This is a genomic window from Pseudomonas sp. MF6747 (genome assembly GCF_963890955.1).
In the GTDB taxonomy this organism is placed as follows: domain Bacteria; phylum Pseudomonadota; class Gammaproteobacteria; order Pseudomonadales; family Pseudomonadaceae; genus Aquipseudomonas.
On the sequence record NZ_CAWPSZ010000045.1, the window covers coordinates 1 to 57,671 of the forward strand.

The window sequence follows — 57,671 nt, forward strand, 5'->3', positions numbered from 1 at the left end:
TGAATCCGTGGGCCGCCGTGACGGGCCATCCATGGCCCAACACGGCTAACCCGGCGTCCTGCCGGGTTACCCACGGATTCAAGCCTGCGTTCGGCCAGCGTGGTTGACGGGGCCTGTCAGATCAAAATCAAAAGCAGAGCACGGCGGCCTGGTAGCCGACCTGAGTGGTTGAAGCAAAAGCAGGGCAGAAGCACAGCAACACACTTCTATCTGATGCACTGCGATCCAAATGTGGGAGCGGGCTTGCTCGCGAATGCGGTGTGTCAGTCAACTCATGTGTCACTGACCCACCGCCTTCGCGAGCAAGCCCGCTCCCACAATTTGACCGAGTGCAGCCTCCACCACCGCAGTGCTTTGCTTTTCTGTGGGAGCTGGCTTGCCTGCGATGCAGACAACTCGGTCCATCAGGCCCACCGGGTTGATGCCATCGCAGGCAAGCCAGCTCCCACCTTCGTTCGGGCACACCGAGCCTAAGCGAGGTGCCGAGTGGTGGGGCAAGAGCCCTTTGGTTACTTTGGGGCTTTTCCAAAGTGACCCGCTGTAAGAGCGGAACCCATACCCGCCATCACCCAAATACCGGATATGCCCTCAGCGATGCTGAAACCTGGGCAAAGAAGCAATGCGTAACTTAGGCTCCTGCAACCGCGCCAAGTCCGTGGCAATCTGCGCCCGCCAGAAGTGCGCACCGGCCAGTTGCGCATCCACCCACGCCTGGCGCAGCAGCACCTTGGCCTTGTCCACCGACCCGTAGTTGCCCTGGCGCAGTGTCAGTTGGGCCTTGATCCGCAGCATCTGCGGCACAAACCAGCGCTCATGGCGGCCGATAGCCAATTGCAGCGTCTCCTCCAACACTTCCAGCGCAAGTTTTTCCAGGCCCAGGCGCGCCAACCCCAAAGCGTACTCACAACGAAACAGACTGTAGAGCTGACCATCGCCCTGGCCCTGCAGGTGCTGCAGGGCTTCGCCAAGTTGCGGCACGCCTTCTTCCGGCGAGCCCTGGCGGATCAGCAGGATGCTCTCGAAACACAGGCGAAATTGCCGCCAGATATGCAAGTCCTGGCGGGTGGTGCTGTCCTGCAGCAGGCCCAGGTAATACCGCATTTTCGGCAGGTTGGACGCCAGCAGCGCCAGGGGGATCGCCCCCAGGCACAAGGTGTACCAGAGGGTCGCCGGGTGATCGAGTGAGACCGCTTCATCGACGCAGGTGCCGATCAGCCGCAGGGCCGGGTCGACGTCGCCTTCCATAAATTGCACCTTCGCCTTGAGGCAGCGTGCGGCGATGCGCTGATCAAACAGCGCGTCGATGATGTGCGAGCGCGGGGCCGACGGTGAACCCAGGGCTTCGTCGATATTTTGTCGGGCGCCCGCCAGGTCGCCCATGTGAAACAGCACCACCGCCCGCATGCGCTTGCCCAGCAGTTGCTGGTTCCCGCTGTTGTTCAACGCAATGTAGCGCTCGGCCAACTCCAGTGCTTCGGCGTACTGGTTACACGCACAGCGATCACCCCAGAGCCCCCACAGCGCGCGAAGTTTGTGCTCGGCATCGCCGAGTTCGCGGCCGTCCTCGCGCACCTGGCGCCATGCTTCACGCAACGGGCCGCCGGTGCCGTCGGTGAGCATCAGCGCGCTGGCCAGCGCGGTGTTCAGCAGCATGCGTTGGCGCGTCGGCAACGGGGTGCTGGCGTCGCTGGCCAGCCCCTGGTCAACCCAGCTGCGGCACTCACTGACCAGCGACAGGCGCAGCCATAACGGTACGCCGCCCAACGTCAGTTCAATCCCCAGCGACAGGTTGCCGGTCGTTGAGTAGGCCCAGTCGAGTGCCGACCGCACCGTGTTGATCTCGGGGCCATACAGCGCGACCCAGGTTTGCGGTGACAGGCCATCCAGGGTCTGCCCGGCTTCCTGCAGCACCCCAAGGGCATAGCGCGCATGGCGTTCGGCGGTGGCGTTGGTTTCGCCCTGTTCGGCGAGCTTTTCCAGGGCGTAGGCGCGGGTGGTTTCCAGCAGGCGATAACGCTTGAGCAACTGCGATTCGCCGGCGATCAGCAGTGACTTGTCCATCAGGCTTTCGAGCAGGGGCAGGGCATTGCGCGGGTCGAGGGCGCTGCTGGCAGTCATGGCCTTGACGGCATCAAGGGTGAAGGAGCCGGTGAAGACCGCCAATTGGCGCAGCATCGCCTGCTCGTCGCCGCTGAGCATCGAATAGGTCCAGTCCAGGGTCGCGCTCAGTGAGCGATGGCGGGCGAGGGCGGTGCGCCGGCCGGTCATTTGCAGGCGGAAGCTGCCGTCCAGCAGGCCGACCAGGTCCTGGATGCCAAAGGTGCGTACCCGCGCGGCGGCTATTTCGATGGCCAGCGCATTGCTGTCGAGCTTGCGGCAGATGGCGCTGACGGCCGCCACGTCGGCGTCGTTGAATACAAAGTCGGGGTCAAGGGCGCGCACGCGCTCCACAAACAGGCGCACGCCGGACCATTTCAGGGCTTCGACGGCGCTGAGTGTCGTGTGTTCGTCGGGCACTTGCAGCGGCGCCAGGTCGTGCACGCGCTCGCCGTCGGCGCGCAGCGGCTCGCGGCTGGTGGTCAGCACGTAGCATTGAGGGGCACTGCGCAAGAGGGTTTCCACGGCATCGGCGGTGGCCGGCAACACGTGTTCGCAGTTGTCCAGTACCAGCAACAGGCGGCGGTCGGCCAGGGTGGCGGCGATGCTGTGCAGCGGCTCGTCGCTGACGGTCTGGATGCCCAGGGCGCTGGCAAGCATGCCGGTGACCCATTGCCCGCTGGTGGCCGGCGCCAGGTCGACGAAGCAGGTGTCCAGCTTGAGTTGGTTGGCTAACTGATGGGCCACGGCCATGGCGACGGTGGTCTTGCCGATGCCGCCAGGGCCGGTGATGGTCAAGAACCGCTGGTTCAGCACCTGGTCGGCAAGGCTGTCGACCAACTCATCGCGGCCAATCACTTCGCAGGACGGCGGCGCGACAGAGGGCTCATGGACGCGCGCGTGGGGCACCGGCAGATTGTCTTCGCCGGCCGCCTGCACGGTCACCGGCGCCACGAAGCGATAGCCGCGGCCCGGCACCGTGACGATATAGCTGAAGTTGCCATCGTCGCCCAAGGCCCGGCGCAGCGCGACGATCTGCGCGCGCAGGTTGCATTCCTCCACCACCACCTTGGGCCAGGCGAACGAGATCAGCTCGGCTTTCTCCAGCAGTTCGCCGGCGCGGGTGGCCAGGGCAATCAGCAAATACAGGGCGCGGCTGCCCAAGGTGACGGGCTCACCGTTTCGCAGCAATACGTGCTGGCGTGCGAGTAAGAGGAAGGGGCCAAAACCAAGGGCGCTTTCGGCGCACGCCGGGGCCAGGGGTTCTGCGTCCATGAAGGACACTGCGTGGTTCTTGCTCGAGCTCATCAATTCGTCCTTTTTATAGTCAGGCTTGTTATTGGCGATCAGGCCATTCGCCCTTTTGGGTACAGATGTGCAGCAGCAGTCTTGGAAAGTTGATGTCGATCAAAAAGTCGGGAAAGGTCGCCCTCCTTTGGGGCGTTGTCGTTTTTATTGGCGTGCCACGGATTGTGTTTCAGTTGATGAGACTGTCTCAAAGCTGAAACATTTTATTACCAGAAACAGGGATAAAGCAGAATGTATGCCAGTTGGCATGTAACAAAGATGACAACAACCGCATGAAATTTATGGTGATTTTTAGGGTCGTCGAGGCCGCCTGAAGGGCTTCGTTCGGAAAGGCGAATATTTCTAATTGTGTCGTTCGGGATGCCGAATAAATCGGCGCCTATTTGGCGGTGGGTTATCCACTGTGTATCGCTGTGTATCCGCGCACCACCTTGATACACCGGCATGACGTTCTGTCGTGTTTGCGACACAGAGCGGATACACGCCTGGCTTTAACTCTGTTCACCAGCCGGCGCTGGCGGTCACGCACCGCCATTCGCGCCCTGGTCACACTCAGTCAAGCCAGGAGATACACCGATGAAGCGTCCTTACGCTGCCCTTGCGGCAACCCTCGCCCTGTCCCTCAGCGCCTTCGCGGCGGTGGCTCATGCCGATGAGCCCAAACCTCAGGAAAAGTGCTTCGGCGTGTCCCTCGCCGGCGCCAACGACTGCGCTGCCGGCAAGGGCACCTCGTGCGCCGGTACCGCCACCGCCGACTATCAGGGCAACGCCTGGGTGCTGGTGGACAAAGGCACCTGCACCCAGATCAAGACCCCCAAGGGCTACGGCAGCCTGACGGAACAGCCGTGATCCAGCGCCTGCTGCCCCAGGCACTGCTGTTGCTGGTGGCGCGGCTCGCGATCGCAGCGGTGTTCTTCCTGTCGGGGCGCACCAAGGTCACGGGTTTTCTGAACCTCAAACCGTCGACCTACGCGCTGTTCCGTTCCGAATATGCCTTGCCGTTGATTCCGTCGGATTGGGCTGCACACCTGGCCACCTACGCCGAACACCTGTTCCCGCTGCTGCTGGTGCTGGGCCTGCTGACGCGTCCGGCCGCGGCCGCGCTGCTGGGCATGACCCTGGTGATCGAGGTGTTTGTGTACCCCGACGCCTGGCCGGTGCACCTGACCTGGGCGGGCCTGTTGCTGCCGCTGCTGGCCTATGGCGGCGGAGCCTGGTCGCTGGACCGCTTGCTGTTGAGCAAACCTTTACAACCCTGATGGAGAGTCCCGATGCGAATGCTTTCTTCTCTGGCCATTGCGATGGCAATGACCGTTCCGCTGTTGGCCCAGGCGGCCGACACCGTGCAGCCCGGCACCGGCAAAAGCGTGGTGATCGTGCCCGGTTCGTTTGTCGACGGGTCCGGCTGGCGTGTGGTGCACGACATCCTGATTCACAAGGGCTACAAGGTCACCGTGGTGCATCAAAGCCACGAGAACCTCGCCGCCGACGTGGCTGAAGCGCGCGAAGTGCTCGAGCAGCAAGTGGGGCCGGTGGTGCTGGTGGGCCACAGCTCCGGTGGTGCGGTGATCTCGATTGCCGGCGATCGCGACAAGGTCAAGTCGCTGGTCTACGTCTCGGCGTTCCAGCCGGAAGTGGGCGAGAACATGGCCCAGCTGATTGGCTCCATGCCCGCGCCCAGCGATGACATCAAGCCAAGCCGCGATGGCCACTTGTTCTTCGACCGCACTCGGTTCAACGCCGACTTTGCCGCCGACCTGACCACCAACCGCACCGACTTCATGGCCGCTTCCCAAGTGCCCGCCACCACCGCGCTGTTCGGCGGCACCGTGTGGGCTGCGGCCTGGCACAAGAAGCCGACCTATGCGGTGGTGTCCACCGACGACCGCGCACTGAGCCCCGCGCTGCAACGCTGGATGTACCAGCGGGCCGGCTCCAGGGTCACCGAAATCAAGGCCAGCCACTCGGTGTACATCGCCCAGCCTGAGGCTGTGGCGAAGGTCATCGAAGACGCGGCGTCTGTCATCAAGTAACCCACACACCCACACAGGAAAACACCATGAACACTGCACTCAAATCCCGCTTGAGCCTCGCCGCTGCCGCCGCCCTGATCGCTATGGCCTCGGCTTCATTCGCCAGCGCCGCCAGTGCCGCCGACCAGCAGGAAAAACCCGGCCGCTGCTACGGCGTCAACAGCTGCAAGGGCGAAAGCCTGTGCGCCACCGCCAAGCACGACTGCAAGGGCCTCAACAGCTGCAAGGGCGAGGGCGTGATCGTCAAGACCCCATCCGAATGCCTCAAGGCCGGCGGCACCCTGACTGAACCGAAATAAACCATCACCCCTTGCCGGCGCGGGCTTGCCCACGAAGCGCGTTAACGAGGACGCGGGCGTGCAGACAGTGCACAGCGTGTTCAAGTTTTTCGCGTGCAAACCCGCGCCTGCAGTTTTACTGGAGAGCCGCCATGCTGACATCCAACCCGCCCTTTTCGGGCTATGGCCTGGGCCTGCGCAAGGAACACTACTGCGATTTCCTGGAGACCTCGGTGCCCGTGGATTTCGTCGAAGTGATCTCCGAGAATTTCATGGTCGCGGGCGGCCAGCCCCGTCACATCCTGCGCCAGATCCGCGCACGGCACCCGGTGGCATTGCACGGGGTGTCGATGTCCATCGGCAGCGCTGAAGGGCTTGACCCACACTACCTGCAGCGCCTCAAGGCGCTGGTCGATGAAATTGAGCCGTTGTTTGTGTCCGACCACTTGAGCTGGTCGCGCAGGGGCAATTTCAATGCCCACGACTTATTGCCGGTGCCCTACACCGAGGAGGCGCTGGACCGGGTCTGCGCCAATATTCATCAGGCCCAGGAAGTACTCGGCCGCACGCTGCTGGTTGAAAACCCGTCCAGTTACCTGGCGTTTGATGGCGCGTCCATGAGCGAGTGGGACTTTATTGCCGCCATGGCCCGGCGTACCGGCTGTGAGCTGTTATTGGACGTGAACAATGTGTTTGTCAGTGCCAGCAATCATGGCTTCGATGCGCTGGCGTTCCTCGCGGGCATGCCTGCCGAACGCGTGCGCCAGGTGCATTTGGCCGGCCATAGCCAGGGCCGCGCGTTGTTGATCGACAGCCACGACCGCCCGGTGTGTGCCGGGGTGTGGGAACTGTATGCCCACGCCATCGCGTTACTGGGGCCGGTGGCGGTGATGATCGAGCGCGACGATGAGCTTCCACCGCTGGCCGAGTTGCTTCAGGAGCTGTCCACGGCCCGTGCCTTGGCAGCGCAGCAATGAACCTGGCCGAGTGGCAGCAGGCGTTTCGCACCTGGCTGGTGAGCGCCTCGGACGAGGCCGCGCAGGTGCTGGGCAATCACCGCGCAGGCCTGGCGGTGTACCAGAACAACTACCGTGCGCAATTGGTGGGTTGCCTGGAGCAGGCGTTCCCGAACCTGCGTCGATGGCTGGGCGATGAGGCCTTTCTGGCGGCCAGCATTGCCCATATCGACCAGCATCCGCCGCATGCCTGGACGCTGGACGCGTATCCCGAAGGTTTCTACGCGACGCTGAAGACGGTGTTCCCGCACAACCCCGATGTGCATGAGTTGGCCTGGATCGAGTCGGCGTTGAATGAAGCGTTCGTCGCCGCCGATGCGTCGCCTGTGCCCGTGCCCGCGTTGGCTGAAGTGGACTGGGACAGCGTGGTTTTGCAGTTGACCCCGTCGCTGCGTTGCCATGCCTTGACCACCAATGCCGAGGCCATATGGTCTGCGCTGTGGCAGGAAACCGAACCGCCCGAGGCGGTGATGCTGGAGGAGGCGGGCGGCTTGTTGGTCTGGCGGCGTCAGTTCACCTCGCGCTTGCGTCAGGTGCAGGCGCTGGAGCTTGACGCTTTGTTGCATGTGCAGGGCGACGGCCGTTTTGCAAGGTTGTGTGAATTTTTGGTGGCGCGCCTGGGCGAGGAGGCGGGCGTGGTCCGGGCCGGTGAATACCTGGCCGCATGGCTGGGCAGTGAGTTGATTGTGGGGGCCGTGGCGAGTGAATAACCTGTGGCGAGCGGGCTTGCTGTGGGGGGCTGGCTCAGTGTGATGGAGGCTGACCTTTTGTGGCGAGCGGGCTTGCCCCGCGTTGGGCTGCGAAGCGGCCCCAAAGGCGGCCAACCGGGTTTGTCAGATACACCACAGCGACTGCCAGGGCAGCGCTCCGCACTCCAGCGCGGGGCAAGCCCGCTCGCCACAGTCATGCCGCACTTCATCGTGAGCCCGCTCGCCACGACGTTGGCGGTGGCAAACATGAAAACTCTGACAGCCAGGCAATTGGCCACTGAAAAAATCCGCGTCTGCCCGTACTCTAGGGGCCTTTGTTACCAGCGCCGGATTGTTCATGTCTTCTGTTGCCGATGGGTTGCCCTCCAATAAACGCTTGCCGGCCGTAATCGCCCTTTCTTTGGGGATCGGCATGGCGACCCTCGACACGGCCATCGTCAACACCGCGCTGCCCACATTGGCCGAAGGCATAGGCACCGACTCGGCCTCGGTGATCTGGGTGGTCAACGCCTACCAACTGGCGATTATCGCCACGGTGCTGCCATTCGCTTCGTTGAGTGATGTGTGGGGGCACCGTCGGGTATACCTCGGTGGGTTGCTGCTGTTTATTGTCTCGTCGCTGTTTTGCGGGCTGGCCGGGTCGTTGCTGACCCTGACGGCCGCGCGCGTGGCGCAAGGCCTGGGCGCGGCAGCGGTAATGAGCGTGAATACCGCGTTGCTGCGGCATATCTACCCGGCAAAAATGCTCGGGCGCGGCCTTGGCTACAACTCGCTGGTGGTGGGGCTGGCGTTCACCCTCGGGCCGACTGCCGCGTCGGCGATTCTGTCGGTGGCAAGCTGGCACTGGCTGTACCTGATCAACGTGCCGCTGGGCCTTTTGGCCCTGGGGCTGGGCCTGCGTTCATTGCCGACATTGCCCATGACCGGTCACGCGTTCGACCGCCTCGCCGCGCTGCTGTGTGCCGGGTTGTTCGCCTTGCTGGTGCTTGGCCTGGGCACGGCGGTGCACGGCGCCCAGGGCGCACTCATCCTGGGCCTGATCGCCGTGGCGCTGGTCTGCGGTGCGTTACTGTTGCGCCGCCAGGCTGGGCACCCGGCGCCGATGCTGGCTCTGGATCTGTTCAAGCGCCCGGTGTTTGCGCTGTCTTCCCTGACTGCGATCTGTGCGTTCAGCGCCCAGGGCCTGGCCTTTGTGTCATTGCCGTTTCTGCTGCAGGCGGTGCTTGGTCATAGCCAGGTGGAAACCGGTTTTCTGATGACGCCGTGGCCGGCCGTTGTTGCGGTCATGGCCCTGGTCGCAGGGCGCCTGGCAGACCGCGTGTCGCTGGGCGTGTTGTGCGGCATCGGCCTGTTGCTGCTCAGTGCGGGGATGGCGGCGCTGGCAACCCTGGGCAGCGGCGCGTCGGCCTTTGATATCGGCTGGCGCATGGCGCTGTGCGGCGCCGGGTTTGGCTTTTTTCAATCGCCCAACCTCAAGGCGATCATGACCAGCGCACCCTTGGCCCGCAGCGGCGGGGCCAGCGGCATCGTGGCGATCTCGCGGCTGCTGGGGCAAACGCTGGGGGCGTCATTGGTGGCGTTGTGTTTTCACCTGTCCCTGGGCAGTGGCCCGCAATACGCGCTGTGGCTGGGTTGCGTGTTTGCGTTGGTGGGCAGTGTGGCCAGCGGTCTGCGTTTGCTGCCCTATGAGAAAAAGGCGTGATGGGGCGTTGTAAAGTCCGCCGTGGGAAGGCTAACGTGGCGGCCTGAATATTTCAGGATGTTTCAGCTTTATGTCCAGCCTGGCCCAACGCACTGCCGATACCACGTCCCGACGCGCCGCGCTGACCCTCGCGTTATGCCTGCCCAGCGACGTGTTGCTGTACCTGCTGTTGCCGATGGAATCCCAGGCCTTTGGCATCACGCTGGCGCAGGCCGGGGTGTTGTTGGCAGCTAACCGCCTGGTGCGGATTTTTGGCTATCGGCATGTGCTCAATTTCTATGCGCGCAACGGTGACCGGCTGACGTGCATGATTGCTGCCGGCGCGGCGACGGTGTGCGCCCTGGGCAACTCGCTGCTGTCGGGGTTCGCTGCGCTGCTGGGCTTGCGGCTGATCTGGGGCCTTTGTTTTGCCGCGTTGAACCTGTCGACCCAAGTATTGGCAACGTCCGAGCCCGCTGGTGCAGCCCGCCGGGCGGGGCGTTCACGCGCGATGATCGCCCTCGGCCCGATGCTGGCACTGCCGCTGGGTGGCTGGTTGACCTTATGGGCAGGCCCACGCCCGATCTTTGTGATGCTTGCCGGCTGCTGCCTGGCGGGCTTGTGGGTGGCGCGTGGCTTACCCACCGCCGGGCATGATTTGCACAGCACCGGGCGGCGCTTCAAGTGGCCCGACAGTGTGGCGACCTGGTCGTTTATCGAAGGCGTGGCGCTGGACGGGCTGTTTATTTTTGGCCTGTCGATCCAGGCGCAGAAGATTCTCGGCGGCGATGCGGTGCTGATCGCCGGCGGCTTGATGGCCCTGCGGTACGCCTCGGAAATGCTCCTGAGCCCCCTGGGCGGCCGTGCGGCGCAACGCTTTGGCGCCACGTCGATGCTGTTGCTGTTTTCATTCTTGAGTGCCCTGGCCCTGACTGCGTTCGGCAGTTATTGGGTGATCGTCGGCGCGGCGGCGGTATTGGTGCTGCGCGCGCTGCAACTGCCGCTGGTGACCACCCTGGTGGCCGAGCGCAACCCAGGATCGATGCGCGTCTCGGCACTGGCGTCGAACGCGGTGTGGCGCGATGTCGGCGCGGGCCTCGGGCCGTTACTGGCGGGCCTGTTGCTGCCGGTGGCGTCAGCGCCGTGGGTGTTCGGCCTGGCGGGCGCGGCCATCGCGGTGAGCGCGGTATTTTGCTGGCGCACTCAGGTTTCCAACTGACCAGGTGAGGTGGTGTGGTGTCCCTTCAAGAAGATTTCGTGCGGGTGCTGGATGAGTCGTATCGACACTGGAGCGGCCAGGGGCTGCCGGCGCCGGAGCACCTCAACGCGCAGCAGCGCCTGAGCTGGCTGCACGCCCACGCACCCTATAGCCTGCTGGCCCACGACGGCGCCGCCGACCCGCGTTTTACCTACGCCAATGCGTGCGCGTTGCAGTGCTTCAAATACCCTCGCGAGACGTTTATCGGCATGCCTTCACGCTTCAGCGCCTCGGAACGTGATCGCGCCGAACGCCAGGTATTGCTTGAGCAGGTGACCGCCCATGGTATCGCCCAGGGCTACAGCGGCTGGCGCGTGGATGCGCACCATCAGCCGTTCATGATCTACGCCGGGGTGGTCTGGACCTTGCTCGACAAGGCCGGCCAGCCGTGTGGGCAAGCCGCGCTGTTCTGGCCGGATGAACAGCGCATCGGCGTGCTGGCTTAGGCGCTTTTAAGGCTGTCCAGCCATGCGGGATCGAGGCGGGTTTGCTCGGTGTCGATGCCCAGTGCCTGCATCTTCGCCTGGTGGGCGTCGATCTCGCCGACCAATTGCGCCTGGGCACTGGAGTTGGCGTCCAGCGCATGCATCTGCGTGAGCCCCAAGTGGTAAAAACGCAACAGCTTGATCGCCGCCGGGTCGTTGGCCTGCACGCCTTCGGTGACCTTGTGCATCACGTTGGTCACGCTCATCAAACTGCGCTTGAGCTGCCAGCCATACACCGCCGGCGCGAGCCAGGGCTGGGTCCAGAACGGGCCGCGCACCAACGCGACGGTGATCAACACCCCGGCAAACACACCGCCGACGTTGAAGCGCAAGTTGTCACCGCCGGGTTCGCCGAACAGCATGACCGCCAGGCTCGACAGCAGCATTGCCAGGGCCACGAACAGCACGGCAATGATCAGGGTGCTGCGGCGGGTCTGCTGGCGGAAAGTGGCGGGATCACAGGGTTTGAGCTCGAACATCCGGGTCTGGTCTCAAGAAGGGGCGGGGTGGCATCTTCGCATGCTTTGCGCAATCAAGTTGAACGATGGCTTCGCGCGGTTTCTCTACATCTGTGTAGCCCCCGTGAGGTAAACCATCATGCCCGAATACAAACAGCCGCCGCCCGGCACCCCTGACCCTGACCGCACACCCGGTGAAGAGGAGCGCGACAACGATGCGTTGCGCCCCAACGACCCGGCGGAGCGTCAGGACGACGATGTGGAACAGGTCGAGCAAGACCTTGAACACCTTCATGACAAAGCCCGCCCGCTTTAAAACAAGGAGATCGCCGTGAGTAATCCCCCGCAAGGCCCGCGTTCAGACGAGCATGGCAGTGGCAAGGACGAACTGGGTTTTGACCCGGATTCCCCCGATGTGGCCGACCCGCAAGTCGACCCAGTCGGCCCTGCGATCGCGCCGTTGGACAAGGAAAAACAGCCGAAAAAAAAGCCGCCCTATGATCCGCTGGGCGACTTGAAAACTACTTGAAGAAACACGACAAGCCCCGCCATTGCGGGGCTTGTGCTTATTTGGGTGGCACCCAGGTGACGTCGGTAATACCGAACTTTTCCGCCCAGGGCCGGGTGGTTTTTTTCACCTGCTCGTGACCCACACGCCCGATGCGGCTGACATGGGCGATGTCGGCATCCACCGCGGCCCAATGCCACGCCTCGGCGTTGTTCATCACTTCCGCGCGCACCACAAAGGACTTCGGTTGGCCGTGAAGCTGGTAATTAATGGTGTAGATTTTTGCGGTACTCATGTTGCCTCCCTGTCTTGTTATAGATGGATAGGTGAGTGTTCAAAAAGGTTCAGTCAAAATGACAAGTCGCGCATTGGCCCGGCATAGTGAGCGCTTCGCCCCGCGCTCAAGGATCGCGCCATGCCCCGTTTGACTCATCGCCAGCTTTACCTGCAACGCCTGGGCTACGACACGCCGCCGCCGCCGACCCTGCAAACCCTGCAGCAATTGCAGCTGCGCCATGTGTGCACCTTTGCCTTTGAAAGCCTGTCGACGTTGCTGCGCTGCCCGGTGCCGATCGACTTGCCGAGCATCGAGCAAAAGGTGCTGCTCGATGGGCGTGGCGGGTATTGCTTTGAATTGAACCACTTGTTTCTCGCGCTCTTGCAGGATTTGGGTTTCGAGGCGCGCGGTCTCACCGGCTGGGTCGTGATGGGCGGGCCGGTAGATGCGCGCACCGGGCGCACCCATCGCCTGAGCCTCGTCACCCTGGAGGGCGTGCGCTATGTCACCGACGTCGGCTTCGGCGGCATGGTGCCGAGCAGCCCCTTGCAACTGGACACCGAGGCGACCCAGGCCACCGCCCACGAACCCTATCGGCTGACGTTCAATGGCGCCGATTACACCTTGTGGGCCAAGGTGGGCGAGGAGTGGCGTGGCTTGTATGTGTTTGACCTGCAGGTGCAGGCGGACAGGGACTATGAAATCGGCAACTGGTACGTGTCGACGCACCCGGATTCGGTGTTTGTTGGCCAATTGAAAGCTGCACTGCTCGCGCCGGGTAAACGCTACACATTGAACAACGCCCACTATGCGGTCCACTGCCTGGATCAGCCCAGTGAAAAGCGCGCAATCGCGAGCGTCGATGAGCTGCTGGCAGTGCTGCATGACACCTTGGGTATTCGCCTGCCGGCGCATCCTCTTCTTCGCGAGAGCCTTAATGGCCTAGTGATGGCAATTTCCAAAGAAGCTTGAGATAGAGCCTGCGCTGAAGCGTTTTTTCTCCAAATCGATGCAAATTAAATCGAACCTTTCGCGAAAGCCGAGGTTCGAAGCGATTCCTGAATAATTTGCTCACCAGACAAGGAGATTTAAAAAGATGTCCAAGCTATTCGGAAAATTCCTCAAGGGCTCCTCGCTGTTGGCGCTGGTCGCTGCGCCTGCCGTGGTGTTCGCCGCTGCACCGACAGGCCCGATTTCCGTTTTCGGTCTGCAGGGCAGCTACAACGACTTCAAACTTGAAGGCGGCAGCGAAAGCGACAAAGATCACATGCCTGAAGCGGGCCTGTTCTACAACTTCGGCAACAAGCTCACCGCTGAATCCGGCTTTATCTACCAGGCCGGGATCGAAGCCAAGTACGGCGAGAAGAGCGACAACAAACTCAAGGAAGGCCAGGCTGACCTGGACCTCGGCTGGCGTGCCGCGCTCGACGCGCGCAACTTTGTCGACGTGATTGTGGGTGGCGGCTATACCTGGACCCGCTACGAGCCGGACACCAATGACTACGACGTCAAGCTCACCAACAAGTCGCCGTTCGCCAAGGCGGCCCTGGGTTACAACCACCAGTTCGATGACATGACCCTGCGCGTCGAAGCCGGTGCCCGTCGTACCATCGACGGCCGTGCCAAGCTCAAAGTCGATGGCGTGGGCAGCGACACCGTGGACCTCAAAGACCGCACCAACCCTTACGCTGAAGTCAGCCTGCTGATGAACCAGAAAGGCGACCTGCCAGTGATGGCGGGCCTGTACTACACCCGTACCGAATACAAGCTGGACGACGACTCCTATGTCGCCGACAACACCAAGCTCAAGCGTGACGAGTACGGTTTCAAGGTCGGTATCGCGTTCTAAGCGAACCTCAAGGATGCGGGGTGGCCAACGCCCCGCATTCGACTGTCCCACCAAGCCCCCTTTGTGTCCGCCAAAACCCTCAACGCCGTGGCGTCGCTGCCTTAGTGTGCAAGCAGCTTCCACAGCCTAAGAAGAGAGGGTGGCCATGCGCCGCATTGCCTTATTGTTGGCCGTCCTCGGCCTGCTCACCGCCTGTGACGACACGCCCAAACATCCCCCCGAACGCGCCACTGCGGCCACTGCGATGCCGGCTGACCCGGCGTTGGCCCAGGTCTACGACACCAGTTGCAAGCTGTGCCACGCAAACCCTGCGTCCGGCGCGCCGCTGACCGCTGACAAGGCTGCGTGGAACCCGCGCATTGCCCAAGGCACCGACACGCTGCTCGACCACAGCATCAACGGCTACAACGGCATGCCGCCGATGGGCCTGTGCATGCAGTGCTCCGAGGCGCAGTTTGTGGCGCTGATCAGCTTTATGGCCGGTGTTGAACTCCAACAATAAGAACGGGGTGGTGGATGGCGCTCTCACGGCGGCAACTCTTGCAACAAACGGCTGCGGCCGGGGCGTTCCTGGCGCTGGCCGGCAACCCGGTGCTGGCGCAATTGGCCCGCGCGCCACGCCTGATTCCGTGGCGCAACTGGTCGGGGGCGCAGACGTGCCTGCCGCTGGCGCGCCTGGCCCCCAAAGACCTGGATGAACTGGTGCAGGTGATCCGTCAGGCGCCCGGCACTGTTCGGCCGGTCGGCTCGGCACATTCATTCAGCGCGCTGGTGCCGACTGACGGCACGTTGGTCTCGCTGAGTGGCTTCAATGGGCTGCTGGCCCACGACCGCGCGACCCTGCAAGCGACCTTCGCCGCCGGCACGCCGATGTCACGCATGGGTCCGGCGCTCAAGGCGGTAGGGCAGGCGTTGCCGAACATGGCGGACATCGATTACCAGACCCTGGCCGGGGCGATTTCTACCTCCACCCATGGCACCGGCGTGGGCTTTACCTCGTATTCGGGCTGCGTCACCGGGTTGCAACTGGTGACGGCCCAGGGCGAGGTGCTGGATTGCGACGCCCAGCGTCACCCCGAGGTCTTCAGCGCGGCGCGGGTTTCTCTTGGGGCCTTGGGCGTGGCCACCCGGATTCGTTCGCAAAACCGCGCGCCGTATCGCCTGCTGGAGCGCCAGTGGATCGCCAAGACCGAAGAGCTGCTCGAAGACGTCGACAAGCACACGCGTGAAAACCAGCACTGGGAAATGCTCGTGGTCACCCATTCCGACTACGCGCTGTCCATCGCCCTCAACGAAACCCAAGCGCCTGAAACGCCGCCGATTGACCCGGCCGAGGCGGGCGGCAACGCGTTTGTGTCGATTATCGAAAAGCTCGACAAATACGCCAGTGATTTCCCCGACACCCGTCGTACCTTGCTCAACAGCCTGCGTTTTTTTGCGCGCTTTGAAGACCGCGTGGCCGAGTCGTTTCAGGTCTACGCCAACGTGCGCACTGTGCGTTTCAACGAGATGGAGTACTCGGTGCCTGCCGAACACGGCCCGGCCTGCCTGCGCGACATCCTCAAGCTGATCACCGACAAGGACCTGCGCACCTGGTTTCCTATCGAGTACCGCTACGTCAAGGCCGATGACATCCCCTTGAGCATGTTCGAAGGCCGCGACAGCTGTTCGATCTCGGTGCACCAGCATTACGCCATGGACCATCACAACTTCTTTGCCGCCGTGGAGCCGATTTTCTGGAAGTACGCCGGGCGCCCGCACTGGGGCAAATTACACACCCTCAACGCGCGCACCTTGCAGCCGTTGTACCCGCGCTGGGACGAATTCACGCGGGTGCGCCGCGAGCTGGACCCCGGCGGCAAATTTCTCAATGCGCACCTGTCATCCATCTTGGGAGTGGTCTGATGAACCGACGGCATTTTGTCCTGGGTCGCCCTCGGGGCTGCAAAGCAATGGATTGTATGGGCGCAGTTCGAACCAGGAGATGGTTAACGGTTCGCCTGCGGTGGGGTTGAGGGTTGAGGATCAGGTGTTTTTGCGGCCCACGCAGAGTGAGTATGTGCTGTTGCAGTTTGGGGATCTGCTGGCGGTGCGCGGCGCAAAGATAGTGGAGACTTGGCCGGTTTATGGCTGACGCCAGGGGCAGGCTTGCGCTGAATGCCGGTGCGTTGCTGCCCTCGGACAGGCACTCGAGCGCTCCCGACTGACGGCTATTGTCAGAGATTTCCTACAAGAGTACAAATGTACTCCATGACGACCCTGACCCCCCGCCGCACTGCCATCCTGACCTTCATCCGCGACCGCATCGCGCAGCAAGGCCAGCCCCCCAGCCTCGCCGAGATCGCCGAGGCGTTCGGTTTTGCCTCCCGCAGCGTAGCGCGTAAGCACGTGGTGGCCCTCACGGAAGCCGGTTATATCGAGGTCAACCCTAACCAGGCCCGGGGCATCCGCCTGCTCAACCAGCCGGCACGCCCGGAATGGCTGGATGTGCCCGTGCTCGGCCGCGTCGCCGCCGGTTTGCCGATTGGCGCCGACGCCGAAGTGCACAACCGCCTGCAACTGGACCCCGCCACCTTTGCGAAAACCCCGGATTACCTGTTGCGGGTGCAGGGCGATTCGATGATCGAAGACGGCATTCTCGACGGCGACCTGGTCGGCGTACGCCGCAGCGCCGAAGCCTTGAACGGCCAGATTGTAGTGGCGCGCCTGGACGGCGAGGTCACCATCAAACGCTTCGAGCGCCATGGCGAGCATGTGCGCCTGCTGCCGCGTAACCCCGCGTATCAACCCATCGAGGTAGGCCCCGACCAGGACCTGGCCATCGAAGGGGTGTTCTGCGGCCTGGTGAGGCAAGGCTGATGGGCGCCGTCGTTGCCCTGGACTCGCTGTTCAATGGCGGCCGAGTCTGGAAGGGCCGGCCTGTTGCGCCGCCGGCCAGCATGCACCCCACCGGGCTGGCGGCGCTGGACGCGGTGCTGCCCAGCGGCGGCTGGCCGGAGGCGGCCCTGAGCGAAATCCTGATGGCCAAGGAAGGGGTAGGCGAATTGCAATTGGTGCTGCCGACCCTGGCGCGTTTATCAACGGCAGGCGAGCGCATCGTGCTGGTCGCGCCGCCTTACACGCCGTACCCGCACGCCTGGCAGAACGCCGGGGTGGATTTGCGCCAGCTTTCGGTGATCCAGGCCGAGGAGCGCGATACCTTGTGGGCCGTCGAACAATGTCTGCGTTCCGGCAGTTGCGGCGCTGTGCTGTGCTGGCCACGCAAGGCCGATGACCGCGCCTTGCGCCGTTTGCAGGTGGCGGCCGAAACCGGCCAGACCCTGGCGTTTGCCTGGCGCTCTTTACACGAGGCAATCAATGCCTCGCCCGCTGCCTTGCGCCTGGCCGTTGAGGCAAAACCGGCGCAAGTACGGGTGCTCAAATGCCGGGGCGGGCTGGCCCATCCGGCGCCGATTGCGCTGGCGGGGCACTGAGGTTGCCATGCGCTGGGTGTGTATTGTCTTCCCGCAATTGGCGCTGGACGGGGTGCAGCGTGTGCATCCCGAGCCCGACCAGCCGCTGGTGTTGCTGGCTGGTACGCCGCAGCGTCGCGTGTTGCAAACCGTCAATGCCGCCGCCCGCGCGTTGGGCCTGCGCCCCGGGCAATCGCTGACGGCTGCGCATGCGCTGGCCAAGACCTTCGCCAGCGCCGAATACGACCCCGCAGAAATCGAGCGCTGGCAGCAGTTTCTCGCGGCCTGGGCTTACCGTTTCAGTTCCCAGGTCAGTGTGTATTACCCGCGCGCCTTGCTGTTCGAGATCGAATCGAGCCTGGGCCTGTTCGGGCCGTGGCCGCAGTTCGAGGCGCGGTTGCGCAACGAGCTGACCGCGTTGGGGTTTCGCCACCGTATCGTCGCCGCGCCCAATCCGGCGGCGGCGCGGGTGCTGGCCAATATCTACGATGGCCTGGCCGTGGCCGATGATCACGCGCTGCACCAAGCCCTGGCGCCATTGCCTGTCGACCGTTCAGGCCTCGACCCGCAGGCCGCCACCGCCTTGTCACGCATGGGCCTGCGCACGCTGGCCCAGGTGCAGGCGTTGCCCCGCCACACGCTGGCGCGGCGCTTTGATGCCGGCTTGCTCAAGCACCTGGATGCGCTGAGCGGGCAGCGGCCGCTGCCACTGGCGTTCTATCAGCCACCGGACCAGTTCGATGCACGCATCGAGCTGAATTTCGATGTGCAATCCCACCAGGCCTTACTGTTTCCGTTGCGCCGCCTGACCGGAGACCTGTCGGCCTTCCTTTGCGGTCGCGACAGCGGCGTGCAGCGTTTCGACCTGCACCTGGAACACGCCCAGGCGCCTGACAGCGTGATCAAGGTCGGCCTGCTCAGCGCCGAGCGCGAACCGGCGATGCTGTTCGAACTGGCCCGCGGCCGTCTGGAGCAGGTGCAAGTCACCTCGCCGGTACGCGGCTTTCGCCTGGTCGCCCAAGACCTGCCGGTGTTCGTGCCGCAACGCCAGGACTTGTTCGACGACCGCCCGCAACAGACGTTGCCCTGGGAGCAACTGCGCGAACGCTTGCGCGCACGCCTGGGCGATGAGGCTGTGCAAGGCCTGCGCTTTCATGCCGACCACCGCCCCGAATGCGCCTGGCAAGCCGCCGCCGATAGCCGCGCGTGCCCCACTTTGAACAAGGTGCAGCGCCCGGGTTGGTTGCTGCACGAGCCGACCTTGCTGGCCGAGCAGGGCGTACAGATTCTGATGGGCCCGGAACGCATCGAATCCGGTTGGTGGGATGGCGCCGATATTCGCCGCGACTATTACCTGATCCAGACCCGCGCCGGGCAGCAAGGCTGGGCCTATCGCACCGTCGGGCAAAGCGATGGGCTGTGGCTGCAAGGCTGGTTTGCATGAGCTACGCCGAGCTGCATTGCCTGTCCAATTTCAGTTTTCAGCGCGGCGCGTCGAGTGCGCTGGAGTTGTTCGAGCGCGCCAAGCGCCAAGGCTACAGCGCCTTGGCGATCACCGACGAATGTACCTTGTCGGGCATTGTGCGCGCCTGGCAAGCGGCGAAGGCGGTGGACATGCCGCTGATTATCGGCAGCGAGGTGCGCATCGAGAACGGCCCCAAACTGGTGTTGCTGGTTGAAGACCTCAGTGGCTACCAGCACCTGTGCCGACTGATCACCCTGGCCCGACGCCGCGCCGAGAAAGGCCGCTATCGCCTGCTGCAGGAAGACTTCGACCAGCCTCTGCCCGGCCTGCTGGCGCTGTGGGTTGCCGACGACAGCGACACCCAGGCCTCGATCCAGTGGCTGCGCCGTACCTTCGCCGATCGCCTGTGGCTGGCGGTGCACCTACATTGCGGCCAGAACGATGCGCGCCACCTGGAACAGCGCCTGGCCCTGGCCGCCAGCCTGCACATCAAGGCGGTGGCCTGCGGCGATGTGCACATGCATGCGCGCGGTCGCCGCGCGCTGCAAGACACCATGACCGCTATCCGTCATCACGTCACGGTGGCCGACGCCGGCACACGCCTGCACCCCAATGGCGAGCGGCATCTGCGCAGCCTCGACGCCCTCGGCGCGCTGTACCCGCACGCCTTGCTGGATGAAACCCTGGCCATCGCACGGCGCTGCACGTTCGACCTCAGCCAATTGCGCTACCACTACCCGCGCGAGTTGGTACCCGCCGGCCAAAACGCGACATCCTGGTTGCGCCAGCTCACCGAAGAAGGCATTGCCCAGCGCTGGCCGCAGGGTGTCGATGCCAAGACCTTGCAGCAGATCAACCATGAGTTGGCGCTGATCAGCGAGCTGGGTTACGAAAGTTATTTCCTCACCGTGCACGACATTGTGCGCTTTGCCCGCAGCCGTTCGATCCTGTGCCAGGGCCGGGGCTCGGCGGCCAACTCGGCGGTGTGTTTTGCCTTGGGCATCACCGAGATCAACCCGAGCCTGATGAACATGCTGTTCGAACGCTTCCTGTCCAAGGAGCGCAACGAGCCGCCGGATATCGACGTCGACTTCGAACATGAGCGCCGCGAAGAAGTGCTGCAGTACGTGTTCCAGCGCTATGGGCGCACCCGCGCGGCCTTGACGGCGGTGGTCAGCAGCTACCACGCGGCCGGCGCGGTGCGCGATGTGGCCAAGGCCCTCGGCTTACCGCCGGACCAGATCAACGCCCTGGCCGAATGCTGTGGGCGCTGGAGCGACGATGCGCCGCCCCTGGAGCGCTTGCGCGAAGGCGGCTTCGACCCGCAAAGCCCGATCCTGCGCCGGGTGCTCACGCTGACGCAGCAGTTGATCGGCTTCCCCCGGCACTTGTCCCAGCACCCTGGCGGCTTCGTGATTTCCGAATACCCGCTGGACACGCTGGTGCCGGTGGAAAACGCCGCCATGGCCGAGCGCACCATCATCCAGTGGGACAAGGACGACCTCGACGCCGTTGGCCTGCTCAAGGTGGATATTCTGGCCCTGGGCATGCTCAGCGCGATCCGTCGCTGCTTCGATTTACTGCGCCGGCATCGCAACCAGGACCTGGCGCTGGCGACGATTCCCAAGGAGGACGCCGCCACCTACGCGATGATCAGCAAGGCCGACACCATTGGCGTGTTCCAGATAGAGTCGCGCGCGCAGATGTCGATGCTGCCCAGGCTCAAGCCGCAAAAATTCTATGACTTGGTGATCGAGGTCGCCATCGTGCGGCCGGGCCCGATCCAGGGCGGCATGGTGCACCCATACCTGCGCAGGCGTAATAACGAAGAGCCGACGACGTATCCCTCACCGCAACTCAAGGCGGTGCTGGAGCGCACTTTGGGCGTGCCACTGTTTCAGGAACAAGTGATGCAGATCGCCATGGTCGCCGCCGACTATGGCCCTGGTGAGGCCGACCAGCTGCGCCGCTCGATGGCCGCCTGGAAACGCCATGGCGGGCTTGAGCCGCATCAGGCACGCCTGCGCGCCGGCATGCTCAAGAACGGCTACAGCGAGGCATTTGCCGCGCAAATCTTCGAACAGATCAAAGGCTTTGGCAGCTATGGTTTTCCCGAGTCCCACGCGGCCAGTTTTGCCTTGCTGACCTACGCCAGTTGTTGGCTCAAATGCCATGAGCCGGCGGCCTTTGCCTGTGCACTGATCAACAGCTGGCCCATGGGCTTCTACAGCCCGGACCAGATCCTGCAGGATGCGCGGCGTCATCGCTTGCAGATCCGCCCGGTCGATGTGCTGGCCAGTGACTGGGATTGCAGCCTGGAACCCATCGACGGCCAGCAACCGGCGATCCGCATGGGCTTGCGCATGATCTCGGGGTTTCGCGAGGAAGACGCGCGGCGCATCGAAGCGGCCCGCCAGCGCGGTACGTTCAGCGACATTGCCGACCTGGACGAACGCGCCGGGCTGGATGCGCGCGCCCAGGCATTGCTGGCGGACTCGGGCGCCTTGCGCGCGTTGGCCGGCAACCGGCACAAGGCGCGCTGGGAAGTGGCCGGGGTGCATAAACAGCTGGGGCTGTTCGCTGGCCTGCCCAGCCCCGACGAAGCGGCGGTGGCGCTGCCGGCACCAACGGTTGGCGAAGACCTGCAGGCCGACTACGCCACGGTCGGCACCACCCTTGGCCCGCATCCCTTGGCGTTGCTGCGTGATGAACTGCGTAAACGCCGCTGTCGCAGTTCCCTCGAGCTGATGGCGGTTGCGCATGGGCGCAACGTCAGCGTCGCGGGGCTGGTCACCGGCCGGCAACGCCCGGGCACCGCCAGCGGGGTTACCTTCGTCACCCTGGAGGATGAGTTCGGCAACCTCAATGTGGTGGTCTGGCGTGACTTGGCCGAGCGTCAGCGTCAGGCGCTGGTCGGTTCGCGCCTGTTGAAAGTCGACGGGCGCTGGGAGGCGGTAGGCGAGATACGGCACTTGATTGCCGGGCGCCTGACCGACCTGACGCCGCTGCTGGATGGGATTAATGTGCGCAGCCGGGATTTTCATTGACGGGAGTTGCTCAGGCCTTCTCGGATAAGCTATATGCAATGAAACGAATTATTGCAGTCAGGCTCCAAGTTTTTATCAGCGCAACTGCATCACTCATCCATTCTTCTCTTCGCCAAGAGCCCATAGATGTTTTTTTTATCCAACACCCATGGCTGCGAAGGCTGGGGCGGTGAAATGGCCCAGCGGATCCGCGCCTTTGACTGGTCGACCACTGACCTCGGCCCGATCCACGCCTGGCCGAAGAGTCTGGTCAGCGCCGTGCAGATGCTACTGGCATCCCCGATGCCGATGGTGATGCTGTGGGGGCGGCCGGGGTACATGATCTACAACGACAGCTACTCGGTATTTGCCGGCGGCCGGCATCCGTATCTGTTGGGCACGCCCGTGGAGCTGGGCTGGCCGGAAGTGGCCGAGTTCAACCGGCATGTGGTGGACACCTGTTTGGCGGGCGGCACGTTATCGTTCAACAACAAGGAACTGGTGCTGCTGCGCAATGGCAAGCCGGAAGATGTCTGGATGGACCTTTACTACAGCCCCGTCGCCGGCGACGACCAACAACCGGCGGGTGTGCTCGCGATTGTGGTGGAGACCACCGCCCACGTAAACTCCGAACGCTTGCGCCAGGAATTGACGCATAACCTGGAGCAACGCGTGGCGGCCGAAGTGCAGGCGCGCTCCTCGGCCGAAGCGCAATTGCGTCAGTCGCAAAAACTCGAAGCCATCGGCGGCCTGACCGGTGGCGTGGCCCACGACTTCAATAACCTGCTGCAAGTGATCGCCGGCAACCTGCACCTGCTGGCCCGGCACGAACCCGAGAATGCCCAGGTACAGCGCCGTGTCACGGCCGCCATCGCAGCGGTGGAGCGCGGCGCCAAACTGTCGTCGCAACTGCTGGCCTTTGCTCGACGCCAACCGTTGTCGCCGGCTGTTTACAACCCCCAGCGCATCTACGCAGGTTTGGGTGAATTACTGCAGCGGGCGTTGGGCGAAACCATCCATATCGATGTGCAATTGCCGCAGGATTCCTGGTGCATCAATGTCGACCGCAACCAGTTGGAAAACGCCTTGCTCAACCTGGCGATCAATGCCCGCGATGCCATGCAAGGCGAGGGCGTGATTCGCATCACCGGCGATAACATCATCCTCAACCCCGACGACTGCGTGGGCAAGAGCGTCCTGCCTGGCGAATATGTGCGCCTGGCCGTCACGGATATTGGCGTGGGCATGTCGCCGGCGGTCCTGGCGCGGGTATTCGAACCGTTCTTTACCACCAAGCGTGAAGGCCATGGCACCGGCCTTGGCCTGAGCATGGTGTTTGGTTTCGTGCGGCAAAGCGGCGGCCATGTCGAGGTGTGGAGCGAGGAGGGCAAGGGCACGGTGGTGCAGATGTACTTTCCGCGCAGCCTCGGCGCCGAGGACCCGGACAGCCACCCCGTTGAGGCTGTGCCGCACGCGGGTGGCCAGGAGACCATTCTGGTGGTCGAGGACAACGTCGATGTACGGGTGACGGTGGTGGAATTGCTCGAGCAGTCGGGCTACACCGTGCTCACCGCCGAAGACGGCGACCGCGCGATGCAAGCGCTGCAGGGCGGCGTGCAGCCGGACCTGATTTTTACCGACGTGGTGATGCCCGGCCGGGTCAAAAGTACGGACCTGGCCGACTGGGCCCGCGCCCAGGTACCGCCGGTGGCGGTGCTGTTCACCTCCGGGCACACCCGCGACATTCTTTCCAGCAATCACCTGCTGAGCCCCGACATTCATCTGCTGAGCAAGCCCTATAGCCCCGAATCCCTGACACAACGGGTGCGCAGCGTGCTCACTGTCCGATAAGGTCTTTCATGACTTCACAGCGCAACATCCCTCCAGTCACCGGCCAGCACCCTGGCTTTGTGCGAGTGCGCGGCGCTCGCGAACATAACCTGCGAAACGTCGATGTCGACATTCCGCGGGACGCCCTGGTGGTGTTCACCGGCGTCTCGGGCTCCGGCAAATCATCCCTGGCGTTTTCCACGGTGTACGCCGAAGCCCAGCGTCGTTATTTCGAATCGGTAGCGCCTTACGCACGGCGCCTGATCGATCAGGTCGGCGTGCCGGATGTGGATTCCATCGAAGGTCTGCCTCCGGCTGTGGCCCTGCAGCAGCAGCGCGGCACGCCGAGTGCGCGCTCTTCGGTGGGCAGCGTCACGACTTTGTCGAGCCTGATCCGCATGTTGTACTCGCGGGCCGGCAGTTATCCGCCGGGCCAGGCCATGCTGTACGCCGAGGACTTTTCGCCGAACCTGCCCCAGGGCGCGTGCCCGCAGTGCCATGGCCTGGGCCGGGTGTATGAGGTGACCGAGGCGCTGATGGTGCCCGATCCGTCGTTGACCATCCGCCAGCGTGCGGTGGCGTCGTGGCCGTTGGCGTGGCAAGGACAGAACCTGCGCGACATCCTTGTGACGCTCGGCTATGACGTGGACATTCCCTGGCGCGACCTGCCGAAAAAACAGCGCGACTGGATCCTGTTCACCGAAGAAACCCCGACCGTGCCGGTGTACGCAGGCTTCACGCCCGAACAGACCCGCGCGGCCTTGAAGCGCAAGCTCGAACCCAGTTACCAGGGCACCTTCAGCGGCGCGCGGCGCTATATCCTGCACACCTTCACCCACACCCAGAGTGCGCTGATGAAAAAGCGCGTCTCGCAGTTCATGCAGGGCAGCGCCTGCCCGTTGTGCGAGGGCAAACGCCTGACCCGGGCGGCGCTGTCGGTGAAATTCGCCGGGGTGGATATCGGTGAGTTGTCGCAACTCTCGCTGTCGCAGTTGGCGGAGTTGCTGCGACCGGTCGCGGCGGGGCAGGACAAGATGAAACTGTCGGTGGAAAAACGCCTGGCCGCCCAGCGCATCGCCGAAGATTTGCTTGAGCGCGTGAGCACCCTGATCGAGCTGGGCCTGGGTTACCTGTCCCTGGAGCGCAGTACGCCGACGTTGTCATCCGGCGAGCTGCAGCGCCTGCGCCTGGCCACGCAATTGGGCTCGCAGTTGTTCGGGGTGATCTATGTGCTGGATGAACCGTCGGCGGGTCTGCACCCGGCGGATGGCGAAGCGTTGTTCACCGCGCTGGAGCGCTTGAAAGCCGCAGGCAATTCGCTGTTTGTGGTTGAGCACGACCTGGAAACCATGCGCCGCGCCGACTGGCTGATCGACGTGGGGCCGGCTGCCGGCGAGCACGGCGGGCAAGTGCTGTACAGCGGCCCGCCCGCGGGCCTGGCGGATATCGAGGCGTCGCAGACGCGGGAATATCTGTTCGCCGAGCGGCGCCCGCCGAGCCAGTCGCGCCGTGAGCCCACCGGTTGGTTGAAGCTCGAAGGCGTGACGCGCAACAACCTCAATGACCTGAGCGTGGACTTCCCACTGGGGTGCTTTACGGCGGTGACGGGTATTTCGGGCTCGGGCAAATCCAGCCTGGTCAGCCAGGCGCTGCTGGAACTGGTGAGCGCGGGGTTGGGTCGTGTGGTGGAAACCGACGAAGAACCCAGCCTGGAAGACGACACCCCGCAAACCAGCGGCGGGCGTATCAGTGCGGGCCTGGAGTCGATCCGGCGCCTGGTGCAGGTAGACCAGAAACCCATCGGCCGAACACCGCGCTCCAACCTTGCGACCTACACCGGGCTGTTCGACAACGTGCGCAAACTGTTCGCCGCCACACCGGCGGCGAAGAAGCGCCACTATGACGCCGGGCAGTTCTCCTTCAACGTCGCCAAGGGCCGCTGCCCCAATTGCGAGGGAGAGGGATTTGTGAGTGTCGAGTTGCTGTTCATGCCGAGCGTGTATGCGCCGTGCCCGACTTGTCACGGTGCGCGTTACAACCCTGAGACCCTGGCGATCAAATGGCAGGGGTTGAGCATTGCTCAAGTGCTGGGGCTGACGGTGGAGCAGGCGGTGGAGGTGTTTGCCGAGCAGCCTGGGGTGCTGCGCTCGTTGCAGGTGTTGCGCGATATTGGCCTGGGGTATTTGCGGTTGGGCCAGCCGGCCACCGAGCTGTCCGGCGGTGAGGCGCAGCGCATCAAGCTGGCGACCGAGCTGCAACGCAATGCACGAGGCGCCACGCTGTATGTCTTGGACGAACCCACCACCGGGTTACACCCACGTGATGTGGACCGCTTGCTCAGCCAGCTGAATCATCTGGTCGAGGCGGGGCACACGGTGGTGGTGGTAGAGCACGAGATGCGCGTCGTGGCGCAGAGTGACTGGGTGATCGATATCGGGCCGGGGGCCGGCACGCAGGGCGGGAAGGTGGTAGCCAGTGGCACGCCGCAGAAGGTGGCCAAAAGCAAGGTCAGCCGCACTGCGCCGTTTCTGGTACGAGAACTGACTTAACTGCCCATCAGGTCGAAATGCGCAAGCGGGCCAGCCCGCTTGCGCATTTTTTTATCAGGATTTAGCCAGCTGTTCCTTCGCCAGCTTCACCACATTCTCTGTGGTAAACCCAAACTTTTCCTGCAACTTGGCCAACGGCGCCGAGGCGCCAAAGGTGCTCATCACCACTTTCGCGCCGGTCTGCCCGACGTAACGGTCCCACCCCAGCGGGCCGGCTTGTTCCACGACGACCCGGGCTTTCACCGCCGGTGGCAACACGCTGTCGCGGTACGCCTGGTCCTGTTCTTCAAACAGTTCCCAGCTGGGCATCGACACCACTTGCGCGGCAATGCCTTCGCTTTTCAACTGCTCATAAGCCGCAACCGCCAGGCTGACTTCACTGCCCGTCGCCAACAGCAGGACTTCAGGGTTGTCCGCGCCCGCCAGGACATAAGCGCCCTTGGCCGCACCGGACGCCGGTGCGTATTTCGTACGATCCAGGGTCGGCAGCGCTTGACGCGACAGCACCACGCAACTTGGCCGATGGGTCTGCGCCAGCGCGACCTTCCACAGTTCCAGGGTTTCATTGGCGTCGCCGGGTCGCAGGGTCAGCAGCCCTGGCGTTGCGCGCAATTGTGTCAGGTGCTCGATGGGCTGGTGCGTCGGCCCATCTTCGCCAACGCCAATGGAGTCGTGGGTAAACACAAACACCACCGGCAATTCCATGATCGCCGCCAGGCGGATCGGCGGTTTCATGTAGTCGCTGAACACCAGGAAGGTCGAGGTGTAGGGGCGCAGGTACGACAGCGCCATGCCATTGGCAATCGCGCCCATGGCGTGCTCGCGGATGCCGAAGTGCAGGTTGCGCCCGCTGTAATCATCGGCACTGAAACGCCCGGCGCCATCAAAGGTCAGGTTGGTCTTGGTCGAGGGCGACAAGTCTGCAGAGCCGCCAAGCAGCCACGGAATCTGTTGGGCAAAGGCATTCAATACCTCGCCACCGGCTGCACGGCTGGCGACGCCTTTGGCGTCGGTGTCGAAGCTGGGCAGTTCATCCTGCCAGTGCTCGGGCATTTCGCCCGCGCGCATGCGGCGCAGTTCATCCGCCAGTTCCGGTTCGTACTGTTCCAGCTGCGACAAGTGGCGGGTCCATTCTTCATACTGCGGCTGGCTGCGCTCAAGCAGCGCATCGCGCAGCACGGTGCGGACCTCGTCGGGCACCAGGAAGCTGGAATCCTCGGGCCAGCCGTAGGCCGCCTTGGTCAGCCGGATCTCATCGGCACCCAGCGGTTCGCCATGGGCGGCGGCGGTGTTGTGTTTGTGTGGCGAGCCGTAGCCGATCACGCTGTCGACCACAATGAGGGTCGGTGCGCCGGTGTTGGCCTTGAACGTTTCCAGGGCGCTGCTCAAGGCTTGCAAGTCGTTGGCATCGGTGACGTGCAGGGTGTGCCAGCCGTAGGCCTGGAAGCGCTTGATCACATCTTCACTGAACGCCAGTTCGGTATGGCCCTCGATGCTGATGGTGTTGTTGTCGTAGATCCAGCACAGGTTGTCCAGCTTCAGGTGCCCGGCAATCGAGGCCGCTTCGCTGCTGATGCCTTCCATCATGTCGCCGTCGCCGCACAGGGTGTAGACGCTGTAATCGAACAGCACGGTGCCATCGCGGTTGAAACGCTGGCCCAGCCAACGCTCGGCCATGGCCATGCCGACACTGTTGGCGCAACCCTGGCCAAGGGGGCCGGTGGTGGTTTCAACGCCGGTGGTCATGCGGTACTCGGGATGGCCCGGGGTCTTGGAGCTCATCTGCCGGAACTGCTTGATATCGTCCAGGCTGATTGCCGGCTGGCCGGAGCGCTTGCCTTGAGCATCGATCTCCACCACACCGGCCAGGTGCAGCAGCGAATACAGCAGCATCGACGCGTGCCCCACTGACAACACAAAACGATCGCGGTTAGGCCAGTCGGGATGCTGCGGGTGATAACGCAGGAAGCGGCTCCACAATGTGTAGCCCACTGGCGCCAGGCCCATCGGCGTGCCGGGGTGGCCGGAGTTGGCCTTCTGCACGGCGTCCATGGCCAGGGTGCGAATCGTGTTGATGCATTGGGTGTCGACAGCAGTGGCAGCGTGATTCATGAAACCGTTCTCCCTCGGGTGGCGATCTACAGTGGAGGGCAGGGCGTGGCAAAGGTTTGATCGCATCGCCCGCATTACGACGAACGGGGATGTAATGACCCGGGACATGACAAGACCCCCCGCAATGGGCTAGCTTCAAACGCGTAGGCCATTGATCAACTTGCGGAGGTACTCCATGCCAGTGAAACACGACCTGTATCAGGATCTGGGTTTGACCAAGGAAGTCGTTCACGAACGCAGGAGGGGCGATGACCGTTTGAACACGCTGCTCGAGCAATACGACGCCGCCGACAAGGAGGTGCTGGCTTTCGAGTCTTCAGGCGGGGCTGACGAAGAACTGGAAAAACTGAAGAAGAAGCGCCTTTTGGTCAAAGACAAGATTGTGCAGCAGTTGGTGTAGTTGCAGTCCGCGCTCCTACAGGGCGCGGACATATTTGTTCAGAATTGTCTGAGGGACAGAGCGCTTTTCACTGTCTATCATGCGCACCGCCCACCCGGCTCTGGGGACTGTTGCGGCGCAAGGATTGCGCTGGTGAGCCGGGTGGGCACTTTCATTTCATGCCTGCAGCGCCTGGATGCATTCATCCATCGAGCGCTGTTGCGTCTCGCTGTACAGCTTCAGCTCATCAATCGTTCGGCAGCCCAGTGCTTTCTCGAATTCGGCCTGGTTCGAATTCGCCGCATAGTGACTCTGCGCCGCATCCCCAAGATTGGACTGAAAGATCCCCGCCGCACTCACCGGCAGAAAATCCTCATACACCAGCGGTTCCACGTCCACATGGCCCGCAGCAATCCGCGCCTGGAGTGTGTCCGGTTGATTGGCTTGGCCGCGCGCCGCCAGGCCTTGCTCGGTCACGAAATAGCGAAAGTACGCCAGCCCTTGCTCGCGCATCTGGGTGTGGTTATCGGGGAATGCCTTGAAGTGCTGCTCCATCAACTGCACATAACGCGCGGCGTTGGCCTCGTTCGGAAAGGCGCCCAGTTCGTCACGCGCAGCGTTCAGCAGCTGGTCGTACAGGGCGCGGCCTTTGGGCGTCAGCGCGACGCCGCGTTGTTCGATTTCGCCGAAGCGCGCGCTGTGGCTGCCCTTCGCGTCGGTGAAGGCGATCGGCTCGTCCAGCGCCTTGAAGCTGGTCTGGCGTAGCAGGATCGGGCAGTGGCGACGCGGCGGCCCTTCGATCACGGCCTTGGGGGTGATGCCTTTGCCGGGCATGGCGGCCTGCACCTGGTCGATGTCGAGGGTGCGCGGGGTCAGGTGATTAATGTGCGGGCCCTTGAACGCGACCACGTCGGCGATCAGGCGATGCTGGTCGCTCAGTTGCTGGTATTGCGCGCCGGTGACGGTGGCGGTGTGGTGCCAGCGAAAGGTTTCCAGGGCTTGGCGAATAAATGCCTCGGCGTCGTCGGCGTTGAGGCCGCCGTCGCGTTCCGCTTGCTCGATCAACGCCAAGGCGCCAGGGGTGAAGATGTTGCGTTGGGCCAGGGCGTTTTCGGCAAAGGCGCGCAGCTCAGGGTTTTCAATCAGTTCCAAGCGCAGCAGTGAGGTAAATACACGGAACGGGCTGGCTTGCAGTGAGCGTTCATGCACGGCGCGAAAGGCAGTGGAATGCACCGGCACGCCAGCGGGCGTCAGGTCGTAGTAGCCCACCGGTTGCATGCCCATCACGGCAAAGAGGCGGCGGATGGTTGCCAGTTCCATGGCTGTGCCCAGGCGAATGGCGCCGTGACGTTCCATGTCCAGGCGCTCGATTTCGCCCGTGCGCTGCAACTGCCGGGAAAGCCCGGAATCACTGGCCAACACCCGGGTATTGGTCTCGGCCACCAGCGCCATCAGCGCCCCGTACAGCGGAACTTCATCTCGGTACATGTCGGACATGGCTTTGGAAAAGCCTTTACGGATGTCGTCGGGGCTGACATGTGCGGTGGTTGGCATAGAAAAATTCCTGATGGCTAGGGGCGTGAACTTGGCCTATCGCTGGATTTTGTTGAGCTTGAGCCAGTGTTGCAAACGAAGAATCCTCTGGACTTCATTCTGCAAATGAATGAGATGACGTGAATATGACAAAAAACGCTGGCTGCGAAATTTCATTTTCACCGGCACTTTTCTAACAAATTCTTCACGAGGTGCGCCCCGGTCCTCATGAAACAATCGTCACGTTTGTAGGGATGAAAACGCCGTTTTGCACACAACGCACATAAAAAAATGTTTAGGGGCCGTCACACATGAAAATTTCTACACTGGCGTTATCCATCACCGCTGCATTGCTCGCGCAACACGCCTGCGCTGATGACTTCGGGCTCGGTTCTCTGGGCACGGGCACAGGTCACAGTGGCTTTCTTGAAGACAGCCACGCCGCCATCAGTTCGCGGACCATGTACTACAGCGCAGACAACCGCTCGGGGACCAGCAACGATCTGCGCGAAGCTGCGACATTGCTGCGCTTTGACTACAAATCCGGCTACACCCAAGGCACCCTTGGTGTCGGTTTCGACGTCATGGCGTTCGGCGCCTTGCGTCTTGATGGTGGCGATGGCCACGCCGCAGGCCCAGGGCTGGCGGGGAACGGCAACAGCTTCTTCCCGACCAAGAACAACGGCACCGAACCGGCCGACAGTTTCGGTCGCGCCGCCGGCAACGTGAAATTCCGTATTTCCCAGACCGAGTTGCACGTCGGCGGTGGTTTGGCCCCGGTGCTGCCTATTCTGGTCTCCAACGACAGCCGTGTTGCGCCACAGACCTTTGACGGCGGCATCCTCACCTCCAGCGACATTCCGAACGTGACCTTCACCGGCGGTGAGCTGAACAAGGCCGAAGGCCGTGCGTCCAGTAACTCCACGGGCCTGAGTGTGGCTGGCGGTACGCGCGACAGCGACAGCTTCAAGTTCGGTGGTGTGGACTACAAACCGTTCGGCTCGTCCGACAACGCCATCGCGAAAAACCTGACGCTGCAGTACTACTACGCCAACCTGCAAGACTTCTACAAACAGAACTATTTCGGCCTGGTCCACGTGCTGCCGTTGGGCAATGACCAATCGTTCAAGACTGACCTGCGCTACTTCGACAGCACCAGCGACGGCAAGAATGGCGAAAGCGGCTACGCGTTCAACAACAACGGTGGCTACGCCAAGCATGCTGGCGAGGTGGACAACAAAACCTACAGCGCTGCGTTCACCTACCAACTGGGCGGCAGCAGCCTGATGCTCGGCCACATCGGCGTGAGCGACGACGGCGGCTTCGTCTGGGTCAACCAGGGCAGCCTCGCCGACCCACAGCAACAAGGCGCGGGCGGCAGCGACTTCTACCTGTTCACCGACGCCGTGGTTGGCCAGTTCTCCCGTGCGGGTGAGCAAGTCAACTTTGGTCAGTATTCGTATGACTTCAAGGCCTACGTACCCGGCCTGAAAGCTTCGGTGGCTTACCTGGACGGTACGGACATCAAGTCCAAAGTCGCCGGCGGCCCTGACCAGAAAGAAAATGAAACCGACTTCCGCCTGGATTACGTCGTGCAGGCAGGCCCGCTCAAAGGCTTCGGCACCACCTTCCGGACCGGTACTTATCACGGTCACAACACCGGCACCGCGGATCAGGATCAAACCCGCCTGATCTTCAACTACACCTACGCGATCTTCTAAGCACGCTCGCACGTTTACCGCGTTGAAAAAACCGAGGCCGCCTGATCAGCGGCCTCTTTTTTTTGCCGGGGTGGATGAGACTTCATGTGCATCCGAGCGGGGATGGGTTCTACACTGCCCGTCACTGTGTCAGTGATGGAGGACCCAATGACGGCCACACCCGTAACCAACATCCTTGAAACGATTGAAGGCCAACGCCTGGCGACGCCAGAGGCCGAGCATTGGCGCGAGTGGGGCCCGTACTTGAGTGAACGCCAATGGGGCACGGTGCGCGAAGACTACAGCGCAGACGGCGATGCCTGGGCCTACTTCCCGCATGACCACGCGCGCAGCCGCGCCTATCGCTGGGGCGAAGATGGCCTGGCCGGTTTCAGCGACAAGGCGCAACGCTGGTGCCTGGGCCTGGCGCTGTGGAACGAGCGCGACACGGTCCTCAAGGAGCGGTTGTTCGGCTTGAATAACGCCGAGGGCAACCACGGTGAAGACGTCAAGGAACTGTACTTTTTCGTCGACGGCGTACCCAGTCATGCCTACATGCGCATGCTCTACAAATACCCGCATGCGGCCTTTCCCTACGCCGACCTGACCACCGAGAACGCGCGCCGTGGGCTTGCGGATGCCGAGTACGAAATCCTCGACACGGGCGTGTTCGAAGACAACCGCTACTGCGATGTCAGCGTCGAATACGCCAAGCATCAGCCCGACGATATTTTCATGCGCGTCACCGTGCATAACCGCTCGGACCAGCCGACGCGCCTGCAGGTGTTGCCCCAGGTGTGGGCGCGCAATGACTGGAGCTGGACCCTGGATGCGCCCAAGCCGCAGTTGCGCCTGGACGGCGAACAGGTGCTGGCCCGTCATCATGAACTTTCCGATCGCCACCTCAGCGCCTGGGGCCAGGACGGGGTGGAGTGGTTGTTCTGTGAAAACGAGAGCAACTATCAGCGCCTGGACGGGCAACCGGCACCCGGGCCGTTCAAGGATGGCATCAACGATTACGTGGTTGATGGCGTGCAGTCGGCGATTCGCCGCGATGCGGGCACCAAGGTCGCCGCGCGTTTCATCCTCGAACTGGCGGGCCTTGAAAGTAAAAGCCTGTACCTGCGGTTTGCGCCCACCGATGCGCCGCAGATCAACGCGCGCAAGCTGTTCGAACAGCGCCGCGAGGAGGCCGATCAGTTCTACGCGGCCTTGCAACACGGCATCAGCGAGGAGGATGCGCGCAATGTGCAGCGCCAGGCCCTGGCGGGTTTGCTGTGGTCCAAACAGCTCTACTATTTCGACGTGAACCAGTGGCTCGACGGCGACCCTGCCCAGCCGGCGCCACCGCCCGAGCGCCTGCACATCCGTAATATCCATTGGCGGCACCTGTCCAACTTCGACATCCTCTCCATGCCCGACACCTGGGAATACCCGTGGTACGCCTCCTGGGACCAGGGCTTTCAGGCGGTGGCGATTGCGCTGATTGATCCCGGGTACGCCAAGCAGCAATTGTTGCTGTTGGTGAAGGACCGCTTCATGCACCCCAACGGCCAACTGCCGGCGTATGAATGGCGTTTTGACGATGCCAACCCGCCGGTGCATGCCTGGGCCAGTTGGCGGGTGTATCAGCAGGACAAGGCGTTGACGGGTGTCGGCGACATGGATTTTCTGGAGCGGATTTTCCACAAGCTGCTGCTGAATTTTTCCTGGTGGGTCAATCGCAAGGACGCCGAGGGTCGCAACCTGTTCCAGGGTGGGTTCCTGGGCCTGGACAACATTGCCTTGTTCGACCGCTCGGCGACCTTGCCGCCGGGTTACCAACTGGATCAGGCCGACGGCACGGCGTGGGTCGCGGCCTACGCGCTGGACCTGATGCGGATCGGGCTGGAGCTGGCAAAGCGCAATGTCGTGTACGTCGATATTGCGGTGAAGTTTTTCGAGCACTTCCTGTACATCGCCGGCGCCATCAACCGCGTCGACGACAGCGCCGAAGGACTGTGGGATGAGCAGGACCTGTTCTTCTACGATGTGCTGCACCGCCCCGACGGCCAGAACGAGCCGGTGCGCTTGCGTTCCATCGTCGGCCTGATGCCATTGTTTGCCGTGCTGGTGCTGGAGCAGCGCGAACATGAAGGTCTGGAAGGCTTGCGTGAGCGGCTGCTGGGGTTCATGCATCACCGGCCGGACTTGGCCAAGTTGGTGTCGCGCTGGAACGAGCCGGGGCAGGGCAATCGCCTGTTGCTGGCGCTGTTGCGTGGCGAACGGACCAAGGATTTGTTGCGCCGCATGCTGGATGACCAGGAGTTTCTATCAGGCTTTGGTGTGCGGTCCCTGTCCAAGGCGTTTGCCCAAGAGCCACTGGCGCTGAAGATGAATGGCGACACCTTGTGCGCGCGTTACCAGCCGGGCGAGTCGGACTCACGGTTGTACGGCGGCAATTCGAACTGGCGCGGGCCCTTGTGGATGCCGGTGAACTACATGCTGATCGAATCGTTGCGCGAGTTTCATCGCTACTACGCGGATAACTTCTCGGTGGAGTACCCGACGGGGAGTGGATATCTGGCGTCCCTTGAAGAAGTTGCAGACGGCCTCAGTCAGCGTCTGACGCGATTGTTCCTGAGGGATGAGGACGGGCTGCGTCCGTCGATGGCGGGGTATGCGCAGCTGGAAGCGGACCCGGCCAGTCGCGACCTGGTACTGTTCCATGAGTATTTTCACGGGGAGACCGGGCGCGGTCTGGGCGCCTCGCATCAAACTGGCTGGAGTGCGTTGGTGGCGCTGCTGTTGCAGCCTCGTTAGGGCACGCTCCATGGCTGGGGGCACGGGGCGTCTCGGGCCACGATTGGAGGCTCAGGCCGCCGCGGCTGGGCTTTTGATCCAACCACTCCAACCGGGTACAGCCGCCAGACGGCTGTGCTCTGTTTTTCTGTGGGAGCTGGCTTGCCTGCGATGTAGGCAACTCGGTACATCAGGTACACCGAGTTGATGCCATCGCAGGCAAGCCAGCTCCCACTTTTGATTGAGTTCAGCCTCCAGGATCAAGTCGGCTGCCAGGCCGCCTTGGCTGTGCTTTTGATCTAACCACTCCAACTGGGTACAGCCGCCAGACGACTGTGCTCTGTTTTTCTGTGGGAGCTGCCGTGCCTGCGATGCAGGCAACTCGGTACATCAGGTACACCGAGTTGATGCCATCGCAGGCAAGCCAGCTCCCACCTTTGATTGAGTTCAGCTCTCGGGATCAGGTCGGCTGCCAGGCCGCCTTGGCTGTGCTTTTGATCCAACCACTCCAACTGGGTACAGCCGCCAGACGGCTGTGCTCTGTTTTCTGTGGGAGCTGGCTTGCCTGCGATGCAGGCAACTCGGGACATCAGGTACACCGAGTTGATGCCATCGCAGGCAAGCCAGCTCCCACTTTTGGTTGAGTTCAGCCTCCAGAATCAGGTCGGCTGCCAGGCAGCCTTGGCTGTGCTTTTGATCTAACCACTCCAACTGGGTACAGCCGCCAGACGGCTGTGCTCTGTTTTTCTGTGGGAGCTGGCTTGCCTGCGATGCAGGCCACTCGGTCTATCAGGCCCACCGGGTTGATGCCATCGCAGGCAAGCCAGCTCCCACCTTTGATTGGGTTCAGCTCTCGGGATCAGGCCGGCTGTCAGGCCGCCGCGCTTGGGCTTTTGATCTAACCACTCAGGTCGGCTACTAGGCCGCCGTGCTCTGCTTTTGATCTTGATCTGCTTTTGACTTTGATCTTAGGCGCCCCGTTAAACCACGCTGGCTGAACGCAGGCTTGAATCCGTGGGTAACCCGGCAGGACGCCGGGTTAGCCGTGTTGGGCCATGGATGGCCCGTCACGGCGGCCCACGGATTCAAGCCTTCGTTCGGGCACACCGAGCCTAAGCGAGGTGCCGAGTGGTGGGGCAAGAGCCCTTTGGTTACTTTGGGGCTTTTCCAAAGTGACCCGCCGTCAGGGCGGAACCCATACCAGCCCTAACCCAAATACCGGACATGTACCAAGAACTCCAGACACCTCGCCCAACACATTCCCCCAAAACGCAAAACGGCGCCCGAAGGCGCCGTTCTGTTTACTGCATAGACCTAAGCGATCAAACGCCCAGTACCGCGTGCTGCACCAGGGTGAGCAACGGTTGTGGGTACACACCCAGGAAGAAGGCGAGCAGGGCGATCGCCAGCAGCATCACGCCACCGGCTTTCTGTTCCCAGTGCAGCTCGGCGTCCACACGGCGCAGGTTTGGCTCGATCAAGTACAGGGTGACCATCACGCGCAGGTAGTAGAACACGCCGATGGCGCTGCCCAGTACCAGGGACGCAACCAACCACCATTCGTGCGCTTCAACACCCGTAGCAACGATGTAGAACTTACCGATAAAGCCTGCGGTCAGCGGGATACCGGCCAGCGACAGCATCATCACCGTGAGCACGGCGGTCAGGTACGGACGGCGCCAGAACAGGCCGCGGTATTCGTACAGGGCGTCGGCGTCACGGCCTTTGAACGGCGAGGACATCAGCGTGATCACGCCGAACGCGCCGAGGCTGGTGATCACGTAGGTGACCAGGTACACGCCCATGGCTTCCACGGCCAGGCCTTTGCTCGCCACCAGGGCGATCAGCAGGTAGCCGAAGTGCGCGATGGACGAATAACCGAGCAGACGCTTGAGGTTGTTCTGCGTCAGGGCCAGCAGGTTACCGAACAGGATCGACGCAATGGCGATCACGGTCAGCACGTTGCTCAGCACGCCGGTGTTGGCAGCAGGCGAGATCTGGAACAGACGCACCATCACCGCAAACACCGCAACCTTGGAGGCCGTGGCCAGGAACGCAGCCACTGGCGCCGGGGCGCCTTCGTACACGTCCGGGGTCCACAGGTGGAAAGGCACCAAGGACAGCTTGAACGCCAAGCCGATCAGCATCATCGCCAGGCCCAATTGGGCAATCGGCGCAGGCATGCTGGTGGTGGCCAGGGCGTGACCGATACCGGTGAAGCTCAGGCTGCCGGCTTCTGCATAAAGCAGGGCCATACCGAACAACAGGAACGCGGAACCGGCGGCCGACAGCACCATGTACTTGATGCCGGCTTCCAGGGAACGCTTGTTGAAGAAGGCGTAGGCCACCAGGCCGTAAGTCGGGATCGACAGCAGTTCCAGGCCGATGAACAAGCCGGCCAGGTGCTGCGCGCTGACCAGCACGATACCGCCGGCCGCAGCCAGCAGGATCAGCAGGTACAGCTCTTCCTTGTTGCCCGGGTAGCCCGTGCCGCCTTCGCCGAGGTAGGCGTGGGCGAGGGTCACGCACGCCAGTGTGGCGACCAGGATCAACGCGATATACAGCAGCGCGAAGTCATCGATCATCATCAGCGGGGTGACCGCCAGTGGCGCAACCTTGAGTGCCGGGATAATCGACAGCAGGGCCAGGTTCAAACCGGCACAGGACAGCAGGAACGTTTGCGAGTGATTGCGGCGCCAGGCGATCGCCAGCATCACCACCACAATGGTGAGGCTGGTGATCAGCAGCGGCGCAAGCGCGATAAAGTGTTGGATCGTGAATTCCATAGCGCTCTTACCGTGCCGAAGCGAGTTGAGTGAAGGCGGTGCCGAACCACTGCTGCACGCCATGCATCGTCGCGGCAGAAGTGTCCAGGAACGGTTGCGGGTACACGCCGATGTAGATCAGCAGCACCGCAAGGCCGAGCACCATGATCAGTTCGCGAGCATCCATCCCGTGCAGGACGGTGTCGGACTTGGCCGGACCGAAGTACGCACGGTGGATCATGATCAGCGAGTAGACCGAACCGAATACCAGGCCGGAGGTAGCGATGGCGCTGATCCACGGCGTGTGCACGAACGAACCCATCAGGATCAGGAACTCGCCGATGAAGTTACCGGTGCCCGGCAAGCCCAGGGACGCGGCGGCAAAGAACAGGCTGATCGCCGGCAGGTAGGCGATGCGCGACCACACGCCACCCATTTCACGCATGTCACGGGTGTGCAGGCGCTCGTACAGCTGACCACTCAGGATAAAGAGGGCTGCGGCCGAAACACCGTGGGCCAACATCTGGATCACAGCGCCTTGCAGCGCCAGTTGGCTGCCGGAGTAGATGCCGATCAGTACGAAGCCCATGTGGGAAACGGACGAGAAGGCAATCAGACGCTTGATGTCGGTTTGCGCAAAGGCCAGGAACGCACCGTAGAAGATCCCGATCAGACCCAGGGTCATGGCGATCGGCGCAAACTCGGCCGAGGCATTCGGGAACAGCGGCAGGGCGAAACGCAGCAGGCCGTACGCAGCGGTTTTCAGCAGAATACCGGCCAGGTCCACGGAACCTGCGGTCGGCGCCTGGGCGTGAGCGTCAGGCAACCAGGAGTGGAACGGCACCACCGGCAGCTTCACCGCGAACGCGATGAAGAAGCCCAGCATCAGGATGTACTCGGTGGTCAGCGACATCTTGGTTTTCAACAGGTCGGCGTAGTTGAAGGTAATCACGCCGGTGTTGTTGAAATTGACCAGTACCAGACCCAGGATCGCCACCAACATGATCAGGCCGGAAGCCTGGGTGAAGATGAAGAACTTGGTCGCCGCGTAGATCCGGGTTTTCTTGCCGTCCGAAGAACTGTGACCCCAGAGCGCGATGAGGAAGTACATCGGCACCAGCATCATTTCCCAGAAGAAGAAGAACATGAACAGGTCCAGCGCCAGGAACACGCCGACAACGCCGCCCAGAATCCACATCAGGTTCAGGTGGAAGAAGCCCACGTGACGCTGAATCTCTTTCCAGGAGCAGAGTACCGAGAGGATACCCAGCAGGCCGGTCAGCAGGATCATCAACAGCGACAGGCCGTCGAGGGCCAGGTGCACGTTGATGCCGAAGCGCTGGATCCACACGTGCTTGAATTCAAGCGCGAAGGTGGGATCGACGCCCGGTGCCGGAGCAAATGAATAGTCGCCATGCGCCCACAGCCAAAGGCCGAGTGCGAGTTCCAGGGACATGGTCAGCAACGCAATCCAGCGGGGGAGGGTGGCGCCGAAGCGTTCACCCATCCAGCAGAGCAGGCCGCCGATAAAGGGGATCAGGATTAGCCAGGGCAGAATCATGACGGGCTCGTTTCCTTTCGCAAGTTCGCAAAGTACGCAATGTTCATAGTCAGACCGCTACCACAACGATGGCGCCGATCACCAGCACGGCACCGACGGCCATGGACGCTGCATACCAACGCAGCTGGCCAGTCTCGCTGCGGCTCAGGGCGGTGTGACCGGCCTTGGCAGCAAGCGGGATCAAACCGATGGTCTGGTCGAGCGGGTCTTTGCGCAGAATGTGGCTGATAGCAAGGTATGGCTTGACGAACAGCTTGTCGTAGATCCAATCGAAGCCCCAGGCGGCGAACCACCAGGCCGACAGGAAACGGCCAATGCCGCTGTTGGCAACCGCCGTCACGAAGCGACGCTTGCCCAGGAACAGCAGTGCCGCCAGCAGGATACCGGCGATGGCGATGGCGCCCGAGGCGATTTCCAGGCTGTGCTTGGCAGCGCCGCCGGCATGGCCAGCGCTTTGCGGCAGTACGCCGGCCAGTGGCGGGGTGATCATGGCGCCGATGAATGTCGACAGGATGATCAGCACCGACAGTGGCAACCAGTGGGAGATGCCGTGGCCTGCGTGTGCTTCGGTCTTGGCTTCACCGTGGAAGGTGATGAAGATCAGGCGGAAGGTGTACAGCGAGGTCATGAAGGCACCGACCAGGCCTGCGTACAGCAGGTTCTGGTTACCGCTGGCAAAGGCTTCCCAGAGGATTTCGTCTTTGGAGTAGAAACCTGCGGTCACCAACGGCAGGGCCGCCAGAGCGGCACCGCCGACGATGAAGCTGGCGTAGGCCAACGGCAGTTTCTTCCACAGGCCACCCATCTTGAAGATGTTCTGCTCGTGGTGGCAGGCAACGATCACCGCACCGGAGGCAAGGAACAGCAGCGCCTTGAAGAAGGCGTGGGTCATCAGGTGGAAGATCGCCGCGTCCCAGGCGCCGACGCCCAGGGCCAGGAACATGTAGCCGATCTGGCTCATGGTCGAGTAGGCGAGGATACGCTTGATGTCGGTCTGCACCAGCGCGGCAAAGCCGGCCAGTACCAGTGTCACGCCACCGACCAGGCCCACCAGGTGCAGGATTTCCGGCGCCAGGGTGAACAGGCCATGGGTACGCGCGATCAGGTAGACACCGGCGGTTACCATGGTTGCCGCGTGAATCAGTGCGGAAACGGGAGTAGGGCCAGCCATCGCATCCGCCAGCCAGGTTTGCAGTGGCAGTTGCGCAGATTTACCGACCGCGCCGCCCAGCAGCATCAGGGTAGCCAGGGTGATCCAGAAGTCACCGACCTGGAATTTCTGCGGCGCCAGCACCAGCAGTTCCTGGATGTTCAACGTGCCCACTTGTTGGAACAGGATGAACAGGCCGATGGCCATGAACACGTCGCCGATGCGGGTAACGATGAACGCCTTGAGTGCCGCGTTACCGTTGTTGCGGTTGCTGTAGTAGAAACCGATCAACAGGTACGAGCACAGGCCCACGCCTTCCCAGCCGAAGTACAGGAACAACAGGTTATCGCCCAGCACCAGAAACAGCATGCTGGCGATAAACAGGTTGGTGTACGAGAAGAAGCGCGAGTAGCCCGCTTCACCGCGCATGTACCAGGACGCGAACAGGTGGATCAGGAAGCCCACACCGACCACCACGCCGAGCATGGTGATCGACAGGCCGTCGACGTAGAGGGCGAAGTTGGGCTTGAAGCCGTCCACCGACATCCACTGCCACAGCACCAGGGTGTAGTGGCCGCCTTCGGGCGGTGCCACGTTGAATTGCCAGATGACGTAGGCAGCGACAATCGCCGACAGGCCAATGGAACCCACACCGATCAGGGCAGACAGGTTTTCCGACCAGCGTCCACGGGAGAACGACAGCAGCAGGAAACCGATCAGGGGAAATACGAAAGTCAGAAAGATCATGTTCATCCGCGCATCTCACTGGCAGCGTCGATATCAAGCGTGTGGAAGCGACGATACAGTTGCAGCAGGATCGCCAGGCCAATACTGGCCTCGGCGGCTGCCAGGCTGATCACCAGAATGAACATCACTTGTCCATCCGGCTGGCCCCAACGGCTACCTGCCACGATGAAGGCCAGTGCCGCAGCGTTCATCATGATTTCCAGGCTCATCAACACGAACAAAATGTTACGGCGAACCATCAGGCCGACCAGGCCAAGGCAGAACAGGATGCCGGCGACCGCCAGACCATGCTCCAAGGGGATAGCAGGCATCGTCATTGCTCCTTGGCTTCGTTGCGGCCCAAGTGGAAGGCGGTGATGGCTGCAGCGAGCAGCAGCATCGAAGCCAGTTCGACCACCAGCAGGTACGGGCCGAACAGGCTGACGCCCACGGCTTTGGCATCTACGGTGGTGTGGCCGATGGCCTGGCCGCTCTGGTGAGCGAACAAGACATACAGCAGTTCACCCAGCAGCAACGCCGCGAGGATTACCGGGCCAAGCCAGATGCCGGGCTTGAGCCAGACGCGTTCCTGAGCGACCGAAGCCGGCCCCAGGTTGAGCATCATCACCACAAACACGAACAGCACCATGATGGCACCGGCGTAGGCGATCACTTCCAGGACACCGGCGAACGGTGCACCGAGGCTGAAGAAGGTCATGGCCACGGCGATCAGCGAAATGATCAGGTAGAGCAGGGCGTGCACGGGGTTGGTGTTGGTGATCACGCGAAGCGTGGACACCACTGCAATACCCGACGCGAAATAGAAAGCGAATTCCATCTTTCTTCCTTAAGGCAGCAAGCTCTTCACGTTGATCGGCTCGGCTTCGTTTTGTGCGGCGCCCTTCGGCTTACCGGCAACGGCCATACCTGCAACACGATAGAAGTTGTAATCAGGGTTTTTACCGGGACCAGAGATCAGCAGATCTTCTTTCTCGTACACCAGGTCCTGACGTTTGAACTCGGCCATCTCGAAATCCGGTGTCAGCTGGATCGCGGTGGTCGGGCAAGCTTCCTCGCAGAGGCCGCAGAAAATGCAGCGCGAGAAGTTGATGCGGAAGAAGTCCGGGTACCAGCGACCGTCTTCGGTTTCAGCTTTCTGCAGGGAGATGCAACCTACCGGGCACGCCACGGCGCACAGGTTGCAGGCTACGCAACGTTCTTCGCCATCGGGGTCGCGGGTCAGCACGATACGGCCGCGATAGCGCGGCGGCAGGTACACCGCTTCTTCCGGGTATTGCAGGGTGTCGCGTTTGCGAAAGCCGTGACCGAAAACCATCACCAGGCTTCGCAACTGGGTACCGGTACCCTTAACGATGTCGCCAATATATTTGAACATGGGTCAAATCCTCACTGAACCGCGCCGGCTGGCGTGTTCAACAACACAACAGCAGCCGTCACCAGCAAATTGATCAGGGTCAGCGGCAGGCAGAATCTCCAGCTGAAATCCATCACCTGGTCATAGCGTGGGCGCGGAATAGAAGCGCGCAGCAGGATGAACAGCATGATGAAGAACGCCGTCTTCAAGAAGAACCAGAAGAACGCCAGTTGCGGCAGGATGTTGAACGGGCCGTGCCAGCCGCCGAAGAACAGCGTGACCAGCAATGCCGAGATCAAGATGATGCCGATGTATTCACCGACGAAGAACATGCCCCACTTCATGCCGGCGTATTCAATGTGGTAACCGTCGGCCAGTTCCTGTTCCGCTTCCGGCTGGTCGAACGGGTGACGGTGAGTCACGGCGACGCCAGCGATGAAGAAGGTACAGAAGCCAAAGAACTGCGGAATGATGAACCACAGGTTCTGCGCCTGGTACTCGACGATGTCGCGCATGTTGAACGAGCCGACCTGCACCACGATGCCCATCAGCGCCAGGCCCATGAACACTTCGTAGGACACGGTCTGGGCCGAAGCCCGCAAGCTGCCCAGCAGGGCGAACTTGTTGTTGCTCGACCAACCGGCGAACAGCACCGCGTAGACCGACAGACCGGCCATGGCGAAGAAGAACAGCAAGCCGATGTTCAGGTCCGCCACGCCCCAGGTCGGGGTGATCGGGATGACTGCGAAGGCGATCAGCAAGGCGCTCATGGCCACGACCGGTGCCAGGGTGAAGATCACCTTGTCGGCAAACGGCGGGGTCCAGTCTTCCTTGAAGAACATTTTGAGCATGTCGGCAGCGATCTGGAACATGCCGAATGGGCCGACGCGGTTAGGACCGTAACGGTCCTGCCACCAGCCCAGCAGGCGACGTTCGACGAAGCTGAGCAGGGCGCCCGCAACGACCACGGCCAACAGGATCACGATGGCCTTGACGACCGAGATGATCACGTCGATCACTTCAGGGGTGAACCAGGTCATTGCGCTGCCTCCTGCAGACCGTCAACGGTTTTGCCAAAGATCGCAGGCGGAATACCGGCGAGGCCTTTTGGCAGTGCAACCAGACCCGCGCCCAATTCGTCATTGATGCGCAGCGGCAGACGCAGAGTCTTGCCGTCGACGTTCAGGCTGAGCAGGGCACCGTCGTTGACGCCCAGGCGGTCGGCTTCGGACTTGGCCACGGACACGTAAGCGGCCGGGATGCGCTCTTGAACCGGCGCGGCTTTGGAAGAGGTCTCTTCGCTGCCGAACAGGTGGAAGAACGGCACAACCTGCCAGGTGCCCTGGGCCGGGTTGAACGGACGCGGTACGGCAGCGAACCAGTTCAGCGAATCACCGGTGCTTTCGATCAGGCGTGTGCCCGGGTCGCCTGCGCGGATGTGACCACCGACTTCGTCCTGGAACTTGTTCCAGGCCTGTGGCGAGTTCCAGCCCGGCGACCAGGCAAACGGCACCTGCTGACGTGGCTCGACCGAACCCGAGTAACCTTCCATGGAGAAGGCGAACGCGGTGTCGGGGTCTTGCGGGGTACGCGGTTCGTGCACGCTGATGTCGGCGCGCATGGCGGTACGGCCGGAGTAACGCAGCGGTTCACGGGCCAGTTTCAAGCCCTTGATGCGGAACGAGGCAGACGGTGCAGCATCAACGATACGTGCCAGCTGCGGAGCGCTTGCGGCGGCCGCTGCGGTGACGTGGTCGAGCTGGGTCCAGTCGATCGGCTGGTTCAGCAGAGTAGCGCGCAGGGCATGCAGCCAGCGCCAGCCTTCGTGAACCAGGATGCTGGCGTCCATGTACTTCGGATCGAACACCTGGAAGAAGCGCTGGGCGCGGCCTTCCTGGCTGACCAGCGTACCGTCGCCTTCGGCGAAGGTGGCAGCCGGCAGCACCAGGTCGGCACGTTCGCTGGTGGCGGTCTTCTGGTGGTCGGCAACGATCAGCACTTTGGCCGCATCCAGCGCGGCGTCGACCTTGGCCGAATCCGTGCGGGTGTACAGGTCGTTTTCCAGTACCACGATGGCGTCCGCTTTGCCGTCGGTCACGGCTTGCAGCGCGGCGTCCAGGGATTCACCGCCGAGCATGGCCAGGCCGAGGCTGTTGGCTTCCGGCACGACCAGGCTGATGGAACCGTTCTTGTCGCGCAGCTTCAAGGCTTTGGCGATGTTGGCAGCCGCTTCGATCAGTGCTTTGGAACCCAGCGAGGTGCCGGCAATGATCAATGGACGCTTGGCGGCCAGCAGGGCGTCGGCGATACGCTGGGCCAGTTCACCGGCTTCGGTGTCCAGGCCTTCGACGGCAGGCGCGCTGGCGTCGAGGGCGTGAGCCACGGCGAAACCGATGCGGGCCAGGTCGTCCGGTGCGGCGTGGACGCATTCTTCGGCGATGTCGTCGAGCTTGGTTTCAGCCAGGCTGGCGATAAACAGTGGGTTCAGCGCGTGCTGACCGATGTTTTTCACCGCAGCGTCGAGCCAGGGCTGAACGCGCATGGCATCGGCCATGTCTTCGGCCTTGCCTTTGACCGACTGACGCAGCGACAGCGCGATACGCGCGGCGGTCTGGGTCAGGTCTTCACCAAGCACGAAGATCGCGTCGTGGTCTTCGATGTCGCGCATGTTTGGAACCGGCAGCGGGCTGTCGTTCAGCACTTGCAGGACCAGACGAATGCGCTCCAGCTCAGCGGCTTCGATACCGCAGTAGAAGTGCTCGGCGCCGACCAGCTCGCGCAACGCGTAGTTGCTTTCGAGGCTGGCGCGGGGCGAACCGATACCGACGATGTTGCGGCCGCGCAGCAGCTCGGCGGCTTTATCCAGCGCGTCGTCCAGGCTCAGCTTGGCGCCACCGGCCAGCAGTGGCTGACGTGGGCGGTCTTCGCGGTTGACGTAGCCATAGCCGAAACGGCCACGGTCGCACAGGAAGTACTGGTTGACCGAACCGTTGAAGCGGTTTTCGATGCGACGCAGTTCGCCGTAGCGCTCGCCCGGGGAGATGTTGCAACCGCTGGAGCAGCCATGGCAGATACTCGGCGAGAACTGCATGTCCCACTTGCGGTTGTAGCGCTCGGAGTGAGTCTTGTCGGTGAACACACCGGTCGGGCAGACCTCGGTTAGGTTGCCGGAGAACTCGCTTTCGAGCACGCCGTCTTCAACGCGACCGAAGTACACGTTGTCGTGGGCGCCGAATACGCCCAGGTCGGTGCCGCCGGCGTAGTCTTTATAGAAGCGCACGCAACGGTAGCAGGCGATGCAGCGGTTCATTTCGTGGGAAATGAACGGGCCGAGGTCCTGGTTCTGGTGGGTACGCTTGGTGAAGCGATAACGGCGCTCGTTGTGGCCGGTCATCACCGTCATGTCTTGCAGGTGGCAGTGACCGCCTTCCTCACAGACCGGGCAGTCGTGGGGGTGGTTGGTCATCAGCCATTCGACAACGCTGGCGCGGAACGCCTTGGATTCTTCATCTTCGATGGAGATCCAGGTGTTGTCGGTGGCTGGCGTCATGCAGGACATGACGATACGACCACGGGTGTCGTTCTCGTCGGTGTACTGCTTGACCGCGCACTGGCGACAGGCACCAACGCTACCAAGGGCTGGGTGCCAGCAGAAATAAGGAATGTCGAGGCCTAGTGAGAGACATGCCTGTAACAGGTTGTCTGCCCCATCGACTTCGAGCGCTTTGCCGTCTACGTGGATAGTGGCCATGGTTCAAAGTTCTTCGTTGGCCCGTTGTCAGCGGGCGTGGCTAATGGAATCTTGTTATTCATGTGCATCTACACAGCCTTAAAGGCGTCAGCACATGAGAAGGCGAAGCGCACGGGCCCTTCGCCTTTTTAAGCGTTACGCACCAACCATGGTCGGTGTGACCACCTGATTCAGATCGCCGGCGCGCGCAGGTGCGATGCCAGCCTCGAATTCAGAGCGGAAGTATTTGATTGCGCTGCCCAGTGGTTCCACGGCGCCCGGTGCGTGAGCACAGAAGGTCTTGCCTGGGCCGAGGAAACCGACCAGACCCAGCAGGGTCTCGATGTCGCCTGGCTGGCCTTCGCCTTTCTCGATCGCCATCAAGAGCTTCACGCTCCAGGGCAAACCGTCACGGCACGGGGTGCAGAAACCGCAGGATTCGCGGGAGAAGAACTGCTCCATGTTGCGCAGCAGCGAGACCATGTTCACGGTGTTGTCCACCGCCATCGCCAAGCCGGTCCCCATACGGGTGCCGACCTTGCCGATGCCGCCGGCATACATTTGTGCGTCCAGGTGCTCAGGGAGCAGGAAGCCGGTGCCGGCGCCGCCTGGCTGCCAGGCTTTCAAGGTGTAGCCGTCGCGCATGCCGCCGGCGTAGTCCTCGAACAGCTCGCGTGCGGTCACGCCGAATGGCAGCTCCCACAGGCCAGGGTTCTTGACCTTGCCGGAGAAGCCCATGAGCTTGGTGCCCATGTCTTCGCTGCCTTCGCGGGCCAACGATTTGTACCAGTCCACGCCGTCGGCGATGATCGCCGGCACGTTGCACAGGGTTTCCACGTTGTTTACGCAGGTCGGCTTGCCCCACACGCCTACGGCGGCAGGGAAGGGCGGCTTGGAGCGCGGGTTGGCGCGGCGGCCTTCGAGGGAGTTGATCAGTGCGGTTTCTTCACCGCAGATGTAACGCCCGGCGCCGGTGTGCACGAACAGTTCGAAGTCAAAACCGGAACCCAAGATGTTCTTGCCCAGAAGGCCAGCTGCCTTGGCTTCTTCCACGGCACGGGTGAGGTGCTTGGCGGCGGTGGTGTATTCGCCACGCAGGAAGATGTAGCCACGGTAGGTTTTCAGCGCACGGGCGCTGATCAGCATGCCTTCGATCAGCAGATGGGGCAGTTGCTCCATCAGCATGCGGTCTTTCCAGGTGTTCGGCTCCATTTCATCCGCGTTGCACAGCAGGTAGCGGATGTTGATGGATTCGTCTTTGGGCATCAGGCCCCACTTCACGCCCGTGGGGAAGCCTGCACCGCCGCGACCTTTAAGGCCGGCGTCTTTGACGGTCTGGACGATGTCGTCCTGAGCCATGTCGGCGAAGGCTTTGCGCGCAGCCGCGTAACCGTTCTTGGCCTGGTATTCGTCGAGCCATACCGGCTCGCCGTCGTCACGCAGGCGCCAGGTCAGCGGGTGAGTCTCGGCCGAACGCTTGATCAGGTTGGCCGGGCCGAAAGATGTAAGGGTCATGGGTAGCCCTCAAGCAATTGGGTCACGCCAGCAGGCTGCACGTCACCGAATGTGTCGTCGTCGATCATCAACGCCGGCGCCTTGTCGCAGTTGCCCAGGCAGCACACCGGCAGCAGCGTGAAGCGCCCGTCCGCAGTGGTCTGGCCCAGGCCGATGCCCAGTTTGTTCTGGATCTCGCTGACCACGGACTCGTGGCCACCGATGTAGCAGACCATGCTGTCGCACACGCGGATGATGTGGCGGCCCACCGGCTGACGGAAGATCTGGCTGTAGAACGTGGCCACACCTTCAACGTCGCTGGCCGGGATGCCGAGGATCTCGCCGATCGCGTAGAGGGCGCCGTCGGGCACCCAGCCACGCTCCTTCTGGACGATCTTCAAGGCTTCGATCGACGCCGCGCGCGGGTCTTCGTAGTGATGCAGCTCGTGCTCGATGGCCGAGCGCTCGGTTTCACTCAAGGTGAAACGGTCTGTCTGGATAAGCGTGCTGTTCATGCTTAGCGGTCCACGTCGGCCATAACGAAATCGATACTACCCAGGTACGCAATCAAGTCCGCGACCATCTCGCCTTTGATCACCGAAGGGATCTGCTGCAAGTGCGCAAAGCTTGGGGTACGAATCCGGGTGCGGTAGCTCATGGTGCCGCCATCGCTCGTCAGGTAATAACTGTTGATACCCTTGGTCGCTTCAATCATCTGGAAGGATTCGTTGGCCGGCATGACCGGACCCCACGAAACTTGCAGGAAGTGCGTGATCAGGGTTTCGATGTGCTGCAGCGTGCGTTCTTTTGGCGGCGGCGTGGTCAGCGGGTGATCCGCCTTGTACGGACCTGCCGGCATGTTGCGCATGCACTGCTCGATGATCTTCAGGCTCTGGCGCATTTCTTCGACGCGCACGATGCAACGGTCGTAGGCATCGCCGTTGGCCGCCAGCGGCACTTCGAATTCGAAGTTCTCGTAGCCGGAGTACGGGCGTGCTTTACGCAGGTCGAAGTCGCAACCCGTCGAGCGCAGGCCAGCACCGGTGACGCCCCATTCCAGGGCTTCTTTGGTGTTGTATTGCGCCACGCCGATGGTGCGGCCTTTGAGGATGCTGTTGTCCAGCGCAGCCTTTTGGTACTCGTCCAGACGCTTGGGCATCCAGTCGATGAATTCCTTGACCAGGCGCTCCCAGCCGTTCGGCAGGTCGTGCGCCACACCGCCGATGCGGTACCAGGCCGGGTGCAGACGGAAACCGGTGATGGCTTCGATCACCTTGTAGGCGCGCTGACGGTCGGTGAAGGTGAAGAACACCGGGGTCATGGCGCCAACGTCCTGGATGTAGGTACCCAGGAACAGCAGGTGGCTGGTGATCCGGAAGAACTCGGCCATCATGATGCGGATGGTGTCGACGCGGTCCGGCACTTTGATGCCGGCCAGCTTCTCGACCGAGAGCACGTACGGCAGGTTGTTCATCACGCCGCCGAGGTAGTCGATACGATCGGTGTACGGAATGAAGCTGTGCCAGGACTGGCGCTCGGCCATCTTCTCGGCACCACGGTGGTGGTAGCCGATGTCCGGCACGCAGTCGACGATTTCTTCGCCGTCCAGTTGCAGGATGATACGGAAGGCACCGTGCGCCGAAGGGTGGTTCGGGCCCAGGTTGAGGAACATGTAGTCCTCGTTGGTGCCGGAGCGCTTCATGCCCCAGTCTTCCGGACGGAAGCGTGCAGCCTCTTCTTCAAGCTGTTGCTTGGCGAGCGTCAGGCTGAACGGATCGAATTCGGTGGCGCGCGCAGGGTAGTCCTTGCGCAGCGGGTGACCTTCCCAGGTAGGCGGCATCATGATGCGCGTCAAGTGCGGGTGGCCCGGGAAGTCGATGCCGAACATGTCCCAGACTTCGCGCTCATACCAGCTGGCGTTCGGCCAGATGCCGGTGATGGTCGGAATGCTCAGGTAGCTTTCGGACAGCGCGACTTTGATCATCACGTCGCTGTTACGCTCCAGCGACATCAGGTGATAAAACACGGTGAAATCGGCGCCGCTCGGCAGCCCCTGGCGCTTGGTGCGCAGACGCTCGTCCACACCATGCAAGTCATAGAGCATGACGTATGGCTTGGGCAGGTTGCGCAGGAAGGTCAGGACTTCGACGAGCTTGGCGCGCGCCACCCACAGCACCGGCATACCGGTGCGTGTGGCCTGGGCGGTAAAGGCGTCAGGGCCAAAACGGTTATTGAGTTCGACGACCACATCCTGGTCGTCTGCCTTATAAGGCGGGATGCGTCGAGCACTGCCTGTAGTCATGGTTTTTTATCGCTTTCGGTCAACGTAAAGAATGAAGCCAGGGTTTCGTTCTATAAAAGAAGCGGTGCTGGATCAGACTTCGTCAGGGCTGCGCAGGTTGGTGACTGCGATTCGCTGTTCGCGGCGCTGTTCCTTTTGCGAAGGCATCTCGGCGCGATATACGCCTTGATCGCCGACGACCCAGGAAAGTGGGCGACGCTCCTTGCCAATCGATTCCTGCAACAGCATCAAGCCTTGCAGAAATGCTTCAGGGCGGGGCGGGCAGCCAGGCACGTAGACGTCCACGGGCAGGAACTTGTCCACCCCTTGAACGACGGAGTAGATGTCGTACATGCCACCGGAGTTGGCGCACGAACCCATGGAGATAACCCACTTTGGCTCGAGCATTTGCTCGTAGAGACGCTGAATGATCGGCGCCATCTTGATAAAGCAGGTTCCGGCGATAACCATGAAATCCGCCTGGCGCGGTGATGCCCGGATAACTTCGGCGCCAAAGCGCGCGATGTCGTGGGGCGCCGTGAAGGCGGTGGTCATTTCCACGTAGCAGCACGAAAGGCCGAAGTTGTACGGCCACAGGGAGTTCTTACGTCCCCAGTTGACCGCGCCACTCAGCACGTCTTCGAGCTTGCCCATGTAGATGTTTTTGTGGACTTGGTCTTCTAACGGGTCGGAAACGGTTTCGCGTTCGCCGATTGGGTACTGCTCGTTAGGAGCATCCGGGTCGATCCTGGTGAGATTGTATTGCATCGCCAAAGCCTCATTGTTTCAGCTTCGCTTGCCGCTTGCGACGAGCTTCCGGAGCCCAGTCAAGGGCGCCCACTCGAAATAGGTAGACAAGGCCTGCCAACAGAATTGCTATGAAAACGAGGGCTTCGACGAATCCGGTCCAGCCGCTTTCGCGGACGGACACAGACCAGGCAAAGAGAAAGAGGGCTTCGATATCGAAGATCACGAACAGCATCGCGACCAGATAGAATTTGGCTGAGAGCCGCAAGCGGGCGCCACCTGTAGGCAGCATGCCGGACTCGAACGGTTCATTTTTGCTGCGGCCCCAGGCTTTTGACCCGAGGAGGCTGGAGACACCAAGCATGAAGGCGCAAAGGCCGACAACACCGAGGAGGAAAATGGCAAAGCCCCAGTTGTGGGCCATGAGTCCTGTCGCTTCGGTCATGCTGGAAATCCTTAACAGAGAGCAAAGGTCTCTGAGCTCGAAAAAGTAACGATGCAGTGACGATATGTCGCACTGCAATCAATCGCGGTGATTTTATGGCTAAACACCGGGCAAGTAAAATTCCGATAGCGAAATTATTCGATGGAATAAGCACATAGTGCACCTCTTTGGGGCTGTAGCCCTTGTGGGGCGGGGATTAGCGGGCATTTAATCAATTCTGTTTTGTTTAACGGGTAACGAAGTTTTCATGCGCTAAATGATAATGAATATTGTTTGCGCAGGGTTTAAGCGAATGTTTCTCGTGTGGCGGGGGAAGTTGCCGTTACTTGCTTGATGGGTGCTTAGTTGCTGATGGGGATCTTTTAACTGATTTGATTCGGGTAAACACCGCTCTGGATCAATGTTTTGCGCAAAACCTTCAGATGGCGTGCATTGCCTTGTGGGAGCGCGCTTGCTCGCGAATACCGTGGGTCAGTCAGCACTTCCTTGACTGACAGGTCGCATTCGCGAGCAAGCCCGCTGCCACATTTTTAATCTCCTGTATCCCAGGAAGTTTTTCCCGAGCAAAAAAACGCCCCGAACCAGTCGGGGCGTGATTGTTGTGCGGCAATGCGGTTAGGTCTTCCATGGGGCCGCACTGGCCGTGTACTCGCTACTTAGTGGAACTGCTCTTCTTCGGTCGAACCGGTCAACGCGGTCACGGACGAGGTGCCGCCCTGGATCACGGTGGTCATGTCGTCGAAGTAGCCGGTGCCCACTTCCTGCTGGTGCGCCACAAAGGTGTAGCCCTTGGCGGCGTCAGCGAATTCCTGTTCCTGCAGCTTCACGTAGGCGGTCATGTCGTTGCGGGCGTAGTCGTGCGCCAGGTTGAACATGCTGTGCCACATGTTGTGAATGCCGGCCAGGGTGATGAACTGGTGCTTGTAGCCCATGGCGGACAGCTCGCGCTGGAACTTGGCGATGGTCGCGTCGTCCAGGTTCTTCTTCCAGTTGAAAGAAGGCGAGCAGTTGTAGGACAGCAGTTGGTCCGGGTATTCCTTCTTGATCGCTTCGGCAAAGCGGCGAGCTTCGTCCAGATCCGGCTTGGCGGTTTCGCACCAGATCAGGTCGGCGTACGGCGCGTAGGCCAGGCCACGGGCGATCGCCTGGTCGAGACCGGCGCGCACTTTATAGAAGCCTTCCTGAGTCCGTTCACCGGTTACGAATGGCTGGTCGTACGGGTCGCAATCGGACGTCAGCAGGTCGGCGGCGTTAGCGTCGGTACGGGCCAGGATGATGGTCGGGGTGCCAGCAACGTCAGCAGCCAAACGAGCAGCAGTCAGCTTTTGTACGGCTTCTTGGGTTGGAACCAATACCTTGCCGCCCATGTGGCCGCATTTCTTTACTGATGCCAACTGGTCTTCGAAGTGCACGCCGGCAGCGCCAGCCTCGATCATGCTCTTCATCAGCTCGTAGGCGTTGAGTACGCCGCCGAAACCGGCTTCAGCGTCCGCCACGATCGGGGCGAAGTAATCGATGTAGCCTTCGTCGCCCGGGCCTTTACCGGCTTTCCACTGGATCTGGTCGGCGCGGCGGAACGAGTTGTTGATGCGCTTGACCACGGTGGGTACCGAATCCACCGGGTACAGCGATTGGTCGGGGTACATGGATTCAGCGGAGTTGTTGTCCGCTGCCACTTGCCAGCCGGACAGGTAGATCGCCTGGATACCGGCTTTCACCTGTTGGACTGCCTGGCCGCCAGTGAGGGCGCCCATGCAGTTGACGAAATCTTTTTCGGGACGGAAGGACGGCTTGGCACCCTGGGTGACCAGCTTCCAAAGCTTCTCGGCGCCGAGTTTTGCAAAGGTGTGCTCAGGTTGAACCGAGCCACGCAGGCGGACGACGTCAGCAGCGGAATAAGCGCGGGTTACGCCTTTCCAGCGTGGGTTTTCAGCCCAATCTTTTTCAAGGGCTGCAATTTGCTGTTCGCGTGTCAGTGCCATGGGGAAAAACCTCGTCGCATAGGTCTAGGTGGAAAATTCCATTTGCCAGCCACGTACTCAGTGCGTGGTGATGGCTGCTCGCTGACCAGAAGCTTGGCGATCAAGCCGGGTTTGGCGGGGAGGGCGACGGGATGAACGAGTGGCTCAAGGGGGAATTGAGCAGGTAAGGGCGAACTGTGAACGGTCTTCGGGCATCGTGGGCCTTGGTACGATTCGTCAGTGTGTAGCCGGGTTACCTGGTTAGCTTCCGTCCCTCGGGACAACTTCGTTCCAGTCGCAACCTCGTCAAACACACCTTGTGGGCGGTACAGACACGAATCGGCTCAGGTGGGTAGCTTAGAGCGGCGATCCGAAGGCCCTTGCCAGGGCCCCTGATTAGCGGGAGCGAGGCCATCATGCACAGGCTTTTTTGGATCGTCAAATGTTTTGTAGTGCTTTTTTTAAAGCACTACATCTTTAGTCTAAGGCGACTCATCAGTCAGTTTTTGGTGCTTTAGTTCAAGGTGTCGACCTTGACCCGTAAAGTCAGGTCATCACGGCCTTGAGTAGAGTAATTGCGGGTTGTAGAGGATTTGTCGGCCTGGGTCTCACGGTTGATGCCGGCCAGGGGGATCCACTCGCCCAACCTGCCGCTGACAGTTGTGTCGGTACTTTGAACGTTCACTACATCGGGACGTTCCTGGCTCATGCGGTCACGGTTGGTACTGATGGCCAGGTGAACGGTCTCGCCGGTGACGCTGGCAGTGACGTAGAAGCCTTGGGTGACGTTGCGATACTGGGTCTGGTTTTGCGGGCGACCGTAGGTGTCAGGCTGGGTGGTGGTCAGTGGCACGCTCTGGCCGACCTGGATCAGCGCGGGCACGCCTTCGCTGGCCTGTATCTGCTGAATGCCGCCGTCACGGCTGGCGGTGCCGTAGCTGATGATGCGGGTCTGGCTGTCGCCCGTGTTCTGCTGATTGTTTTCGTTAGTGTCGACGGTGATCAGCAGGCGCTTGGCGGGGGTGTCCAGCTGCGCGAGCAGGGCGCGCAGGTCTTCGATCTTGCCAGGGTCGGCTTTAACGATGAGCTGGTTGCCGTAGGCGCTGACGGTGCCGTCCTTGCCGATGAAGTTCTGCGCCACGGGCAGCAGGTCGGCGCTGGTGCGATTGTTCAGGTTGACGACTGCGGTGTCGGCCACGGCTGAGACGCTGGCGGTCAGGAGGAGGGCGGTGAGCAGGGTGCGTAGGGACATGTCCGTTATCTCTGCGAGTCATTTAGCGTGATAGTGCCAGTTTGTCGGCCTGGCGGGTCGCAAGTTGAATCGTAGACGGCAAAATGCCCTGGCATGGCAGGGCATTTTTGGGTGTTGCTGAAATTGTCTTCGCGAGCAAGCCCGCTCCCACATTCGGCCGCATTCCAAAGGATCTACTTGGTCAAGTGTGGGGGCGGGCTTGCTCGCGAAGGGAGCGACTGGGTTTTGGATCAGCCCTCGCGCACCATGTCCACGTGCGGAATCCCGACTTCAAGAAACTCATCGCTGACAATCTTGAAACCCAGCCGCTCATAAAACGGCGCCGCATACACCTGCGCGCTGAGGAACTGTTTGGTCTGGCCACGCTTCTCGGCCATGCCAATCACGGCTTCCATCAGCTTGTCGCCAACCTTCAGGCCGCGCCAGTCCTTGAGCACCGATACGCGCCCGATCTCGCCGCTGGGCAGCAGGCGCGCAGTGCCAATCGGAAAATCGCCTTCGAACGCCAGAAAATGCACGGCGTCGGCGTCGTCCGCGTCCCACTCAAGTTCCGGTGGAACCGATTGTTCAGCGATAAACACCGCTTCACGAATGCGCCGTATCTCAGCGATATCCTTTTGCCAGTCCGCGACACTTACGTGAATCTTATTCATCGGCAAATCCCAGGCTTCCTTGCTTGACCAATTCGCACAGCAGGTCGCGACCGTCTTCGTCTGCGAGCCACTCGCCGAGGTTTTCGCTGTGCAGGGCGTCGGCCGAGCACACCAGCTTCAACAGCTCGCGCAGTTTGCCGGGCAGGTAACGGCTCTGGCCGCTGGCAAACAGCAGTACATCGTCATCGACTTCCGACCACGCCATGCGCGCGCTGGGGTTGCGCACCAGGATCGCGCCGCCTTCCAGGCTGTTGACGAAGTCCTCTTCGCCCAATTCTTCGCCCGCCACCAGTTCAGGGTAGCGCGGCTCGGTCATGAACTGGCCAAACCAGGTCAGCAGCATGCGTTCGTCGCTCATGTGCTCGGCCAGCAGGCTCTTCAGGCGGTCCAGCGCGTCACCCTGGATCTGGTGCGGGTCGCTTGCCGGCTGAGCGTCGGCATCGGTGTAACGCTCCTCGTCCGTCAGGTATTGGCTGAGGAAGTCGGTGAAGTGGGTCAGTACTTCAGCGGCACTTGGCGCGCGAAAGCCTACCGAATAGGTCATGCAGTCATCTTCGGCGATACCGAAGTGCGCCAGGCGCGGCGGCAGGTAGAGCATGTCGCCCGGTTCCAGCACCCATTCTTCGCTTTGTTCGAACTCGGCGAGGATGCGCAGGTCGGCATGCTGCAGCAGCGGGCTTTCGGAGTTGCACATCTGGCCGATTTTCCAGTTGCGCTTGCCTTGGGCTTGCAGCAGGAACACGTCGTAGTTATCGAAGTGCGGGCCAACGCTGCCGCCAGGTGCGGCAAAGCTGATCATCACATCGTCGATACGCCAGCTTGGCAGGAAGCGGAAGTGCTCCAACAGCTCGGCGACTTCCGGCACGAACTGATCGACGGCCTGCACCAGCAGGGTCCACTCACGCTCGGGCAGGGTGCTGAAGGCGTCTTCGGCGAATGGGCCGCGACGCAGTTCCCACGGACGCTCGCCGTGTTCGATCACCAGGCGCGATTCAACTTCTTCTTCCAGGGCTAAGCCGGCCAGTTCGTCGGCGTCGATCGGGCTTTCGAAATCAGGGATGGCCTGACGGATAAGCAACGGTTTTTTCTGCCAGTAGTCGCGCAGGAATTCGCGTGCCGTAATGCCGCCCAGAAGTTGAAGAGGAATATCAGGATTCATGTGTAACCTATTGAAAAAAAGCACTTTTAAGACAGGAATAAAAACGCCCGGCGCGGCCGGGCGTCTCAAGAGACCTTGCGCGAATCAGATGCGCTTGGCTTGGGCCACCGCGTTGCCGATGTAGTTGGCCGGGGTGAGCAGTTTCAGCTCGGCCTTGGCGGCGGCTGGCATATCCAGGCCATCGATGAAAGTTTGCAGCGCCTCGGGGCTGATGCCCTTGCCGCGCGTCAATTCTTTGAGCTTCTCGTAAGGGTTTTCGATGTTGTAGCGACGCATCACCGTCTGGATCGGCTCGGCCAACACTTCCCAGCACGCGTCCAGGTCAGCGGCGATTTTCTGCTCGTTGAGCTCAAGCTTGCTGATGCCCTTGAGGCTGGCTTCGTACGCGATCACGCTGTGGGCGAAGCCCACGCCGAGGTTGCGCAGTACGGTGGAGTCGGTCAGGTCGCGCTGCCAGCGGGAGATCGGCAACTTGCTGGCCAGGTGCTGGAACAGGGCGTTGGCGATGCCGAGGTTGCCTTCGGAGTTTTCGAAGTCGATCGGGTTGACCTTGTGCGGCATGGTCGAGGAACCGATTTCACCGGCAATGGTGCGCTGCTTGAAGTAGCCCAGGGAGATGTAGCCCCAGATATCGCGGTCGAAGTCGATCAGGATGGTGTTAAAGCGCGCAATCGCGTCGAACAGTTCGGCAATGTAGTCGTGCGGTTCGATCTGCGTGGTGTACGGGTTGAAGCCCAGGCCCAGCTCGTCTTCGATGAACGCGCGGGCATTTTCTTCCCAGTCGATTTCCGGGTAGGCAGAGAGGTGGGCGTTGTAGTTGCCCACGGCGCCGTTGATTTTGCCCAGCAGCGGTACGGCGGCGACTTGAGCGATCTGACGCTCCAGGCGGTACACCACGTTGGCCAGTTCTTTACCCAGCGTGGTCGGCGAAGCCGGTTGGCCGTGGGTGCGCGACAGCATCGGCACGTCGGCAAAACGGATCGCCAGCTCGCGGATGGCGTTGGCGGTCTGGCGCATCAGCGGCAGCATCACGTCATCACGGCCTTCGCGCAGCATCAGGGCGTGGGACAGGTTGTTGATGTCCTCGCTGGTGCAGGCAAAGTGGATGAACTCGCTGACCTTGGCCAGTTCCGGCAGCTTGGCCGCTTGCTCTTTAAGCAGGTATTCGATGGCTTTAACGTCGTGGTTGGTGGTGCGCTCGATCTCTTTCACACGCTCGGCGTGCTCCAGAGCGAAGTTTTCCGCCAGGGCGTTCAGCACCGCGTTGGCTTCGGCGGAGAACGCCGGCACTTCGCTGATGCCAGGGTGAGCGGCCAGGCGCTGGAGCCAGCGCACTTCAACCAGAACACGAGCACGGATCAAGCCGTATTCGCTGAAAATAGGGCGCAGGGCCTGGGTTTTGCCGGCGTAGCGGCCGTCAACAGGGGAAACCGCAGTGAGCGAAGAAAGCTGCATGGGGTGTTCTCGGACAGTCGGGCAACGAAATGGGGCGCGTATCATACATGAAAAAATCCGCAGGTCCGTTGCCAACTGACCGGCGTATTACGCGTGAGGCGATAAAAATCCTGGTTGCTGCGACTTATTCGT

48 protein-coding genes and 1 pseudogene (1 of these 49 running past the window's edge) are annotated in these 57,671 nt (G+C 61.9%); 25 read left to right on the top strand and 24 right to left on the bottom strand.

The window, feature by feature from the left end; all coding sequences use genetic code 11:
* Window positions 1-588 precede the first annotated feature (588 nt).
* A complete protein-coding gene (locus tag AACW30_RS24000; RefSeq protein ID WP_200623609.1) occupies window positions 589-3,405 on the bottom strand; it encodes an ATP-binding protein in 2,817 nt (938 codons plus the stop codon).
* Window positions 3,406-3,981: 576 nt separating this feature from the next.
* On the opposite strand from AACW30_RS24000, the gene AACW30_RS24005 reads away from it, so the two are divergent.
* The 9 genes from AACW30_RS24005 (at window position 3,982) to AACW30_RS24045 (ending at window position 10,827) form a co-directional block, all read left to right on the top strand.
* Window positions 3,982-4,254: a BufA1 family periplasmic bufferin-type metallophore gene (locus AACW30_RS24005; RefSeq protein ID WP_106579920.1), complete on the top strand. Its 273-nt coding sequence runs from the start codon at window positions 3,982-3,984 to the stop codon at window positions 4,252-4,254.
* On the top strand, window positions 4,251-4,664 hold the full coding sequence (locus AACW30_RS24010; protein ID WP_200623610.1) for a DoxX family protein: 414 nt from the start codon (window positions 4,251-4,253) through the stop codon (window positions 4,662-4,664). The genes AACW30_RS24005 and AACW30_RS24010 overlap by 4 nt, the downstream gene beginning before the upstream one ends.
* A gap of 12 nt (window positions 4,665-4,676) precedes the next feature.
* Window positions 4,677-5,438 (top strand): alpha/beta fold hydrolase, encoded by a 762-nt coding sequence (locus AACW30_RS24015; RefSeq protein ID WP_200623611.1) that lies wholly within the window; start codon window positions 4,677-4,679, stop codon window positions 5,436-5,438.
* Between the two features lie 26 nt (window positions 5,439-5,464).
* Window positions 5,465-5,737, top strand: coding sequence for a BufA2 family periplasmic bufferin-type metallophore (bufA2, locus tag AACW30_RS24020; protein ID WP_017137586.1), 273 nt, complete (start codon window positions 5,465-5,467; stop codon window positions 5,735-5,737).
* Window positions 5,738-5,868: 131 nt separating this feature from the next.
* Window positions 5,869-6,693 (top strand): MNIO family bufferin maturase, encoded by an 825-nt coding sequence (gene bufB / locus AACW30_RS24025; protein ID WP_124417883.1) that lies wholly within the window; start codon window positions 5,869-5,871, stop codon window positions 6,691-6,693.
* Entirely contained in the window at window positions 6,690-7,442 is a 753-nt protein-coding gene (locus AACW30_RS24030) for an HvfC/BufC N-terminal domain-containing protein (protein ID WP_200623613.1), read from the top strand. The genes bufB and AACW30_RS24030 overlap by 4 nt, the downstream gene beginning before the upstream one ends.
* 337 nt (window positions 7,443-7,779) lie before the next feature.
* The gene (locus AACW30_RS24035) at window positions 7,780-9,144 is read left to right on the top strand and encodes an MFS transporter (RefSeq protein WP_200623614.1); all 1,365 of its coding nucleotides are present in this window, start codon (window positions 7,780-7,782) and stop codon (window positions 9,142-9,144) included.
* A 70-nt stretch (window positions 9,145-9,214) separates the two neighbouring features.
* A complete protein-coding gene (locus tag AACW30_RS24040) occupies window positions 9,215-10,342 on the top strand; it encodes an MFS transporter (RefSeq protein ID WP_106579913.1) in 1,128 nt (375 codons plus the stop codon).
* 17 nt (window positions 10,343-10,359) lie between these two features.
* A complete protein-coding gene (locus tag AACW30_RS24045; RefSeq protein ID WP_237266737.1) occupies window positions 10,360-10,827 on the top strand; it encodes an MEKHLA domain-containing protein in 468 nt (155 codons plus the stop codon).
* Here the strand turns inward: AACW30_RS24045 and AACW30_RS24050 are convergent.
* Window positions 10,824-11,345: a DUF3087 domain-containing protein gene (locus tag AACW30_RS24050; RefSeq protein WP_106579912.1), complete on the bottom strand. Its 522-nt coding sequence runs from the start codon at window positions 11,343-11,345 to the stop codon at window positions 10,824-10,826. The two genes, AACW30_RS24045 and AACW30_RS24050, sit on opposite strands and share 4 nt — an antisense overlap.
* Window positions 11,346-11,463: 118 nt before the next feature.
* Between AACW30_RS24050 and AACW30_RS24055 the strand changes: the two genes are divergently transcribed.
* Entirely contained in the window at window positions 11,464-11,640 is a 177-nt protein-coding gene (locus tag AACW30_RS24055) for a hypothetical protein (protein WP_164487946.1), read from the top strand.
* A gap of 15 nt (window positions 11,641-11,655) precedes the next feature.
* Entirely contained in the window at window positions 11,656-11,853 is a 198-nt protein-coding gene (locus AACW30_RS24060) for a DUF6021 family protein (RefSeq protein WP_124417880.1), read from the top strand.
* Window positions 11,854-11,890: 37 nt separating this feature from the next.
* Here AACW30_RS24060 and AACW30_RS24065 read toward each other — a convergent pair whose 3' ends face one another.
* Complete coding sequence (locus AACW30_RS24065; RefSeq protein WP_106579910.1) at window positions 11,891-12,127, bottom strand: DUF6555 family protein; 237 nt, start codon at window positions 12,125-12,127, stop codon at window positions 11,891-11,893.
* 120 nt (window positions 12,128-12,247) lie between these two features.
* Between AACW30_RS24065 and AACW30_RS24070 the strand changes: the two genes are divergently transcribed.
* The 11 genes and pseudogenes from AACW30_RS24070 (at window position 12,248) to uvrA (ending at window position 26,280) form a co-directional block, all read left to right on the top strand.
* Window positions 12,248-13,081 carry an arylamine N-acetyltransferase family protein gene (locus AACW30_RS24070; protein WP_200623615.1) on the top strand — a complete coding sequence of 278 codons (834 nt, stop codon included), beginning with the start codon at window positions 12,248-12,250 and terminating at the stop codon, window positions 13,079-13,081.
* 124 nt (window positions 13,082-13,205) lie between these two features.
* Complete coding sequence (locus AACW30_RS24075; protein ID WP_119736339.1) at window positions 13,206-13,958, top strand: outer membrane beta-barrel protein; 753 nt, start codon at window positions 13,206-13,208, stop codon at window positions 13,956-13,958.
* Window positions 13,959-14,103: 145 nt separating this feature from the next.
* Window positions 14,104-14,460 carry a c-type cytochrome gene (locus tag AACW30_RS24080; protein WP_119736337.1) on the top strand — a complete coding sequence of 119 codons (357 nt, stop codon included), beginning with the start codon at window positions 14,104-14,106 and terminating at the stop codon, window positions 14,458-14,460.
* A gap of 74 nt (window positions 14,461-14,534) precedes the next feature.
* Window positions 14,535-15,863 carry a D-arabinono-1,4-lactone oxidase gene (locus AACW30_RS24085; RefSeq protein WP_200623760.1) on the top strand — a complete coding sequence of 443 codons (1,329 nt, stop codon included), beginning with the start codon at window positions 14,535-14,537 and terminating at the stop codon, window positions 15,861-15,863.
* 25 nt (window positions 15,864-15,888) lie between these two features.
* Window positions 15,889-16,092 (top strand): annotated as a pseudogene (locus tag AACW30_RS24090) (DSD1 family PLP-dependent enzyme); the annotation flags it as partial.
* Window positions 16,093-16,199: 107 nt separating this feature from the next.
* Window positions 16,200-16,817: a transcriptional repressor LexA gene (gene lexA / locus AACW30_RS24095; protein ID WP_106579904.1), complete on the top strand. Its 618-nt coding sequence runs from the start codon at window positions 16,200-16,202 to the stop codon at window positions 16,815-16,817.
* Window positions 16,817-17,431 carry a translesion DNA synthesis-associated protein ImuA gene (gene imuA / locus AACW30_RS24100; protein ID WP_200623616.1) on the top strand — a complete coding sequence of 205 codons (615 nt, stop codon included), beginning with the start codon at window positions 16,817-16,819 and terminating at the stop codon, window positions 17,429-17,431. The genes lexA and imuA overlap by 1 nt, the downstream gene beginning before the upstream one ends.
* A 7-nt stretch (window positions 17,432-17,438) precedes the next feature.
* Window positions 17,439-18,854: a Y-family DNA polymerase gene (locus AACW30_RS24105; protein WP_169367077.1), complete on the top strand. Its 1,416-nt coding sequence runs from the start codon at window positions 17,439-17,441 to the stop codon at window positions 18,852-18,854.
* Complete coding sequence (locus tag AACW30_RS24110) at window positions 18,830-21,922, top strand: error-prone DNA polymerase (RefSeq protein WP_200623617.1); 3,093 nt, start codon at window positions 18,830-18,832, stop codon at window positions 21,920-21,922. Before AACW30_RS24105 ends, AACW30_RS24110 begins: the two co-directional genes overlap by 25 nt.
* A 126-nt stretch (window positions 21,923-22,048) precedes the next feature.
* Window positions 22,049-23,752, top strand: coding sequence for an ATP-binding protein (locus AACW30_RS24115; protein ID WP_200623618.1), 1,704 nt, complete (start codon window positions 22,049-22,051; stop codon window positions 23,750-23,752).
* 8 nt (window positions 23,753-23,760) lie between these two features.
* Entirely contained in the window at window positions 23,761-26,280 is a 2,520-nt protein-coding gene (gene uvrA / locus AACW30_RS24120) for an excinuclease ABC subunit UvrA (RefSeq protein WP_200623620.1), read from the top strand.
* A gap of 54 nt (window positions 26,281-26,334) precedes the next feature.
* Here uvrA and tkt read toward each other — a convergent pair whose 3' ends face one another.
* On the bottom strand, window positions 26,335-28,392 hold the full coding sequence (gene tkt, locus AACW30_RS24125) for a transketolase (RefSeq protein ID WP_124417872.1): 2,058 nt from the start codon (window positions 28,390-28,392) through the stop codon (window positions 26,335-26,337).
* A gap of 175 nt (window positions 28,393-28,567) precedes the next feature.
* On the opposite strand from tkt, the gene AACW30_RS24130 reads away from it, so the two are divergent.
* Window positions 28,568-28,792 (top strand): DUF465 domain-containing protein, encoded by a 225-nt coding sequence (locus tag AACW30_RS24130; RefSeq protein ID WP_106579897.1) that lies wholly within the window; start codon window positions 28,568-28,570, stop codon window positions 28,790-28,792.
* 156 nt (window positions 28,793-28,948) lie between these two features.
* Here AACW30_RS24130 and hglS read toward each other — a convergent pair whose 3' ends face one another.
* A complete protein-coding gene (gene hglS / locus AACW30_RS24135; protein ID WP_200623622.1) occupies window positions 28,949-30,325 on the bottom strand; it encodes a 2-oxoadipate dioxygenase/decarboxylase HglS in 1,377 nt (458 codons plus the stop codon).
* 290 nt (window positions 30,326-30,615) lie between these two features.
* Here hglS and AACW30_RS24140 point away from each other — a divergent pair, with 290 nt between their 5' ends.
* Both AACW30_RS24140 and AACW30_RS24145 read left to right on the top strand, forming a co-directional pair.
* Complete coding sequence (locus AACW30_RS24140) at window positions 30,616-32,025, top strand: OprD family outer membrane porin (RefSeq protein ID WP_106579895.1); 1,410 nt, start codon at window positions 30,616-30,618, stop codon at window positions 32,023-32,025.
* A gap of 147 nt (window positions 32,026-32,172) precedes the next feature.
* The gene (locus tag AACW30_RS24145) at window positions 32,173-34,806 is read left to right on the top strand and encodes an MGH1-like glycoside hydrolase domain-containing protein (protein ID WP_200623624.1); all 2,634 of its coding nucleotides are present in this window, start codon (window positions 32,173-32,175) and stop codon (window positions 34,804-34,806) included.
* Window positions 34,807-36,107: 1,301 nt separating this feature from the next.
* On the opposite strand, the gene nuoN is transcribed toward AACW30_RS24145, so the two are convergent.
* The 19 genes from nuoN to hflD form a co-directional block, all read right to left on the bottom strand.
* The gene (gene nuoN / locus AACW30_RS24150) at window positions 36,108-37,571 is read right to left on the bottom strand and encodes an NADH-quinone oxidoreductase subunit NuoN (protein ID WP_106579876.1); all 1,464 of its coding nucleotides are present in this window, start codon (window positions 37,569-37,571) and stop codon (window positions 36,108-36,110) included.
* 7 nt (window positions 37,572-37,578) lie between these two features.
* On the bottom strand, window positions 37,579-39,111 hold the full coding sequence (nuoM, locus tag AACW30_RS24155; RefSeq protein WP_106579875.1) for an NADH-quinone oxidoreductase subunit M: 1,533 nt from the start codon (window positions 39,109-39,111) through the stop codon (window positions 37,579-37,581).
* Window positions 39,112-39,160: 49 nt separating this feature from the next.
* Window positions 39,161-41,014, bottom strand: coding sequence for an NADH-quinone oxidoreductase subunit L (gene nuoL, locus AACW30_RS24160; RefSeq protein WP_200623627.1), 1,854 nt, complete (start codon window positions 41,012-41,014; stop codon window positions 39,161-39,163).
* Window positions 41,011-41,319, bottom strand: coding sequence for an NADH-quinone oxidoreductase subunit NuoK (nuoK, locus tag AACW30_RS24165; protein ID WP_003219560.1), 309 nt, complete (start codon window positions 41,317-41,319; stop codon window positions 41,011-41,013). The genes nuoL and nuoK overlap by 4 nt, the downstream gene beginning before the upstream one ends.
* Before the next feature lie 2 nt (window positions 41,320-41,321).
* On the bottom strand, window positions 41,322-41,825 hold the full coding sequence (gene nuoJ, locus AACW30_RS24170; RefSeq protein ID WP_017137519.1) for an NADH-quinone oxidoreductase subunit J: 504 nt from the start codon (window positions 41,823-41,825) through the stop codon (window positions 41,322-41,324).
* Between the two features lie 9 nt (window positions 41,826-41,834).
* Window positions 41,835-42,383: an NADH-quinone oxidoreductase subunit NuoI gene (gene nuoI, locus AACW30_RS24175; RefSeq protein ID WP_003174725.1), complete on the bottom strand. Its 549-nt coding sequence runs from the start codon at window positions 42,381-42,383 to the stop codon at window positions 41,835-41,837.
* 11 nt (window positions 42,384-42,394) lie between these two features.
* On the bottom strand, window positions 42,395-43,402 hold the full coding sequence (gene nuoH, locus AACW30_RS24180) for an NADH-quinone oxidoreductase subunit NuoH (RefSeq protein WP_053256843.1): 1,008 nt from the start codon (window positions 43,400-43,402) through the stop codon (window positions 42,395-42,397).
* Window positions 43,399-46,113 carry an NADH-quinone oxidoreductase subunit NuoG gene (nuoG, locus tag AACW30_RS24185; protein ID WP_200623629.1) on the bottom strand — a complete coding sequence of 905 codons (2,715 nt, stop codon included), beginning with the start codon at window positions 46,111-46,113 and terminating at the stop codon, window positions 43,399-43,401. Before nuoG ends, nuoH begins: the two co-directional genes overlap by 4 nt.
* Window positions 46,114-46,248: 135 nt before the next feature.
* Window positions 46,249-47,607 carry an NADH-quinone oxidoreductase subunit NuoF gene (gene nuoF / locus AACW30_RS24190; protein ID WP_106579872.1) on the bottom strand — a complete coding sequence of 453 codons (1,359 nt, stop codon included), beginning with the start codon at window positions 47,605-47,607 and terminating at the stop codon, window positions 46,249-46,251.
* Entirely contained in the window at window positions 47,604-48,101 is a 498-nt protein-coding gene (gene nuoE, locus AACW30_RS24195; protein ID WP_056861694.1) for an NADH-quinone oxidoreductase subunit NuoE, read from the bottom strand. The genes nuoF and nuoE overlap by 4 nt, the downstream gene beginning before the upstream one ends.
* 2 nt (window positions 48,102-48,103) lie before the next feature.
* A complete protein-coding gene (gene nuoC / locus AACW30_RS24200) occupies window positions 48,104-49,888 on the bottom strand; it encodes an NADH-quinone oxidoreductase subunit C/D (RefSeq protein ID WP_200623631.1) in 1,785 nt (594 codons plus the stop codon).
* Window positions 49,889-49,960: 72 nt separating this feature from the next.
* Complete coding sequence (locus AACW30_RS24205) at window positions 49,961-50,635, bottom strand: NuoB/complex I 20 kDa subunit family protein (protein WP_003174719.1); 675 nt, start codon at window positions 50,633-50,635, stop codon at window positions 49,961-49,963.
* Window positions 50,636-50,645: 10 nt separating this feature from the next.
* A complete protein-coding gene (locus AACW30_RS24210) occupies window positions 50,646-51,059 on the bottom strand; it encodes an NADH-quinone oxidoreductase subunit A (protein WP_003219575.1) in 414 nt (137 codons plus the stop codon).
* A gap of 656 nt (window positions 51,060-51,715) precedes the next feature.
* The gene (gene aceA, locus AACW30_RS24215; protein WP_003219577.1) at window positions 51,716-53,041 is read right to left on the bottom strand and encodes an isocitrate lyase; all 1,326 of its coding nucleotides are present in this window, start codon (window positions 53,039-53,041) and stop codon (window positions 51,716-51,718) included.
* A 493-nt stretch (window positions 53,042-53,534) separates the two neighbouring features.
* The gene (locus AACW30_RS24220) at window positions 53,535-54,272 is read right to left on the bottom strand and encodes a secretin N-terminal domain-containing protein (RefSeq protein ID WP_200623632.1); all 738 of its coding nucleotides are present in this window, start codon (window positions 54,270-54,272) and stop codon (window positions 53,535-53,537) included.
* A 230-nt stretch (window positions 54,273-54,502) separates the two neighbouring features.
* Window positions 54,503-54,925 (bottom strand): GNAT family N-acetyltransferase, encoded by a 423-nt coding sequence (locus AACW30_RS24225; protein ID WP_124417852.1) that lies wholly within the window; start codon window positions 54,923-54,925, stop codon window positions 54,503-54,505.
* A complete protein-coding gene (locus AACW30_RS24230; RefSeq protein WP_124417851.1) occupies window positions 54,918-56,084 on the bottom strand; it encodes a ribosomal protein uL16 3-hydroxylase in 1,167 nt (388 codons plus the stop codon). Before AACW30_RS24230 ends, AACW30_RS24225 begins: the two co-directional genes overlap by 8 nt.
* Window positions 56,085-56,168: 84 nt before the next feature.
* Window positions 56,169-57,539 (bottom strand): adenylosuccinate lyase, encoded by a 1,371-nt coding sequence (purB, locus tag AACW30_RS24235; protein WP_119736269.1) that lies wholly within the window; start codon window positions 57,537-57,539, stop codon window positions 56,169-56,171.
* Between the two features lie 124 nt (window positions 57,540-57,663).
* Window positions 57,664-57,671: the final stretch of a high frequency lysogenization protein HflD gene (hflD, locus tag AACW30_RS24240; RefSeq protein ID WP_046068637.1), read on the bottom strand. 616 nt of this gene lie beyond the right edge of the window; only the last 8 of its 624 coding nucleotides appear in the window; its start codon lies off the right edge, out of view; the stop codon is at window positions 57,664-57,666.

What these genes read in the sequence shown, in the direction of transcription:
- AACW30_RS24105 (WP_169367077.1), top strand. Translation starts at nt 17,439, where the DNA reads ATGCGCTGGGTGTGTATTGTCTTCCCGCAATTGGCGCTGGACGGGGTG.
- bufA2 (WP_017137586.1), top strand. Translation starts at nt 5,465, where the DNA reads ATGAACACTGCACTCAAATCCCGCTTGAGCCTCGCCGCTGCCGCCGCC.
- lexA (WP_106579904.1), top strand. Translation starts at nt 16,200, where the DNA reads ATGTACTCCATGACGACCCTGACCCCCCGCCGCACTGCCATCCTGACC.
- imuA (WP_200623616.1), top strand. Translation starts at nt 16,817, where the DNA reads ATGGGCGCCGTCGTTGCCCTGGACTCGCTGTTCAATGGCGGCCGAGTC.
- AACW30_RS24210 (WP_003219575.1), bottom strand. Translation starts at nt 51,059, where the DNA reads ATGACCGAAGCGACAGGACTCATGGCCCACAACTGGGGCTTTGCCATT.
- AACW30_RS24055 (WP_164487946.1), top strand. Translation starts at nt 11,464, where the DNA reads ATGCCCGAATACAAACAGCCGCCGCCCGGCACCCCTGACCCTGACCGC.
- purB (WP_119736269.1), bottom strand. Translation starts at nt 57,539, where the DNA reads ATGCAGCTTTCTTCGCTCACTGCGGTTTCCCCTGTTGACGGCCGCTAC.
- AACW30_RS24015 (WP_200623611.1), top strand. Translation starts at nt 4,677, where the DNA reads ATGCGAATGCTTTCTTCTCTGGCCATTGCGATGGCAATGACCGTTCCG.
- nuoL (WP_200623627.1), bottom strand. Translation starts at nt 41,014, where the DNA reads ATGAACATGATCTTTCTGACTTTCGTATTTCCCCTGATCGGTTTCCTG.
- nuoC (WP_200623631.1), bottom strand. Translation starts at nt 49,888, where the DNA reads ATGACTACAGGCAGTGCTCGACGCATCCCGCCTTATAAGGCAGACGAC.
- AACW30_RS24005 (WP_106579920.1), top strand. Translation starts at nt 3,982, where the DNA reads ATGAAGCGTCCTTACGCTGCCCTTGCGGCAACCCTCGCCCTGTCCCTC.
- AACW30_RS24070 (WP_200623615.1), top strand. Translation starts at nt 12,248, where the DNA reads ATGCCCCGTTTGACTCATCGCCAGCTTTACCTGCAACGCCTGGGCTAC.
- AACW30_RS24000 (WP_200623609.1), bottom strand. Translation starts at nt 3,405, where the DNA reads ATGAGCTCGAGCAAGAACCACGCAGTGTCCTTCATGGACGCAGAACCC.
- nuoM (WP_106579875.1), bottom strand. Translation starts at nt 39,111, where the DNA reads ATGATTCTGCCCTGGCTAATCCTGATCCCCTTTATCGGCGGCCTGCTC.
- nuoJ (WP_017137519.1), bottom strand. Translation starts at nt 41,825, where the DNA reads ATGGAATTCGCTTTCTATTTCGCGTCGGGTATTGCAGTGGTGTCCACG.
- bufB (WP_124417883.1), top strand. Translation starts at nt 5,869, where the DNA reads ATGCTGACATCCAACCCGCCCTTTTCGGGCTATGGCCTGGGCCTGCGC.
- AACW30_RS24080 (WP_119736337.1), top strand. Translation starts at nt 14,104, where the DNA reads ATGCGCCGCATTGCCTTATTGTTGGCCGTCCTCGGCCTGCTCACCGCC.
- nuoF (WP_106579872.1), bottom strand. Translation starts at nt 47,607, where the DNA reads ATGACCCTTACATCTTTCGGCCCGGCCAACCTGATCAAGCGTTCGGCC.
- aceA (WP_003219577.1), bottom strand. Translation starts at nt 53,041, where the DNA reads ATGGCACTGACACGCGAACAGCAAATTGCAGCCCTTGAAAAAGATTGG.
- AACW30_RS24230 (WP_124417851.1), bottom strand. Translation starts at nt 56,084, where the DNA reads ATGAATCCTGATATTCCTCTTCAACTTCTGGGCGGCATTACGGCACGC.
- tkt (WP_124417872.1), bottom strand. Translation starts at nt 28,392, where the DNA reads ATGAATCACGCTGCCACTGCTGTCGACACCCAATGCATCAACACGATT.
- AACW30_RS24130 (WP_106579897.1), top strand. Translation starts at nt 28,568, where the DNA reads ATGCCAGTGAAACACGACCTGTATCAGGATCTGGGTTTGACCAAGGAA.
- nuoN (WP_106579876.1), bottom strand. Translation starts at nt 37,571, where the DNA reads ATGGAATTCACGATCCAACACTTTATCGCGCTTGCGCCGCTGCTGATC.
- AACW30_RS24225 (WP_124417852.1), bottom strand. Translation starts at nt 54,925, where the DNA reads ATGAATAAGATTCACGTAAGTGTCGCGGACTGGCAAAAGGATATCGCT.
- nuoE (WP_056861694.1), bottom strand. Translation starts at nt 48,101, where the DNA reads ATGAACAGCACGCTTATCCAGACAGACCGTTTCACCTTGAGTGAAACC.
- nuoI (WP_003174725.1), bottom strand. Translation starts at nt 42,383, where the DNA reads ATGTTCAAATATATTGGCGACATCGTTAAGGGTACCGGTACCCAGTTG.
- nuoG (WP_200623629.1), bottom strand. Translation starts at nt 46,113, where the DNA reads ATGGCCACTATCCACGTAGACGGCAAAGCGCTCGAAGTCGATGGGGCA.
- AACW30_RS24040 (WP_106579913.1), top strand. Translation starts at nt 9,215, where the DNA reads ATGTCCAGCCTGGCCCAACGCACTGCCGATACCACGTCCCGACGCGCC.
- AACW30_RS24140 (WP_106579895.1), top strand. Translation starts at nt 30,616, where the DNA reads ATGAAAATTTCTACACTGGCGTTATCCATCACCGCTGCATTGCTCGCG.
- AACW30_RS24075 (WP_119736339.1), top strand. Translation starts at nt 13,206, where the DNA reads ATGTCCAAGCTATTCGGAAAATTCCTCAAGGGCTCCTCGCTGTTGGCG.
- AACW30_RS24065 (WP_106579910.1), bottom strand. Translation starts at nt 12,127, where the DNA reads ATGAGTACCGCAAAAATCTACACCATTAATTACCAGCTTCACGGCCAA.
- AACW30_RS24205 (WP_003174719.1), bottom strand. Translation starts at nt 50,635, where the DNA reads ATGCAATACAATCTCACCAGGATCGACCCGGATGCTCCTAACGAGCAG.
- AACW30_RS24145 (WP_200623624.1), top strand. Translation starts at nt 32,173, where the DNA reads ATGACGGCCACACCCGTAACCAACATCCTTGAAACGATTGAAGGCCAA.
- AACW30_RS24115 (WP_200623618.1), top strand. Translation starts at nt 22,049, where the DNA reads ATGTTTTTTTTATCCAACACCCATGGCTGCGAAGGCTGGGGCGGTGAA.
- nuoK (WP_003219560.1), bottom strand. Translation starts at nt 41,319, where the DNA reads ATGCCTGCTATCCCCTTGGAGCATGGTCTGGCGGTCGCCGGCATCCTG.
- hglS (WP_200623622.1), bottom strand. Translation starts at nt 30,325, where the DNA reads ATGCCAACCACCGCACATGTCAGCCCCGACGACATCCGTAAAGGCTTT.
- AACW30_RS24050 (WP_106579912.1), bottom strand. Translation starts at nt 11,345, where the DNA reads ATGTTCGAGCTCAAACCCTGTGATCCCGCCACTTTCCGCCAGCAGACC.
- nuoH (WP_053256843.1), bottom strand. Translation starts at nt 43,402, where the DNA reads ATGACCTGGTTCACCCCTGAAGTGATCGACGTGATCATCTCGGTCGTC.
- AACW30_RS24220 (WP_200623632.1), bottom strand. Translation starts at nt 54,272, where the DNA reads ATGTCCCTACGCACCCTGCTCACCGCCCTCCTCCTGACCGCCAGCGTC.
- AACW30_RS24035 (WP_200623614.1), top strand. Translation starts at nt 7,780, where the DNA reads ATGTCTTCTGTTGCCGATGGGTTGCCCTCCAATAAACGCTTGCCGGCC.
- AACW30_RS24030 (WP_200623613.1), top strand. Translation starts at nt 6,690, where the DNA reads ATGAACCTGGCCGAGTGGCAGCAGGCGTTTCGCACCTGGCTGGTGAGC.
- uvrA (WP_200623620.1), top strand. Translation starts at nt 23,761, where the DNA reads ATGACTTCACAGCGCAACATCCCTCCAGTCACCGGCCAGCACCCTGGC.